General features: G+C 62.9%; 52 protein-coding genes and 1 pseudogene. 39 read left to right on the forward strand and 14 right to left on the reverse strand.

Annotation, left to right across the window (positions count from 1 at the left end):
* Positions 1 to 83: 83 nt before the first annotated feature.
* Positions 84 to 584, reverse strand: coding sequence for a retropepsin-like aspartic peptidase RloA3 (gene rloA3 / locus AAHB08_RS15825; RefSeq protein ID WP_406569489.1), 501 nt, complete (start codon positions 582 to 584; stop codon positions 84 to 86).
* A gap of 395 nt (positions 585 to 979) precedes the next feature.
* Here rloA3 and AAHB08_RS15830 point away from each other — a divergent pair, with 395 nt between their 5' ends.
* The 6 genes from AAHB08_RS15830 to AAHB08_RS15855 all read left to right on the forward strand — a co-directional run bounded on the left by AAHB08_RS15830 (position 980) and on the right by AAHB08_RS15855 (position 6,671).
* Positions 980 to 2,023, forward strand: a complete 1,044-nt coding sequence (locus AAHB08_RS15830; protein WP_139435770.1) for a GMP reductase — start codon at positions 980 to 982, stop codon at positions 2,021 to 2,023.
* A 94-nt stretch (positions 2,024 to 2,117) separates the two neighbouring features.
* Complete coding sequence (gene earP, locus AAHB08_RS15835) at positions 2,118 to 3,311, forward strand: elongation factor P maturation arginine rhamnosyltransferase EarP (RefSeq protein WP_342059464.1); 1,194 nt, start codon at positions 2,118 to 2,120, stop codon at positions 3,309 to 3,311.
* Positions 3,312 to 3,354: 43 nt separating this feature from the next.
* Entirely contained in the window at positions 3,355 to 3,921 is a 567-nt protein-coding gene (gene efp / locus AAHB08_RS15840; RefSeq protein WP_011707002.1) for an elongation factor P, read from the forward strand.
* Positions 3,922 to 4,121: 200 nt separating this feature from the next.
* Positions 4,122 to 4,733: a DUF2238 domain-containing protein gene (locus tag AAHB08_RS15845; RefSeq protein ID WP_247625741.1), complete on the forward strand. Its 612-nt coding sequence runs from the start codon at positions 4,122 to 4,124 to the stop codon at positions 4,731 to 4,733.
* A gap of 107 nt (positions 4,734 to 4,840) precedes the next feature.
* Positions 4,841 to 5,593, forward strand: coding sequence for a DUF3530 family protein (locus AAHB08_RS15850; protein ID WP_202046491.1), 753 nt, complete (start codon positions 4,841 to 4,843; stop codon positions 5,591 to 5,593).
* 121 nt (positions 5,594 to 5,714) lie between these two features.
* Positions 5,715 to 6,671: a D-2-hydroxyacid dehydrogenase gene (locus AAHB08_RS15855; protein ID WP_342059465.1), complete on the forward strand. Its 957-nt coding sequence runs from the start codon at positions 5,715 to 5,717 to the stop codon at positions 6,669 to 6,671.
* A gap of 52 nt (positions 6,672 to 6,723) precedes the next feature.
* Here AAHB08_RS15855 and AAHB08_RS15860 read toward each other — a convergent pair whose 3' ends face one another.
* The gene (locus AAHB08_RS15860) at positions 6,724 to 7,200 is read right to left on the reverse strand and encodes a YMGG-like glycine zipper-containing protein (RefSeq protein ID WP_342059466.1); all 477 of its coding nucleotides are present in this window, start codon (positions 7,198 to 7,200) and stop codon (positions 6,724 to 6,726) included.
* Positions 7,201 to 7,444: 244 nt separating this feature from the next.
* Entirely contained in the window at positions 7,445 to 8,992 is a 1,548-nt protein-coding gene (locus tag AAHB08_RS15865) for a GGDEF domain-containing protein (protein ID WP_342059467.1), read from the reverse strand.
* A 281-nt stretch (positions 8,993 to 9,273) separates the two neighbouring features.
* Here AAHB08_RS15865 and AAHB08_RS15870 point away from each other — a divergent pair, with 281 nt between their 5' ends.
* Together AAHB08_RS15870 and AAHB08_RS15875 are read left to right on the forward strand one after the other, a co-directional pair.
* Complete coding sequence (locus AAHB08_RS15870; protein ID WP_342059468.1) at positions 9,274 to 9,876, forward strand: nitroreductase family protein; 603 nt, start codon at positions 9,274 to 9,276, stop codon at positions 9,874 to 9,876.
* 110 nt (positions 9,877 to 9,986) lie between these two features.
* Entirely contained in the window at positions 9,987 to 11,465 is a 1,479-nt protein-coding gene (locus AAHB08_RS15875) for a sensor domain-containing diguanylate cyclase (protein WP_342059469.1), read from the forward strand.
* A 24-nt stretch (positions 11,466 to 11,489) separates the two neighbouring features.
* Here AAHB08_RS15875 and AAHB08_RS15880 read toward each other — a convergent pair whose 3' ends face one another.
* Together AAHB08_RS15880 and AAHB08_RS15885 are read right to left on the reverse strand one after the other, a co-directional pair.
* Complete coding sequence (locus AAHB08_RS15880) at positions 11,490 to 12,152, reverse strand: HAD-IA family hydrolase (protein ID WP_342059470.1); 663 nt, start codon at positions 12,150 to 12,152, stop codon at positions 11,490 to 11,492.
* A complete protein-coding gene (locus AAHB08_RS15885) occupies positions 12,149 to 12,373 on the reverse strand; it encodes a hypothetical protein (protein ID WP_247625735.1) in 225 nt (74 codons plus the stop codon). The genes AAHB08_RS15880 and AAHB08_RS15885 overlap by 4 nt, the downstream gene beginning before the upstream one ends.
* 113 nt (positions 12,374 to 12,486) lie before the next feature.
* Here AAHB08_RS15885 and AAHB08_RS15890 point away from each other — a divergent pair, with 113 nt between their 5' ends.
* On the forward strand, positions 12,487 to 13,401 hold the full coding sequence (locus AAHB08_RS15890) for a LysR family transcriptional regulator (protein ID WP_342059471.1): 915 nt from the start codon (positions 12,487 to 12,489) through the stop codon (positions 13,399 to 13,401).
* Positions 13,402 to 13,475: 74 nt separating this feature from the next.
* Here AAHB08_RS15890 and AAHB08_RS15895 read toward each other — a convergent pair whose 3' ends face one another.
* Both AAHB08_RS15895 and AAHB08_RS15900 read right to left on the reverse strand, forming a co-directional pair.
* Entirely contained in the window at positions 13,476 to 14,054 is a 579-nt protein-coding gene (locus tag AAHB08_RS15895) for a cysteine hydrolase family protein (RefSeq protein WP_139435802.1), read from the reverse strand.
* A gap of 33 nt (positions 14,055 to 14,087) precedes the next feature.
* Positions 14,088 to 15,251, reverse strand: a complete 1,164-nt coding sequence (locus AAHB08_RS15900; protein WP_342059472.1) for an FAD-dependent monooxygenase — start codon at positions 15,249 to 15,251, stop codon at positions 14,088 to 14,090.
* A 226-nt stretch (positions 15,252 to 15,477) separates the two neighbouring features.
* Here AAHB08_RS15900 and miaB point away from each other — a divergent pair, with 226 nt between their 5' ends.
* From miaB to lnt, 5 genes are all read left to right on the forward strand, one after another.
* On the forward strand, positions 15,478 to 16,911 hold the full coding sequence (gene miaB / locus AAHB08_RS15905; protein ID WP_139435807.1) for a tRNA (N6-isopentenyl adenosine(37)-C2)-methylthiotransferase MiaB: 1,434 nt from the start codon (positions 15,478 to 15,480) through the stop codon (positions 16,909 to 16,911).
* 49 nt (positions 16,912 to 16,960) lie between these two features.
* Positions 16,961 to 18,019: a PhoH family protein gene (locus tag AAHB08_RS15910; RefSeq protein ID WP_202046502.1), complete on the forward strand. Its 1,059-nt coding sequence runs from the start codon at positions 16,961 to 16,963 to the stop codon at positions 18,017 to 18,019.
* On the forward strand, positions 18,016 to 18,480 hold the full coding sequence (ybeY, locus tag AAHB08_RS15915; protein ID WP_247625732.1) for an rRNA maturation RNase YbeY: 465 nt from the start codon (positions 18,016 to 18,018) through the stop codon (positions 18,478 to 18,480). Before AAHB08_RS15910 ends, ybeY begins: the two co-directional genes overlap by 4 nt.
* A gap of 98 nt (positions 18,481 to 18,578) precedes the next feature.
* Positions 18,579 to 19,460, forward strand: a complete 882-nt coding sequence (gene corC / locus AAHB08_RS15920) for a CNNM family magnesium/cobalt transport protein CorC (RefSeq protein ID WP_005329827.1) — start codon at positions 18,579 to 18,581, stop codon at positions 19,458 to 19,460.
* A gap of 148 nt (positions 19,461 to 19,608) precedes the next feature.
* On the forward strand, positions 19,609 to 21,186 hold the full coding sequence (gene lnt / locus AAHB08_RS15925; protein ID WP_342059473.1) for an apolipoprotein N-acyltransferase: 1,578 nt from the start codon (positions 19,609 to 19,611) through the stop codon (positions 21,184 to 21,186).
* Positions 21,187 to 21,251: 65 nt separating this feature from the next.
* Here lnt and AAHB08_RS15930 read toward each other — a convergent pair whose 3' ends face one another.
* On the reverse strand, positions 21,252 to 21,734 hold the full coding sequence (locus AAHB08_RS15930; protein ID WP_139434096.1) for a zinc ribbon-containing protein: 483 nt from the start codon (positions 21,732 to 21,734) through the stop codon (positions 21,252 to 21,254).
* Positions 21,735 to 21,968: 234 nt separating this feature from the next.
* Between AAHB08_RS15930 and leuS the strand changes: the two genes are divergently transcribed.
* The 15 genes from leuS to AAHB08_RS16005 all read left to right on the forward strand — a co-directional run bounded on the left by leuS (position 21,969) and on the right by AAHB08_RS16005 (position 37,459).
* Positions 21,969 to 24,545 carry a leucine--tRNA ligase gene (gene leuS, locus AAHB08_RS15935; RefSeq protein ID WP_342059474.1) on the forward strand — a complete coding sequence of 859 codons (2,577 nt, stop codon included), beginning with the start codon at positions 21,969 to 21,971 and terminating at the stop codon, positions 24,543 to 24,545.
* Between the two features lie 121 nt (positions 24,546 to 24,666).
* Positions 24,667 to 25,149 (forward strand): LPS-assembly lipoprotein LptE, encoded by a 483-nt coding sequence (locus AAHB08_RS15940; protein ID WP_106887591.1) that lies wholly within the window; start codon positions 24,667 to 24,669, stop codon positions 25,147 to 25,149.
* A gap of 13 nt (positions 25,150 to 25,162) precedes the next feature.
* On the forward strand, positions 25,163 to 26,197 hold the full coding sequence (gene holA, locus AAHB08_RS15945; protein ID WP_342059475.1) for a DNA polymerase III subunit delta: 1,035 nt from the start codon (positions 25,163 to 25,165) through the stop codon (positions 26,195 to 26,197).
* 64 nt (positions 26,198 to 26,261) lie between these two features.
* Positions 26,262 to 26,915 (forward strand): nicotinate-nucleotide adenylyltransferase, encoded by a 654-nt coding sequence (gene nadD / locus AAHB08_RS15950; protein WP_139434099.1) that lies wholly within the window; start codon positions 26,262 to 26,264, stop codon positions 26,913 to 26,915.
* 213 nt (positions 26,916 to 27,128) lie between these two features.
* The gene (rsfS, locus tag AAHB08_RS15955) at positions 27,129 to 27,464 is read left to right on the forward strand and encodes a ribosome silencing factor (RefSeq protein WP_139434100.1); all 336 of its coding nucleotides are present in this window, start codon (positions 27,129 to 27,131) and stop codon (positions 27,462 to 27,464) included.
* Between the two features lie 6 nt (positions 27,465 to 27,470).
* Entirely contained in the window at positions 27,471 to 27,938 is a 468-nt protein-coding gene (gene rlmH, locus AAHB08_RS15960; RefSeq protein WP_005298242.1) for a 23S rRNA (pseudouridine(1915)-N(3))-methyltransferase RlmH, read from the forward strand.
* A gap of 101 nt (positions 27,939 to 28,039) precedes the next feature.
* On the forward strand, positions 28,040 to 29,968 hold the full coding sequence (gene mrdA, locus AAHB08_RS15965; protein ID WP_139434102.1) for a penicillin-binding protein 2: 1,929 nt from the start codon (positions 28,040 to 28,042) through the stop codon (positions 29,966 to 29,968).
* 68 nt (positions 29,969 to 30,036) lie between these two features.
* Positions 30,037 to 31,140, forward strand: coding sequence for a rod shape-determining protein RodA (gene rodA / locus AAHB08_RS15970; RefSeq protein ID WP_139434103.1), 1,104 nt, complete (start codon positions 30,037 to 30,039; stop codon positions 31,138 to 31,140).
* Complete coding sequence (gene mltB, locus AAHB08_RS15975) at positions 31,140 to 32,138, forward strand: lytic murein transglycosylase B (protein ID WP_342059476.1); 999 nt, start codon at positions 31,140 to 31,142, stop codon at positions 32,136 to 32,138. The genes rodA and mltB overlap by 1 nt, the downstream gene beginning before the upstream one ends.
* Positions 32,080 to 33,012: a septal ring lytic transglycosylase RlpA family protein gene (locus AAHB08_RS15980; protein WP_342059477.1), complete on the forward strand. Its 933-nt coding sequence runs from the start codon at positions 32,080 to 32,082 to the stop codon at positions 33,010 to 33,012. The genes mltB and AAHB08_RS15980 overlap by 59 nt, the downstream gene beginning before the upstream one ends.
* Positions 33,013 to 33,193: 181 nt before the next feature.
* Positions 33,194 to 34,423 (forward strand): D-alanyl-D-alanine carboxypeptidase family protein, encoded by a 1,230-nt coding sequence (locus AAHB08_RS15985; protein WP_005329807.1) that lies wholly within the window; start codon positions 33,194 to 33,196, stop codon positions 34,421 to 34,423.
* A gap of 286 nt (positions 34,424 to 34,709) precedes the next feature.
* The gene (gene ybeD / locus AAHB08_RS15990) at positions 34,710 to 34,973 is read left to right on the forward strand and encodes a DUF493 family protein YbeD (protein ID WP_005329804.1); all 264 of its coding nucleotides are present in this window, start codon (positions 34,710 to 34,712) and stop codon (positions 34,971 to 34,973) included.
* Between the two features lie 83 nt (positions 34,974 to 35,056).
* On the forward strand, positions 35,057 to 35,734 hold the full coding sequence (gene lipB / locus AAHB08_RS15995; RefSeq protein ID WP_342059478.1) for a lipoyl(octanoyl) transferase LipB: 678 nt from the start codon (positions 35,057 to 35,059) through the stop codon (positions 35,732 to 35,734).
* 85 nt (positions 35,735 to 35,819) lie between these two features.
* Positions 35,820 to 36,785 carry a lipoyl synthase gene (gene lipA, locus AAHB08_RS16000; RefSeq protein WP_042649627.1) on the forward strand — a complete coding sequence of 322 codons (966 nt, stop codon included), beginning with the start codon at positions 35,820 to 35,822 and terminating at the stop codon, positions 36,783 to 36,785.
* A 167-nt stretch (positions 36,786 to 36,952) separates the two neighbouring features.
* On the forward strand, positions 36,953 to 37,459 hold the full coding sequence (locus AAHB08_RS16005; protein ID WP_342059479.1) for a GNAT family N-acetyltransferase: 507 nt from the start codon (positions 36,953 to 36,955) through the stop codon (positions 37,457 to 37,459).
* Between the two features lie 48 nt (positions 37,460 to 37,507).
* Here AAHB08_RS16005 and nqrE read toward each other — a convergent pair whose 3' ends face one another.
* From nqrE to AAHB08_RS16025, 4 genes are all read right to left on the reverse strand, one after another.
* Positions 37,508 to 38,107, reverse strand: a complete 600-nt coding sequence (gene nqrE / locus AAHB08_RS16010; RefSeq protein ID WP_342059480.1) for an NADH:ubiquinone reductase (Na(+)-transporting) subunit E — start codon at positions 38,105 to 38,107, stop codon at positions 37,508 to 37,510.
* 168 nt (positions 38,108 to 38,275) lie between these two features.
* Positions 38,276 to 38,548, reverse strand: coding sequence for a hypothetical protein (locus AAHB08_RS16015; RefSeq protein WP_342059481.1), 273 nt, complete (start codon positions 38,546 to 38,548; stop codon positions 38,276 to 38,278).
* A 428-nt stretch (positions 38,549 to 38,976) separates the two neighbouring features.
* A complete protein-coding gene (gene recJ, locus AAHB08_RS16020; protein WP_342059482.1) occupies positions 38,977 to 40,707 on the reverse strand; it encodes a single-stranded-DNA-specific exonuclease RecJ in 1,731 nt (576 codons plus the stop codon).
* 101 nt (positions 40,708 to 40,808) lie between these two features.
* The gene (locus tag AAHB08_RS16025) at positions 40,809 to 42,158 is read right to left on the reverse strand and encodes a sigma-54 dependent transcriptional regulator (RefSeq protein ID WP_236661630.1); all 1,350 of its coding nucleotides are present in this window, start codon (positions 42,156 to 42,158) and stop codon (positions 40,809 to 40,811) included.
* A gap of 442 nt (positions 42,159 to 42,600) precedes the next feature.
* On the opposite strand from AAHB08_RS16025, the gene AAHB08_RS16030 reads away from it, so the two are divergent.
* The 3 genes from AAHB08_RS16030 to AAHB08_RS16040 all read left to right on the forward strand — a co-directional run bounded on the left by AAHB08_RS16030 (position 42,601) and on the right by AAHB08_RS16040 (position 48,194).
* A complete protein-coding gene (locus AAHB08_RS16030; protein WP_342059483.1) occupies positions 42,601 to 44,301 on the forward strand; it encodes a hypothetical protein in 1,701 nt (566 codons plus the stop codon).
* Positions 44,302 to 44,661: 360 nt separating this feature from the next.
* A complete protein-coding gene (mscL, locus tag AAHB08_RS16035; protein WP_139437368.1) occupies positions 44,662 to 45,069 on the forward strand; it encodes a large-conductance mechanosensitive channel protein MscL in 408 nt (135 codons plus the stop codon).
* Positions 45,070 to 45,842: 773 nt separating this feature from the next.
* Positions 45,843 to 48,194, forward strand: coding sequence for a hypothetical protein (locus AAHB08_RS16040; RefSeq protein WP_342059484.1), 2,352 nt, complete (start codon positions 45,843 to 45,845; stop codon positions 48,192 to 48,194).
* 115 nt (positions 48,195 to 48,309) lie between these two features.
* On the opposite strand, the gene xerD is transcribed toward AAHB08_RS16040, so the two are convergent.
* Positions 48,310 to 49,221 carry a site-specific tyrosine recombinase XerD gene (gene xerD / locus AAHB08_RS16045; RefSeq protein ID WP_139437365.1) on the reverse strand — a complete coding sequence of 304 codons (912 nt, stop codon included), beginning with the start codon at positions 49,219 to 49,221 and terminating at the stop codon, positions 48,310 to 48,312.
* Between the two features lie 183 nt (positions 49,222 to 49,404).
* Between xerD and fldB the strand changes: the two genes are divergently transcribed.
* The 5 genes and pseudogenes from fldB to AAHB08_RS16070 all read left to right on the forward strand — a co-directional run bounded on the left by fldB (position 49,405) and on the right by AAHB08_RS16070 (position 53,709).
* Positions 49,405 to 49,923 carry a flavodoxin FldB gene (gene fldB, locus AAHB08_RS16050; protein WP_342059485.1) on the forward strand — a complete coding sequence of 173 codons (519 nt, stop codon included), beginning with the start codon at positions 49,405 to 49,407 and terminating at the stop codon, positions 49,921 to 49,923.
* A gap of 42 nt (positions 49,924 to 49,965) precedes the next feature.
* Positions 49,966 to 50,085 (forward strand): annotated as a pseudogene (locus AAHB08_RS16055) (flavodoxin FldB); the annotation flags it as partial.
* 258 nt (positions 50,086 to 50,343) lie between these two features.
* Entirely contained in the window at positions 50,344 to 51,744 is a 1,401-nt protein-coding gene (locus tag AAHB08_RS16060; RefSeq protein WP_342059486.1) for a TldD/PmbA family protein, read from the forward strand.
* Positions 51,744 to 53,084: a TldD/PmbA family protein gene (locus AAHB08_RS16065; RefSeq protein WP_342059487.1), complete on the forward strand. Its 1,341-nt coding sequence runs from the start codon at positions 51,744 to 51,746 to the stop codon at positions 53,082 to 53,084. The genes AAHB08_RS16060 and AAHB08_RS16065 overlap by 1 nt, the downstream gene beginning before the upstream one ends.
* A gap of 229 nt (positions 53,085 to 53,313) precedes the next feature.
* Entirely contained in the window at positions 53,314 to 53,709 is a 396-nt protein-coding gene (locus tag AAHB08_RS16070; RefSeq protein WP_162519240.1) for a VOC family protein, read from the forward strand.
* A 66-nt stretch (positions 53,710 to 53,775) separates the two neighbouring features.
* Here the strand turns inward: AAHB08_RS16070 and AAHB08_RS16075 are convergent, their stop codons facing one another.
* Positions 53,776 to 54,702 carry a L,D-transpeptidase family protein gene (locus AAHB08_RS16075; RefSeq protein WP_005326662.1) on the reverse strand — a complete coding sequence of 309 codons (927 nt, stop codon included), beginning with the start codon at positions 54,700 to 54,702 and terminating at the stop codon, positions 53,776 to 53,778.
* Between the two features lie 455 nt (positions 54,703 to 55,157).
* Between AAHB08_RS16075 and trhP the strand changes: the two genes are divergently transcribed.
* A complete protein-coding gene (gene trhP, locus AAHB08_RS16080) occupies positions 55,158 to 56,519 on the forward strand; it encodes a prephenate-dependent tRNA uridine(34) hydroxylase TrhP (protein WP_041205198.1) in 1,362 nt (453 codons plus the stop codon).
* 1 nt (position 56,520) lies between these two features.
* Positions 56,521 to 56,769 carry a YfhL family 4Fe-4S dicluster ferredoxin gene (locus tag AAHB08_RS16085; RefSeq protein WP_005326658.1) on the forward strand — a complete coding sequence of 83 codons (249 nt, stop codon included), beginning with the start codon at positions 56,521 to 56,523 and terminating at the stop codon, positions 56,767 to 56,769.
* Positions 56,770 to 56,880 lie beyond the last annotated feature (111 nt).

Here is a 56,880-nt window from a genome sequence, read left to right on the forward strand (position 1 = left end):
TACGGGGGCCGCCCCCCCAAAAAAAAAAACCCGGGGGGCCCCCCCCCCCCCCCCGCACCATAGATGATCCCAACGCGGCCTTCCTAGCCGCAGCTCGGCTGCACCGTGAAGGTGCGGGAAGAGTCCACCGGCCCCAGCTCCGCCAGCAGGCGACGACCGAGCAGCACGGGATAGATCATGTCGCTGCGATCCCGCAGGGTGAACCACTCCTTGTAGACCTTGTCACCGACACAGATGGACATGGTGACAGTGGGGCGCTCCTCCATGCCACCGGCGCCGCGCACCGTCACGCTGCGCTCCACCGGCCGCTCCAGGGTCTGGCGCACCTCCTTGTCGGTGTTGGCATCGGTCAGCTCCAGGGTGAAGCGCACCCAGGGCTTGCCGTCACGCTTGAAGTGGTGCAGCTCTCGCGCATCCAGCGAGGACGTGAGGGCGCCGGTATCCAGCTTCATCTTGACCGCCACCCCACCGGGCATGAGCACGCCCTTCTCTATCCAGCCATAGACGGTGGGGGCGGCCCAGGCGCCCGATGAGAGGCAGAGGCTGGCCAGCAGCAACCAGCCGGCTTTGTGTGATACGGACAATGTGTTCTCCTCGTCGAAGCGGGCCCACGCTGGCCCTCTGCGCCAGAGTGGGCAGCACGCAGGCCCCTGTCAACTGGCAAACGAGGCGCAGGCGCCCAGAACCCGGGCTTCTGGCGTTCACGGCATGGGGGATCCGACAGCAGTTGACTCTGAGGCAGGGGGCAAAAAGAGAGGAGAGAGGGGCCATGGCGAGGTGCTGGATGAAGCTGGTGGCCAACCTCGGGTTGTGACGCCAAAGGCTAACACAATGATGAGTGAATTATCAGTCTTGTTCTCGCGGGATTTTTGCCTAGACTGTTGTAAACCGGAGGCCTTGAAAACCTGCGGTTTTTTTGTGCCTGCCGAAAATAAGCCACTGCAAAGTGACGTTCACAAGGCTCAATAAGGAATTTGCAATGCGTATCGAAGAAGACTTGAAGCTCGGTTTCAAGGATGTCCTGTTTCGTCCCAAGCGCTCTACCCTCAAGAGCCGTTCCCAGGTCAGCCTGACCCGCCAGTTCACCTTCAAGCACACCCGGACCCAGTGGCAGGGGGTGCCCGTCATCGCCGCCAACATGGACACCGTCGGCACCTTCGCCATGGCGCGCACCCTGGCGGGCTTCGAGATGATGACGGCGGTACACAAGCACTACAGCCTCCCCCAGTGGCAAGCCTTCGTGAACGACACAGATCCGGCCCTGCTCGGCCATGTGATGGTCTCTACCGGCACCTCGGAAGAGGACTTCATCAAGACTCGCCAGATCCTCGCCATGTCCGAGGCGCTGCGCTTCATCTGCGTGGACGTGGCCAACGGCTACTCCCAGCACTTCGTCGAGTTCCTGCGCAAGATCCGTGAAGCCTGCCCAAACCACGTCATCCTGGCGGGCAACGTGGTCACCGGCGAGATGGTGGAGGAGCTGATCCTCTCCGGCGCCGACATCGTCAAGGTGGGCATAGGCCCGGGCTCGGTCTGCACCACCCGGGTCAAGACCGGCGTCGGCTATCCGCAGCTCTCCGCCATCATAGAGTGTGCCGATGCGGCCCACGGTCTCGGCGGCCAGATCGTCGGTGACGGCGGCTGCACCTGCCCGGGTGACGTGGCCAAGGCGTTTGGCGGCGGCGCCGACTTCGTGATGCTGGGAGGCATGCTGGCGGCCCACGAGGAGTGCGGCGGCGAGGTGGTGGACGTCGATGGCGCCCCCTTCATGAAGTTCTACGGCATGAGCTCCTCCAGCGCCATGGACAAGCACGCCGGCGGCGTCGCCGAGTACCGTGCCTCCGAGGGCAAGACGGTGCTGCTGCCCTACCGCGGCCCGGTCGAGAACGCCGTGCGCGACATCCTTGGCGGCGTGCGATCCACCTGCACCTATGTCGGCGCCAGCCAGCTGAAAGAGCTCACCAAGCGCACCACCTTTATCCGGGTGCGCGAGCAGGAGAACAACGTCTACGGCAAGGAGTAACCTGCCGCAGCCACCGTCACGCGCTGACGGTTAGAAGCCAAGTCACCGGTGTGCTACCCTGCGCACCGGTTTTTTGCATCTGGAACCCCGAGCCATGACAAGCCCCCTGCCCCCCTTCGACTGGGACATCTTCTGCACCGTGGTGGACAACTTCGGCGACATCGGCGTCACCTGGCGGCTGGCCCGCCAGCTGGAGCGGGAGGGGCATGGAGAGGTGCGGCTCTGGGTGGACGATCTGGCGAGCTTCGCCCGCATCTACCCGAGACTGGATCCCGCGCGGGATCGTCAGTGGGTTGAGGGAATTCACATCCAGCGCTGGCAGGGCCCCCTGCCAGCGGATGCCATCCCGGCCCGGGTGGTCATAGAAGCCTTTGCCTGCGAGCTGCCCGCCCGCTTCATCGAGCGCATGGCCGAGCAGAGCCCGCCCCCCTGCTGGATCAATCTGGAGTATCTCTCGGCGGAGAGCTGGGTCGAGGATTGCCACGGCCTCGCCTCGCCGCAGCGGGTGGGTAACCAGAGTCTCAACAAATACTTTTTCTTCCCGGGCTTCACCCCCAGAACCGGCGGCTTGCTGTGCGAGCGGGGGCTCATCGCCGAGCGGGAACTGTGGCAGCAGGATGAGGCTGGCCTTGCCGCCTACTGGGCGAGCCTGGGGCTGCCGCCCAGGGCGCAAGACGAGCTGCGGATCAGCCTCTTCACCTACGAGAGCGAGGCGCTGAAAAGCCTGGTCCAGTGCTGGAGCCAGGGCGCCACCCCGGTCACCCTGCTGCTGCCCATGGGGCGCGCCCTCCCCGACGTGCTCAGCGGCGCCGGTCTTGAGAGTGCCATCGGCACGGCCCGGGCGGGGGATCTGCTGCAATCGGGCCAGCTTGCCATCAAGCTGCTGCCGATGACGAGCCAGGCGGGCTACGATCGGCTGCTGTGGAGCTGCGATCTCAACCTGGTGCGCGGCGAGGACTCCTTCGTGCGGGCCCAGTGGGCGGCACGGCCCTTCCTGTGGCACATCTATCCCCAGGACGATCAGGCTCACATTGCCAAGCTGGATGATTTCCTCGACCACTACTTATCTAGCTTGCCAGACCTGGCCGACTTGCCGACCGATGTGGCCCACTGGTTGCGCGCCTTCAACCATGCCCTCAACCATGGGCAGGATGTGCGCGAACTCTGGGCCCAATGGCCGCAATTCGGTACTGTTTGGCAACAACATGCGCGAAGCTGGTCACAGAAGTTGCTTGCCGATGGGGATCTCGTCACTCGGCTGGTGAAATTTTTAGAAAGCCGTATATAATCTGGCAGTTTTTATCTGCCCGTATACGAACAGGAATTTTTACATGAAAACCGCACAGGAAATCCGCGCTGGTAACGTCGTCATGATCGGTACCGAGCCGATGGTGGTCCAGAAAGCCGAATTCAACAAATCCGGCCGTAACTCCGCCGTGGTCAAGATGAAGCTGAAAGGCCTGCTGAACGGCAGCGCCACCGAGACCGTATTCAAGGCCGACGACAAGCTGGAAGTCGTTCAGCTGGAGCGTAAAGAGTGCACCTACTCTTACTTCTCCGACCCCCTGTATGTCTTCATGGACACCGAGTACAACCAGTACGACGTCGAGAAAGACAACCTGGGTGACGCCCTGAACTACATGGTTGACGGCATGGAAGACATCTGCGAAGTGACTTTCTACAACGAGAAAGCCATCTCCGTCGAACTGCCGACCACCATAGTTCGCGAAGTCGAGTACACCGAGCCGGCCGCCCGTGGCGACACCTCCGGTAAAGTGACCAAGCCGGCCCGCCTGAAAGGCACCACCTACGAGCTGGCCGTTGCCGCCTTCGTAGAGATCGGCGACAAGATCGAAATCGACACCCGCACCGGCGAGTTCAAGCGTCGCGTCAACTGATTTGACGGCTTCACGCCCGTGTTGAAAAAAGCGAGCCCCAGGCTCGCTTTTTTTTTTTATGGGCACCGGCCCTGCGATCATTCAGCCCCGGTCAGTGACAGCGGCCCGCCCCTTGAGGGAGAATTCCCCTGCCCCCTTTCGTCTCGCGCCGATTGGGGCTACACCATGAAGTCAGGTTCTTCCTTCGCCACAGGCTCCCTATGACATCTCATCAAAAACTCCTGCTGTTGCTGCTCACCCTGGTCCTGCTGGTGCTCTCCGGCTGGCAACCCTATGACAGGGTCACCTGGCTGCTGGAAGTCGCCCCCGTGCTCATCGTCGTGCCGCTGTTGCTGCTGAGCCAGCGCAGCTACCCCCTCACCAGCCTGCTCTACTTGTGCATCTTCCTGCACGGGGCCGTGCTGATGCTGGGGGGCGCTTACACCTATGCCCGGGTGCCACTCGGTTTCGATCTGCAGCAGTGGTTCGATCTCAGCCGCAACCCCTATGACAAGATTGGCCACTTCTTCCAGGGGTTCGTGCCCGCCCTGGCCTGCCGCGAGATACTGCTGCGCGGCCACCATGTGCAGGGCAAGAAGATGCTGGTGTTTCTGGTGATCTGCGTGGTGCTCGCCGTCAGCGCCAGCTATGAGCTCATCGAGTGGGGCGCCGCACTGGCACTGGGTCAGGGCGCCGACGAGTTCCTCGGCACCCAGGGGGATCCCTGGGATACCCAGTCAGACATGTTTTGTGCCCTCGTGGGGGCCGTCAGTGCCCTGTTGCTGCTCTCCCCCCTGCACGACCGCCAGCTCGGCAGGCTTGCCCGGCCCTGAGCCCGTCGAGGGAAGGGGCCTGCCCCTTCCCTCTTGCTACTGGATCCCCCGACCCCCTTCAGAAATCCGGCACGCCGCCGCTAACCCAGTCAACCGGGGAGCGCATCATGGCCAGATTATCCTTACCACTGCTGTTTTTGACCCTGCTGGCGAGCACCACCTTGCCGGCCAACGAGATCTCGCCCCCAGCCCCGCTCGATCACTGGCAGGAGAGCGACTGGAAGGGGATGCCTGACAGCACCCGGATCGACAAGCAGCGGGTGCTCTTTGCCAAGCACGACGGCGACAGCTACCTGGGGCTCGCCATACTGCTGCCGGACTGGCAGCGCAGCGGCCAGCTGTGGCAGCTGACCCGGGAGCTGGGGCGGCTCGGCTTCGACACCCTGCTGCTGCTCCCCTCCCCCCAGCAGACAGAGCTGGATCCGGCCTCCGAGAAGAAGCAGGAGAACATTGACGCATTTCGCCAGCAATTTGCCGAGCGCATCGTCAAGCTAGGTGATGCCAAGCTGCAGGAGGGCGGCTTCAAGCTGCTGCTGGCGCAAGGCACCAGCGCGGCCTGGGCCGCCAACCTCATCACCAGCGAACAGTTGCCCGCCCCCGATGCCCTGGTGCTGCTCGACGGTTTCTTTCCCAACCAGCTGAGCAACCAGACCCTGGCCAAGCAGGTGGCCCAGGCCAGCATCCCTACCCTGGATCTCTATCAGGAAGACGGGGGGCGCTGGCCCCTGCTGGCGGCCGAGGCGCGCCAGAGCGAGAGCCGCCGCAGCCACAAGCTCAACTACCGCCCCTATGCCCTGATGGCGCTGGACGAAACGCCGGGGCGCATCCAGGGCTGGCTGACCCATCTGGGCTGGATCTGATCCGAACTGCTAGAGAGCATGGAGTTGGGCCATCCGGCCCGTCTGCATCCGTGCTGGTCAGCCGCCCCCCATCTTTGGCATCATGGCGACTCCCACGCGGCAGCGAACGGCAGGAGGCTTCATGCAGCAAATCGTGTTTCTCGACAGTGACACCCTGGACGCCGGCATCAATCTGCGTCGCCCCGATTTCCCCCATCACTGGCAAAGCTACCCCGAGACGAGACCGGAACAGGTGGTGGAGCGGCTCAAGTGCGCCAGCATCGCCATCATCAACAAGATCCGCATCGGCAAGGACGAGCTGGCCCAGTTGCCGGAGCTGCGCCTGATCGCCCTGGCGGCCACCGGCAGCGACAACCTGGATCTGGAGGCGTGCCGCGCCGCCAATGTCGCCGTGTGCAACATCCGCAACTATTCGGGACCCTCGGTCCCCGAACATGCCATGGCACTGATGTTGGCCCTGTCACGCAACCTGTTCGCCTGGCGCCAGTCCCTGCAAGAGGGGCGCTGGCAGCAGAGCGGCCAGTTCTGTTTCTTCGATCACCCCATCATGGATCTGCACGGCAAGCGCCTCGGCATCATAGGCAAGGGCACCCTGGGTCAGGCCCTGGGGCAGCGGGCCAGCGCCATCGGCATGGAGGTCTTCTATGCCCAGAGCCAGGTCGGCGCCCCCGGGGATGAAGACAGATTGCCCCTGGAGTCCCTGCTGCAGAGTTCGGATGTGATCAGCCTGCACTGCCCGCTCACCCCCTACACCCGCCACCTCATCGGGGAGCGGGAGCTGGCCATGATGAAACCGGGGGCCCTGCTGATCAACGTGGGCCGTGGCGGCCTGGTGGACGAGCAGGCCCTGCTGGAGGCGCTCGGCAACGGTCGCCTCGGCGGTGCCGGGTTCGACGTGGCAAGCGTGGAGCCGCCGCCCCCCGACCACCCCCTGATGCAGGCGCTGCGTTACCCCAACTTCATCCTGACGCCCCATGTGGCCTGGGCCAGCGAGGAGTCGATGCAGCGCCTCGCGGATCAGCTGATCGACAACATCAACGCCTTCTACCTTGGCAGGCGCCAGCACCGACTGGTCTAGAGAACGGACACGAAAAAGGGGCCCCTGGCCCCTTTCTCTCTCCTGGCAGATCTCAGTCGTCGTCATGCCATCTGTGCTTGCGGTGCTTCTTGTATTTCTTGTGGTGCTTGTGATAGCGCCTGTCGTCATAGTAACGATTGTTGTTGCTCTCGTGGCCATCGCCGGTTCTGGCACCGATGGCGGAGCCACCGGCACCGCCTATGCCGGCGCCGATCAGCTGGCCCGTGCTGCCACCCACGCTCTTGCCGATGGCGGCGCCACCCAGGGCACCGACGGCGCCACCCAGGGCAGCCTCATTCTTGTTGCCCCTGTCGGCCGTGGCCGCACCGCCCGCCGCGCCGCCGACGGCAGCCCCCACCAGGGCGCCGGTGTCGCCCCCCAGCTGCTTGCCTATCATGGTGCCTGCCACCCCGCCGACGCCGCCGCCGAGTATGGTGTTGACGGTCTCGGACGCCTGCGCCTGACCATTGCCCAACAGCAGCGCGCCCAGCAGCGCCATCGCGCTCATGCCGTATTTGTTCATCTCCATGGGGTACTCCTGTCAAACCTGATGTCTGATTGATTATTTTTCCCTGCACTATACAAAGCGCCCCGGACTCCGCTACCGGGATTACGGCGTCTTCGCCGACAGGCTGACTGTCTCTCCTTCGCGACATTGCCCAATCACATGGGCTAACCGACTGAAAATGAATTAAAAAAAAAGGTCACATGGGAAATTATCCCCACCGTGACCCTTTTCTAGGCCATTCAGGCCCTTTTTCTCCTGATGGCGGTCAGACAGATACTGTCACTACAGCCCCTTTGGAGGGAGGCGAAGTGGCGGACAGATGCCAGCAGTCACGTCCCTGCCGCTTGCTCTGGTACAGGTACTCATCCGCCCGATCGAGCAGGGCAGCGGCGTCACCCGGGTAGCGTGCTCCGCCCGCACTCAGGGTGATGGACTCCTCAAACTCGCGCCACTGCAGCGCCCGCACCCGGGCCAGCAGACGGGTCAGGCGATCCTCGACCTCCTCCCGCTCCCAGGGCAGCAGGGCCGCGAACTCATCCCCCCCGATGCGGTAGACCTGGGCCTCTCCCAGGGTTCTTGCCATGATGGTGGCCACCCGGAACAGCACCGCATCCCCCACCCCGTGCCCCCAGCTGTCATTGACGCGCTTGAAGCAATCCACATCAAACAGCACCAGCCAGTGAGGCCTCTCCTCCTGCGCCAGCCTGGCCCTGTCCTGCTCGAAGGCACGCCGGTTCATGATGCCGGTGAGAGGATCGTGCAGCAGGGCATCCTGCCCCTGCAGCAGGCTGTTTCTCACCTGATGGATCTCCCCCAGGCTGCCGTGCACGAACCAGGTGCGCTGGCGCAGCTGGATCTCCATCAGCGCCTCATCCTGAACGAGCCCGCTGAGAGAACGCTGCACCAAGGCCTGCTCCTGACGAAAGATCCGCACCAGAAACAGCAGGCTGCACAGCCAGATACCGAGCAGCGCCAGTGCGGGCAGCACCACCATCAGCAGGGTATCTTGCAGGTTGCCATGAAAGTGGGCGGGAGGCAGATAGATGTTGAGATCCCAGTCGATATCCGACAGCGGCTGCTTCAGGTAGCAGCCTTCCCGGATCACGTTCAACACGGCGCCCTGGCTCGGCGTGCCGGACAGCGCAGGCAGCAGTGACAGATTGTGCCCGACCACCAGCCGGCCGCCCTTGCGCTCGGTGATGTAGATGGCGGCCTGATCGCTGCCCATCGCCCGTCGCAGCGCCGCCTGCAGCGAGTTGAACGACATGTCGACCATCAGCAGGCCCAGCAGCTGCCCCTCGTCATCCTTGACCCGCTTGATCAGGGTCAGGACCTCTGCGTTGCCGCCGAACTCCTGGTAGGGACCAAACCAGACCAGCTCCTCGCTGTCGCTGGCCAGGGTCTGATACCAGGGGCGCTTCTGCACCTGGTAGCCGGTCGGCATCTGCCAGTCGGGGTAGCTGTCGAAACGGTCGAAGCGGGTGTTGTAGAAGTAGAGGAAGTGGGCGTCGTGCTTGAACTGGTGGGCTATGGCCCAGATCCCGTTGATGGCCGAGCCGCCCCGCGCGATGGCCTGTTTGTCCAGGGACGCTTCCAGCACGCCGAGCTGCCGCCGATTGGCCAGCACCATCTCGTGGATCAGGGTGGCATCGATGGAGGTGAGCATGTGGTTATAGCCGGCCAGGGTCTTGTCGATGCTGCGCATGTAACTGGTCGCCGCCAGCAACAGGGTGGCGACCAGCACCAGGGCACCGAGCAGAAACGACAGCGGCGTCAGTATGTAGTAGCGTTCCTTGATGATGGTTGCAGCCATGCCATTCTCTATAAAATATCGCGTGAGATGCATTTTATAGTTTAAAACACCATCAACATATTGATTGAGGTCATTAACCCCTACGGTTAATGACAACAAAGACATCAAGGGGTCATGCCCGCTTTGGTCATGTGAATATCCATAAAAAGTAGAAACAGTCATCACCCAGCGTTGACGGTTTCTTGCACAGAAGGTGTTATAGTCCATCACTCGAGAAATCGGAGCCAGATGACCTTTGTCGGCAATGCTGGCAGCAACGATTCATCAACCAAGGAGATGTTATGAGCAGTCCGTTTATCGAACAGATCAAAGTACGTCGTACCATCTATGCCCTGGGTGACCAGGTGACCCATTCCGAGGCCCAGCTGACGGCCCTCATCAAGGATGCCGTCAAGCACAGCCCCTCCTCCTTCAACTCCCAGAGCTCCCGTGCCGTCATCCTGTTTGGCGAGCAGCACCACAAGCTGTGGGACATCGTCAAAGCCGAACTGAAAAAGATTGTGCCGCCAGAGGCCTATCCCCAGAGCGAAGCCAAGGTCAACGGCAGCTTCCGCGCCGGTTTTGGCACCGTGCTGTTCTTCGAGGACACCGCCGTCATCCAGGATCTGCAGCAGAAGTTCGCCCTCTATGCCGACAACTTCCCCATCTGGTCCGAACATGGCACCGGGATCGCCCAGTTTGCGGTCTGGACCACCCTGGCCCAGGAAGGCATTGGCGCCTCCTTGCAGCACTACAACCCGCTGATCGACGAGGCGGTCCGCAAGGAGTGGGACCTGCCCGCCAGCTGGCTGCTCCGTGCCCAGATGCCCTTTGGCAGCATAGAGCAACCGGCCGGTGACAAGACCTTCATGGATGACGAGGTCCGTTTCCGGGTCTTCGGCTAACCCCTCAGGCCCCCTCGCCGAGGGGGCCTTTGCCCCTGCTTCCCCCCGCATTTTCCATGGTGTGCAACCATACTCAGGGCTATCACGCCAACCGCCCTCAGGAGAGACGCATGGGAGAAGCCAGACGCCAGCGTATCTTGTCCACTCTCTATCCCTTGTTTGCCCTGCTCTGTGTCGCCACCATCATCCTGCTGTTTTCACTTGTCGGCATCTTCACCCGGCCTCCCAGCCTGCTGGCGGCCTTCTGGCCCGCCAATGCCGTCCTGCTCGGCATGCTGCTGCGTTACCCGCGTCTGGCCTCGCCCCCAGGCTGGCTGGGTGGCCTGCTGGGCTATCTGCTCGCCTCCCTGTTCACCGAGGATCCCCCCCTCAAGACGGCACTGCTCACCCTCGGCAACCTGGCTGGCGTCAGCGTAGGCTACCTGCTGTTCCGCCGGCTGGATCTCGAAGACAAGCGGCTCCGGCGGCCCGCCTCCATCGTCTACCTGCTGCTGATCGCCATGGCGGCCTCCCTCGCCGCCGGCCTGGTGGGGGCGGCGATCAATCCCATGCTGTTTCAGGGCTCACACCTCTACGGGCTCGGCTTCTGGTTCGCCAGCGAGCTGGTCAACTACATGGCCATACTGCCGGTGATCCTGACCCTGCCCCCGCCGGGCACACTGCCGGACTGGCGCCGCCTCCTGTATCAGACGAATATCTCCTGGCGCAGGCTGCTGCCCCTGCTGAGTCTGATTGGCACCCTGTTGCTGACCCTGCTGATCGAGGGGCCTGGCTCCATTGCCTTTCCGGTCCCGGCCCTGCTCTGGTGCGCCATCAACTACTCCATCTTTGCCACCAGCCTGCTCTCGCTCTCCTTCAGCACCCTGATCCTGCTCGCCCTCTCCAACGGCTACCTGACCATCAGTCAGGATGTCCAGACCCAGTACTGGATGTTCTCGGTGCGGATCGGCGTCATGCTGATTGCCCTCACCCCGCTCACCGCCGCCAGCATAATGGCGACACGCAATAACCTGCTGCGCAGGATGGAATACCTGGCACACCACGATCACCTCACCGGCGTCCTCAATCGGGCCGGCTTCTGGCCCGGTGCCGAACAGATGGCGGAGAAACTGGAGCGGGGGAAACGTCCCCTCGCGGTCTGCATGCTGGATCTGGACAACTTCAAGGGCATCAACGACCGCCATGGTCACGAGACGGGCGACAGGCTGTTGAAATCCTTCACCACCACGGTGAGCCAGCATCTGCGCCAGGAAGACCTGTTCGGCCGGCTGGGGGGCGAGGAGTTTGCGGTGCTGCTGCCCGATGCCACCGGGGTCCGGGCGCTGGACGTGGTCGAGCGGCTACGGGAGGCGGTTGCCCGGCTGAAGGTTCTGGATGGGGAAGGCAAGCCGGTCTCGGTCACTGTGAGCATAGGAATAGCCTGCCAGCACCAGGGTCACTTCAACCTGGACAGGCTGCTCTCCCGCGCCGATCAGGCCCTCTATCGGGCCAAGCATCATGGCCGCAACCGGGTGGAACTGCACGGGGGCGAGGAGGCAGACAGGTGCTCGGGGGAGGCGGCGCCCGCCACGGACTCGGCTCCCTCTTGACGCCCCGGCAGATGGAGGCCGGTTTCAGTCCGGCAGCAGGTTCATCATGCAAAGCTGCAGGCCAGCCTCGTCCTCGGTCAGCCGGATCTGCCGCCAGTCCTCCAGCCGCGCCCTGACCCCGCCATCGAACCGCTTGTCGCCCCCGATCTGCACCACCTGACAACCGGCCTGCAGGGCGCTGCGTATCCCCGCCGGGGCATCCTCGAACACCAGGCAATCGGCGGGGGCAAGGCCAAGGCGGCGCGCCGCGAGCAGGTAAGGCTCGGGATCCGGCTTGCCCCGCACCACATCTTCAGCCCCGATCAACCATCTCGGCAACGGCAGCCCGGCACTGGCCAGGCGGTGCCGCGCCACCCGCTGGCTCGCGGAGGTCACCAGCGCCCAGCGCGCCGGCGGCAGGGCTGCCAGCAGGGTGCGGGCCCCGGCGATCGGCTCGGCCACCCCCGCATGCTGGATCTCCAGCTCGTCGAGCAGCGCCACCTCCCTGACCAGGTCCAGCTGTGGCGCCAACGCGCGTATCACCTCCCGCGAGCGCACCCCGTGGCACATGGCCAGCACAGGCGCGGGATCCAGCCGATGGCCCTGGCACCAGAGCCGCCAGACGGTCTCCACCTCGGTGGTGGAGTGCACCAGGGTGCCGTCCATGTCCAGCAACAGGGCCTCGGCCCTCAGGGTGAGCACTGTCATGGGGTTCTCCCCGCCAGCACGTCGACGAAGGCCTGTCGCTGGGCCGACTGCTCATAGCAGGCGAGCGCCTGCTCGGTATTGCTCGCCCACACCGGCAGGGGCCCGACGGCAAATCCCTGCTGCAACAGGCTGGTCAGAAGCTCCCCCGTCTCCGGCGCCGCCAGTGGCTGGGCCATTACCAGGCTTCCCTTGATCAAGAACAGATAGCGTTCGCTCGACATGACATGACTCCTTGTGGCTGGTCAGAGGGCCAAAGGCCCGTTTCGAGACCATTAGAACAAGGTAGTTAGATAATTTATAATCAATAAATCGCCACATTGAATAACCAAATGGAATGAAATTCGACTTAAGACAGCTGCAGGCCTTCGTCATGCTGGCCGAGACCGCCAACTACCGGGAGGCCGCCAGTCGGCTCTTCATCACGCAACCGGCGCTGACCAAGCAGATCCAGGGGCTGGAGCTGGCGCTCGGCAGCACCCTGTTCAACCGGGGCCGCCATGGCGCCGAGCTGACCGCCATCGGCACCCAGTTGCTGCCCCAGGCACGCGCCCTGGTGGAACACGGCAAGGGATTCGAGCACCACGCCCTGGCGCTGGCGAGTGGCGCCGCCGGTCGCCTCAAGATAGGGTTCGGGCTGTCGAGCTTCGCACTGGCCCCCTCCCTGGTAGCCCGCTTCAAGCAGCAGGCCCCGGATGTGATGGTGCACCTGCAGGACATGACCTCCGCCGTCCAGCACGATCTGCTGCTGGCGGGTCGGCTGCAGATCGGCTTTATGCGAAGGCCGCAGGCGCCACAGCTGAGGGAGCACAGGTTGCTGACCGACCGGCTGGTGCTGGCCGTGCCGAGCCAGATGACGGGGCCAGATCCGGCTGCGTTCGACGTGGAGCGGGCGCTGACCACGCAGCCGCTGTTGCAGATGGTGGGCCACCGCTGCCCCGGCCTCAGCCAGCAGATCGCCCGCTTCCTCGGCGCCAACCGGCTGACCGGCATGATCCAGGAGACGGAAGACATCCAGACCCTGGTGGCCCTGGTGGCCGCCGGCATAGGCAACGCCATACTGCCCCGCAGCGTCGGCTTCATCGCGGGCAAGGACGTGACCCTCTATCCCCTGTCCGGCCCCTGGTCCGAGTGGGAGATAAGCCTGGTGTGGAACCCCGACTTTGCGGATCCCATTCGGGATCGCTTCCTGACCCTGGTCAGGGCCATGCACCCGGAGGCGGAACAAAACGGCGGCAAGGCAAAGGGATGAGCACGCACTCTCGTGCCGGCAGGAAGGGCGGGAGAAGGGACACGCACTCATCTGATGTGCGCGTCCTCAAGGCCTCAGCCGGGATCTGACAGCAGCCGGGCCACCTTGATCACCTCGGCGATACGGCCGAGCTGGCGCAGGGAGGCATGGTGCTCATTGGCATCGGCGGCGGCGCAGGCATCTTCCAGTATGGTGATGGCGTAGTCCCGATCGTGGCCATCCCGGGCAGCGGCCTGAATGGCCCAGCCGGTGCTGACGCCGCACAGATAGAGGTGATCGATGTGATTGGCCCGCAGTGCGGGCTCCAGCGCCGTGCCGTAGAAGGGGCTGACCCTGGGCTTGGTCAGCACCAGATCCCCGGGTTGCACGTCGAGCTCGGGGTGAAAGTCGGTGCCTGCCTCAGCCAGGGAGAGGGCGCCGAGCTGGTGGGCCCGGCCAAACATGGGGGAGCCCTTGGGCTGCAGCAGATAGCCGCCATCGAAGCCGACCTTGATGAGCACCACCAGCCAGCCCCTGGCTCGGGCATGGGCCAGCGCCTGGTTGGCATGGAGAATGGCATCCTGCTCCTGCACATGGGCCGCCGAGGCGGCGATGCGCCCGTCCGGGTGGGCGATGTCGTTGATAAAGTCGATCACCAGCAATGCCTTGTTCATGGGTCTGCCTCCTCGACGTCAATATCCGGCCCCTTACACCAGCCCCAGAGCATAGCGCAGCGCCATCTCCTTGAGCGGGCCCGCCTTGTCCGCCAGGGTCAGGGCCAGGTTGCGGGTCAGGCGCAGCGGCCCTATGTCGTTGCTGAACACCCCGTAGAAGAGATCCATCCCAGACTGCATCAGCAGGTTGTCGGGGCGCCGACGCCGCTCGTAGCGGCTGGCCAGGGTGATGTCGTGCCAGTCAGCCCCCGCCTTGCCGAGCAGCTCGGCCCAGCAGGCCACGTCCTTGAAGCCGAGGTTGACCCCCTGCCCCGCCAGCGGGTTGATGGTGTGGGCGGCGTCGCCGAGCAGCAGCACCCGTCCGGCGTGGTAGTGGTTGGCGTGGCGGCGCACCAGGGGGAAGCTCCCCTTGCCGGTGACGGTGAAGCCGCCGAGCCGGGCCGGGAAGTGACGGCGCACCTCGGCGGCCAAGGCCTCGTTGCTCATGGCGGTGAGCGCCCGGATGCGGGTCGGGCTGTCGTACCACACCAGGGAGCCGTGCCGGCCGGGCAGCGGCAGGAAGGCGCGCGGGCCCTGCGGGGTGAACTGCTGCCAGGTGATGTCATCCTGCTCGAACTCGGTGTCGATATTGATCAGCATGCAGTGCTGGCGGTACTCGAAGCGCGACACCCCGATCCCGGCGAGGCGACGGGTGAGCGACTCGGCGCCGTCACAGGCCAGCACCCAGCGCGCCTGCAGCTCGGTGCCGTCATCGAGCAGCAGGCTGGCGTGCTCGGCACCTTGCTGCAGCCGGACCACAGCCGCCGGGGTGTGGGTCTGGATGTTGGGGAAATCCTCCATTCGCCTCAGCAGGGCGAGCTGCACCAGCCGGTTCTCTATGATGTAGCCGAGCTGGGGCAGCCCCAGATCCGCCGCGTCGAAGCGGGTGGCAAAGCCGTCCAGCTCCCAGGTTTCCAGCCGGCGGTAGGGGCACAGCCGCATCTGCTGCAGATGCGACCAGGCACCGGCCTTGTCCAGCAGCGCCACCGAGGCCTGGCTGATGGCGGAGACCCGCAGATCCAGCGGCTGATCCGGGGCGTAATGTTCCGGCAACCGGGTCTCGATGACCCGCACGTTGAGACCCTCTGCCGCCAGCAGGCAGGCGGTGGCGGCGCCCACCATGCCGGCGCCGACGATGGCGATATCACACTGTTCCATGACTTGATTCCTGCAAGGGGTCGCCCCGAACAAGGAAGAGAGGGGCGAACCGAATGGGGCATGATAACGCAAGGAGACCGGATAAACAGTGCGTCAGGCGGGCAATTGCCGCGACGGGCCAGGCCATATGGCGGCGGTGCGGCCCCAGACTGGTCAGCACCGGGATTGCGGAGTAAAATGGCCGGTCCTTTGACCCTGCCGATCTTAAACACAGTCAAGAGTAGCAATGAGCAAGAAACTTCATATCAAGACCTGGGGCTGCCAGATGAACGAGTACGACTCGTCCAAGATGGCCGACCTGTTGGACGCCAGCAATGGCTACACGCTGACCGAAGAGCCCGAGGAGGCAGACGTCCTGCTGCTCAACACCTGCTCCATCCGTGAAAAGGCCCAGGAGAAGGTATTCCACCAGCTCGGTCGCTGGAAGAAGCTCAAGCTGAAAAAACCGGGACTGGTGATAGGCGTAGGTGGCTGTGTCGCCTCCCAGGAAGGGGAAGCCCTGCGCAGCCGGGCGCCCTATGTGGACATCGTCTTCGGCCCCCAGACCCTGCACCGCCTGCCCGCCATGATCAAGCAGGTCCAGGAGGGGCGCGGTGCCCAGGTGGACATCGCCTTCCCCGAGATAGAGAAGTTCGACAACCTGCCGGAGCCTCGCGCCGAGGGGGTCACCGCCTTCGTCTCCATCATGGAAGGCTGCTCCAAATACTGCTCCTTCTGCGTGGTGCCCTACACCCGCGGCGAGGAGGTGAGCCGGCCGCTCGACGACGTGCTCTACGAAATCGCCCAGCTCGCCCAGCAGGGGGTGCGCGAGGTGAACCTGCTCGGCCAGAACGTCAACGCCTACCGCGGCCCGACCTTCGATGGCAATGACTGCACCTTCGCCGAGCTGCTGCGACTGGTGGCCGCCATCGACGGCATCGACCGCATTCGCTACACCACCAGCCATCCCATCGAATTTACCGACGACATCATCGAGGTCTACAAGGACACGCCGGAAGTGGTCAGCTTCCTGCACCTGCCGGTGCAGAGCGGCTCGGATCGCATCCTGACCATGATGAAGCGCCCGCACACAGTGCTGGAGTACAAGTCCAAGATCCGCCGCCTGCGCGCCGCCCGTCCCGACATCACCATGAGTTCCGACTTCATCGTCGGCTTCCCGAACGAGACGGACGAGGACTTCGAGGCCACCATGAAGCTCATCGAGGAGATCAACTACGACATGAGCTTCAGCTTCATCTACAGCCCGCGCCCCGGCACCCCGGCCGCCGATCTGCCAGACGACGTCGACATGGAGGTGAAGAAGGCCCGTCTCACCCGCCTGCAGAACCAGATCAACCACCAGTCCATGCTCATCGGCCGCGCCATGCTGGGCTCGGTACAGCGCATCCTGGTGGAGGGCCCCTCCAAGATGGATCCCATGCAGCTCAGTGGCCGTACCGAGAACAACCGGGTGGTCAACTTCGAGGGGCCGCACCGCCTCATCGGCGGCTTCGCCGACGTGGAGATCACCGACGTGCGCCCCTACTCCCTGCGTGGCCGCTTCATCCGCGGCGAGGACGAGATGAATCTGCGCATCGCCACGGCGCCGAGCGAAATCCTGGCTCGCCGCCCGGACAACGTCCCCGATGATCTCGGGGTGGCGGCCTTCAGACCCCATTAATTTTCTCCCCCCTCCCGAGGGCGGGGGGAACAGCCGATACGAGGACATTTTGAGCCGACACATCTCGACCCTGAACCTGCACCTGGAGCCCGCCGACAACCTGCGTCTCGCCAGCCTGTGCGGCCCCTTTGACGACAACCTCAAGCAGCTGGAGCGCCGTCTCGGCATCGAGATAAGCTACCGTGACAACCACTTTCAGGTGCTCGGCAAGCAGGCCCAGATTGATGCGGCGGCCGCCATCCTCAAGCACCTCTATGTGGAGACCCAGCCCCTCAAGGGGGGCAAGGTGAATGACATCACCCCGGAGATGGTGCACCTGACGGTGCAGGAGTCCCGTGTGTTGGAGCAGGACGATGATGCGGTCTCATCCCAGCCTTATGGCAAGGAGGTGACGGTCAAGACCAAGCGCGGCCTCATCAAGCCCCGCAGCCCGAACCAGGCCCAGTACATTGCCAACATAGTGCGCCACGACATCAGCTTCGGTATCGGTCCGGCCGGTACCGGCAAGACCTATCTCGCCGTGGCCGCCGCCGTGGATGCCCTGGAGCGCCAGGAGATCCGCCGCATCCTGCTGACCCGCCCGGCGGTGGAAGCCGGTGAGAAGCTCGGCTTCCTGCCCGGGGATCTCTCCCAGAAGGTGGACCCCTACCTGCGCCCCCTCTACGACGCCCTGTTCGAGATGCTGGGCTTCGAGCGCGTCGAGAAGCTGATGGAGCGCAACATCATAGAGGTGGCGCCGCTCGCCTACATGCGCGGAAGAACCTTGAATGACGCCTTCATCATCCTGGACGAGGCCCAGAACACCACCACCGAGCAGATGAAGATGTTCCTGACCCGCATCGGCTTCAACTCCAAGGCGGTGGTCACCGGCGACATCACCCAGGTGGATCTGCCGCGCAGTACCAAATCCGGCCTGCGCCATGCGCTGGAAGTGCTGCAGGGGGTCGATGGCCTGTCGTTCAACTTCTTCGAATCCAAAGACGTGGTCCGCCACCCCGTGGTGGCCCGCATAGTGCAGGCCTACGAGGCGTTCGACGCCCAGCAGGCGGCCGAGAAGAGCGCCCCCAATACCCGCAACGAGAACACCAGCAAAGAGAGTGCCCAATGAGCGTGACCCTGGATCTGCAGCTGGCCTGCGCCAGCACCGACGGCCTGCCGACCGAAGCCCAGCTGCAAGGCTGGCTCGATGGCACCATTTCGGGTTTCCAGGACGAGGCCGAGGTGACGGTGCGCCTGGTGGACGAGGCGGAGAGCCGCGAGCTCAACCACACCTATCGCGGCAAGGACAAGCCCACCAACGTGCTCTCCTTCCCGTTCGAAGCCCCCCCCGGCATGGAACTCCCCCTGCTCGGGGATCTGGTGATCTGTCGCCAGGTGGTCGAGGCCGAGGCGGTCGAACAGGGCAAGCCCCTCATGGCCCACTGGGCTCACATGGTTGTGCACGGCAGTCTGCATCTGCTAGGTTATGACCATATCGAGGACGAGGAGGCCGAGGAGATGGAGGCGCTCGAGCGCGACATCATGCAGGAACTCGGTTTCCCCGACCCCTATCTAAATGATGAAGAGTAAGGGCTGACGAGGCGATCACGGCATTGAAACACGCCGCTGTCATCCTTATATAACCAAGACACTATCCCCTGTGTTCACACGAGTAACCAAGAGAGAAAATGACCGACGATCACCCTAGTACCGGCTCGCCGAAGAAAACCTGGCTCGACAAGCTCAGCCAACTCTTCCAGGGCGAGCCAAAAGACCGCAACGATCTGGTGGAAGTCATCGCCGATGCGGAAGAACGTGACCTCATCGATCAGGACACCAAGGACATGATCGAAGGCGTGCTCGAAATTGCCGAGCTGCGCGTGCGTGACATCATGATCCCCCGCTCCCAGATGGTGACCATAGAGAAGTCCCAGCCGGTGGACGACTTCCTGCCCGTCATCATCGAATCCGGCCACTCCCGCTTCCCGGTGATCAACGAAGACAAGGATCACGTGGAGGGCATCTTGCTCGCCAAGGATCTGCTGCCGTTCGGCTTTGGCGGCCATCACGCCAGCGAGCCGCTGCAGCTCGAGAAGATCCTGCGCCCCACTGTGATAGTGCCGGAGAGCAAGCGGGTCGATCGTCTGCTCAAGGAGTTCCGCGAAGAGCGCTACCACATGGCCATAGTGGTGGACGAGTTCGGCGGCGTCTCCGGTCTGGTGACCATAGAAGACATACTGGAACTTATCGTCGGCGAGATCGACGACGAGTTTGACGACATCGAGGATGAGCCGGAAGAGATCCGCCGCATCAGCAAGCGGGTCTTCTCCGTCAGCGCCCTGACCGAGATCGAGGATTTCAACGACTTCTTCGGCACCCAGTTCAGCGATGAAGAGGTGGATACCGTGGGCGGCCTGGTGATGCACGCCTTCAGCCACCTGCCCAAGAAGGGCGAGGAGATTGAGCTGGACGGCTACCTGTTCAAGGTGATGCACGCGGACAGACGCCGCCTGCAGCAACTGCAGGTGAAGATCCCGGAGAATCACGCGGCGGCCCAGCCGGAGTCCTGATCCCGCCCTCCCCGCGCCGTCAATCAACGCCCCTGCTCTCAGGGGCGTTTGTCATTCTGCCGCCCCGCGCTCTCCCATTCCCCTGCTGCGCGCCCCTTCGGCATCCGGCTGGCCGGGAGGCTCGCCGTTGGCGCGGTTTGCGGTTAAGATGTCGGCCATTCCACTTTATTCAGCCCAATTCGAGCCCCGATCCCCCGTGAAATCGAAACTTCTGACAAGCCTGTTCGCCCTGGCCTCTGGCGCCATCGCCGTGCTGGCCTTCTCCCCTTTCGGCTACTGGCCTCTGGTGATCCTCTCCCTGCTCGGCCTCTATGCCCTGCTGGACAAGGCCAACCCCAAACAGGCGGCCTGGCGCGGCTTCGGCTATGCCATGGGGCTGTTTCTGCCCGGACAGTGGTGGATCCATGTCAGCATGACGGAGTTTGGCGGCATCCCGCTGCCGGCCGCCTTCGTGCTGCTGGCCGGCCTCTGCGCCTATCTCTCCCTCTACCCGACCCTGGCCTGCTGGGTCTTCGCCCGCTTCTTTGGCGGCCGCCACTGGAGCCGCTGGCTGCTCGCCTTCCCGGCGCTCTGGCTGATGGCCGACTGGCTGCGGGGCTGGGTGATGACCGGCTATCCCTGGCTCTGGTTTGGCTACACCCAGATAGACGGCCCCCTCAAGGGCTTCGCTCCCATCCTCGGGGTGCAGGGCATCACCCTGGTCCTGCTGCTCACCACCTCCGCCCTCTGGCTCACCTGGCAGAGCCGCAAGCCGGCCTGGCTGCTGCTGCCGGTTGTGCTGGTCGGCGCCGCCCAGGGGCTGATGCAGCTCAACTGGGTGACCCGGGGCGAGCCGGTGAAGGTGGCCCTGGTGCAGGGCAACATAGCCCAGTCCCTCAAGTGGGATCCCGAGGCCCTGATCCCCACGGTGCGTACCTATCAGGATCTCAGCCGCGAGAACCAGGACGCCGACATCATCATCTGGCCGGAATCGGCGATCCCGGCCATCGAGAAGGAGATGGGTACCTATCTGGAGAGCCTGGACAAGGCGATGAAGGTGAACGACACCGGTCTGCTGGCGGGGATCATCCATTACGATCTGAAGCAACAGCGCTTCTACAACACAGTGCTCGGCATGGGGGTGCAGGATCTGGACGGCAAGGAGTCCTATCACTACGAGCACAAGAACCGCTACTACAAGTACCACCTGCTGCCCATCGGCGAGTTCGTGCCCTTTGAAGATCTGTTGCGTCCCATAGCCCCCTTCTTCAACCTGCCCATGTCCTCCTTCAGCCGGGGCGACGAGGTGCAGCCGAATCTGATCGCCAAGGGGCTCAAGTTCGCCGCCGCCATCTGCTACGAGATCATCTTCCCGGACGAGGTACGCCGCAACGTGCAGCCGGACACCGACTTCCTGCTGACTGTCTCCAACGACGCCTGGTTCGGCACCAGTATCGGCCCCTGGCAGCACATGGAAATTGCCCGGATGCGCGCCCTGGAGCTGGCTCGTCCGCTGCTGCGAGACACCAACACCGGCATCACCATAGTCACCGAGATAGACGGCAGCATCATCGCCCAGATCCCCCAGTTCGAGGCCGGGGTATTGAGAACCGAGGTGCGTCCCGCCCACGGCGCGACCCCCTACCTGCGCTTTGGCAGCTGGCCCATGTACGCGCTGGCCGCCCTGCTGCTCGGCCTGGCGCTGGTGCTGCGGCCCCGCGCCCACCCCTGGGCGCGCAAGCTCTGAGTATGTTAAGCACATAAAAAGAGGCGCCCTTGGGCGCCTCTTTTTTATAACCTCATCACCCTATGTCAAGGTGAGAGCGGTTCGCGATGATACTCGTTGGCACCGCACTCCGGGCAGGTACCGAGCTGCTGCGGGTGCAGCACAGTCTGGCGCCACTCGCAGTGATCGCACACCAGCACCCCCAGCCCCACCCAGTCGCCAGCCCGATAGACGCCCTTGTGTTCCAGCTCGTCCGCCAGCTCGCTCCACTCCACCTGGGCGCGGTCGGTCACGTCCGCCAGCCAGGACCAGACGGTGTCCTTGAGCGCCAGCATAAAGGCGGACTCGGGCACCTCGGCGCGGCTCTCGTCATAGTTGCCGAGATCCCGCTTCACGTATTCTGCGATCAGCGCCAGCTCGTCCTGGGTCAGATCGCCGGCCGCCTCCAGATAGGCCTGTACCTTGGCGATCATCCGGTTGAGGCGCTCTCCCTGAAACTCTTCGGTCTCCTCCCACTGCTTCTTGAGCTGGGCGATGAAGGCTTCATACCCTTGTCGACGTTTGTCCATGGCCATTACTCCTCTGCTGAACCCTGATCGTGCCCGGCCTGAGCCAGAGACTGAGCCGTGCTGGCGGTGGTTGCCGCCCTCTGTCACCCCTGCTGCTCCGTGAAACCTCGATGCTGCCTGGGTCGGCCTGAGGCCGGGCGGATGCTGGCGGTTGTTGCCGCCGCAGGATATGGGTATTCTATCGGGATTTCCCAGCTGATTTATCTATTCATTTCACAGATCCGGATGTCACCAATGCAAGAGCAATACGTTCCCCAATCCATAGAACCAGCAGTGCAACAGCACTGGGATGCCAAGAAAACCTTCAAGGCCGTGGAGAAAGTAGACAAGGAAAAGTTCTACTGCCTCTCCATGTTCCCTTATCCGTCTGGTCGTCTACACATGGGGCACGTGCGTAACTACACCATAGGTGATGTGATCTCCCGTTATCAACGGCTCAATGGCAAGAATGTGCTGCAACCCATCGGCTGGGATGCCTTCGGTCTGCCGGCGGAAAACGCCGCCATCAAGAACAGCACGGCACCGGCCCCCTGGACCTACGAAAACATCGAATACATGAAGAACCAGCTGAAGATGCTGGGTCTGGGTTATGACTGGGACAGAGAGCTTGCCACCTGCAAGCCGGACTACTACCGCTGGGAGCAGTGGTTCTTCACCAAGCTCTACGAGAAGGGTCTGGTCTACAAGAAGACCTCCTCCGTCAACTGGTGCCCGAACGACATGACGGTGCTGGCCAACGAGCAGGTGATCGACAACTGCTGCTGGCGCTGCGACACACCGGTCGAGCAGAAAGAGATCCCCCAGTGGTTCATCAAGATCACCGACTACGCCGAAGAGCTGTTGAACGACATCGACAATCTGGAAGGCTGGCCGGAGATGGTCAAGACCATGCAGCGCAACTGGATTGGTCGCTCCGAAGGGGTCAACATCAGCTTCGCCATCGAGGGTCAGGACGAGCAGCTGGAGGTCTACACCACCCGCCCGGACACCTTCATGGGCGTGACCTATGTAGGCATAGCCGCCGGTCACCCGCTGGCCGCCCAGGCTGCCGCAACCAATCCCGAGCTGGCTGCCTTTATCGAGGAGTGCAAGCACACCAAGGTCGCCGAGGCTGACATGGCGACCATGGAGAAGAAGGGCATGGCCACCGGCCTGTACGCCATTCACCCGCTGGATGGCCGCAAGGTGCCGGTCTGGGTCGCCAACTTCGTGCTGATGAACTACGGCACCGGCGCCGTGATGGCGGTGCCGGGCCACGACCAGCGTGACTTCGAGTTCGCCACCAAATACGGCCTCGACATCAAGGCGGTGATCAAGCCGGCCGATGGCGACGTGGACGTGAGCGCCGCCGCCTACACCGAGAAGGGCGTGCTGTTCGACTCCGGCGAGTTCGACGGCCTGGACTTCCAGGGCGCCTTCGATGCCATCGCCAGCAAGCTGGAAGGACTCGGCCACGGCAAGCGTACCGTCAACTACCGCCTGCGCGACTGGGGCGTCTCCCGTCAGCGTTACTGGGGTGCCCCCATCCCGATGCTGACCCTGGCCGACGGCACCGTGGTGCCGACCCCGGAAGATCAACTGCCGGTACTGCTGCCCGAAGACGTGGTGATGGACGGCATCCAGAGCCCCATCAAGGCCGACGCCGAGTGGGCCAAGACCACTTACAACGGCCAGGAAGCGTTCCGGGAAACCGATACCTTCGACACCTTCATGGAGTCCTCCTGGTACTACGCCCGCTACTGCTCCCCGGACTACGACAAGGGGATGCTGGATCCGGCGGCCGCCAACCACTGGCTGCCGGTGGATCAGTACATCGGCGGTATCGAGCACGCCTGTATGCACCTGCTCTACGCCCGCTTCTTCCACAAGCTGCTCCGTGATGCCGGCCTGGTGAACAGCGACGAGCCGTTCAAGCGCCTGCTCTGCCAGGGCATGGTGCTGGCCGACGCCTTCTACTACAAGGACGAGAAGGGCGGCAACGTCTGGGTCAGCCCGACCGACGTCAAGGTAGAGCGTGACGAGAAGGGTCGCATCACCAAGGCCATCGACAACGAAGGTCGTGAAGTGATCCACTCCGGCATGACCAAGATGTCCAAGTCCAAGAACAACGGCATAGACCCGCAGCTGATGGTGGAGCGTTACGGCGCCGATACCGTCCGCCTGTTCATGATGTTCGCCTCCCCGGCCGACATGACCCTGGAGTGGTCCGACTCCGGCGTAGAGGGTGCCCAGCGCTTCCTGCGTCGCCTGTGGCGCACCACCTTCGAGCACGTCTCGGCAGGTGCCGCACCGGCACTGGATGCCGCCGCCCTCTCCAACGAGCAGAAGGCTGTGCGCCGCGAGCTGCACAAGACCATCGCCAAGGTGAGCGATGACGTGGGTCGTCGTCAGACCTTCAACACCGCCATCGCCGCCATCATGGAGCTGATGAACAACCTGGCCAAGCTGGGCTCTGACGAGCAGGACCGCGCCCTGATGCAGGAAGCGCTGGAAGCCGTGGTCGTCATGCTCTACCCCATCACCCCGCACATCGGCTTCGAGCTGTGGAAGATGCTGGGCAAGGAAGGGGACATCGACGTCGCGGCCTGGCCGGTGGCGGATGAAGCGGCCATGGTCGAGACCGAGAAGCTGGTGGTGGTGCAGATCAACGGCAAGATGCGCGGCAAGCTGACCGTCCCGGCCGAAATAAGCCAGGCCGACGTCGAGAAGCTGGCCATGGCCGATGCCTCGGTGCAGAAGTTCACCGAAGGCCTGACAGTGCGCAAGGTGGTCTATGTACCGGGCAAGCTGCTCAACATAGTCGCAAACTGAGGATGACCAGCACTCCCGGCCTCCTCCCCCTGTCGGGGGAGGAGAGCTGCAGGGGTCTGAATCCATATGTGACGGCGGGCAAGCGCCCGCCGTTCTTCACTTGATGCAAAGAGGAATTCACATGGGCATGTCCCTCACTCGCTGGATTGCCATCATGCTGACGGGCCTGCTGCTGCAGGCCTGCGGTTTTCAGATGCGGGGAACCGCCATCCCCCCGGAGCTGATGACCATGAAGGTGGTCGGTGACAACAAGAGCGACTTCTATCGGCTGGTGACCACCCGTCTCAAGGCCTCCGGGGTGACCCTGGCGGACAAGGAGGGCATTCCGGTGCTGACCCTGTCCGGGGTGAGCAGCAGCAGCCAGGTTGCCTCGGTCGACTCCATCGGCCAGGACCGCGAGTACCTGCTGGGTTACAGCACCCAGTTCACCGTCTCCATGCCGGGCAAACCGACCCAGGTCTTCCCCATCACCTTCAACCGCAGCTTCCTGAACAAGCCGGATGCGGCGCTGGCCTCCTCCCGCGAGCAGGAGCAGCTTGGCAAGGAGATGCAGGAGCAGGCCGCGAACCTGGTGATCCGTCAGCTGAGCCAGGTCAAGTTCTGATGCGAGCTTCTTGATGAGAGTCTATCCCGAGCAGTTCAGCGATCATCTCAAGGCAGGGCTCAAGCCCTGCTATCTCGTTTTTGGTGACGAGCCGCTGCTCAAGCTCGAGGCCATCGACGCCGTGCGCCAGGTGGCCCGCAAACAGGGGTTCGATGAACGCCACAGCTTCGTGGTGGAAGCCGGGCTGGACTGGAATCAGGTCTATGACGCCTGTCAGGCCATGAGCCTCTTCTCGGCCCGCCAGATCATCGAGCTGGAGCTGCCCGCCAAGGTCGACAAGGATCTCGCCGCCCGCATCACGGAGATCGGCAAGCAGCTTCATCCCGACCTGCTGCTGGTGCTCTCGGGGGGGCGTCTCAATCAGACCCAGATGAAGGCAGCCTGGTTCGACAAGCTGAGCCAGAGCGGCACCTATGTGCCGGTCAACCACCCCGAGCCCCGTTTCTTCCCGCGCTGGATGAGCGCGAGGTTTCAGCGTTTCGGCCTCAAGGCGCTGCCGGATGCGGTCAACTTCATGTGTCACGCCTTTGAGGGCAACCTGCTGGCCGCGAGCCAGGAGATAGAGAAGCTGACCCTGCTCGGCCCGCCCCAGCCCATCAGCGTCACCTATCTGCAGGAGACCATCATACGCCACGCCCACTTCACCCCCTTCCAGCTCATCGATACCCTGCTGGAGGGCAAGGTGAACCGGGCCCAGCGCATCCTGCTGGCGCTGCGGGCCGAGGGTACCGAACCCGGCATGCTGGCCTGGACCCTGTGCCGGGAGCTGGAGCAGCTCACCGAGCTGGCCCTGGCCGCCCGCGCCGGTCAGCCGCTGGTGGAACACTTCAGCCGGTTGCGCATCTGGCAGAGCCGCCAGCAGCTCATTCAGCAGGCCCTGACCCGGCTGCCCGTTGGCAAGATACAGCAGCTGTGGCAACTGATGGCCCGGCTCGACGACGCCCAGCGCCGGTTCGACACCGAGCAGGCCTGGCTGATGTTGCAGACCATAGCCCTGGGTTTTCGCGATGGCACGCCGCTGCCCCTGCTGGAGACGGAACCATGCTGAGCACCCCGGTTCAACGCAGGGCTGGCCTCTTGGGGCCCCCCCATGACCTGACTGGGAGAGTCTCATGCTGAAGGCCCCCATCGGCATCCTGGGTGGCACCTTCGACCCCATCCACATCGGTCATCTGAGGCCCGCCATCGAGGCCCGTGACGCCCTGGGCCTGGCCGAGGTGCGCCTGCTCCCGAACCATATCCCGCCCCACCGTGCCAACCCCTTCTGCTCCAGCGAGCAGCGGCTCGCCATGGTCGCACTGGCGGCGGCGGAGAACCCGGGCTTCGTGGTGGATGAGCGGGAGCTGCAACGGGACAAGCCCTCCTGGACCATAGACACCCTCATCGAGCTCAAGCAGGAGCTGCCGGATACCCCGGTCTGTTTCCTGATGGGCATGGACTCCCTGCTCGGCTTGCCGAGCTGGCATCGCTGGCAGGAGCTGCTCGATCATGCCCACCTGGTGGTGAGCAAGCGCCCGGGCTGGCAACCGGATTACCCGGGCGAAGTGGCCAGCCTGCTGGCCCGCCACCAGACCCGGGATGTGCAGGATCTGCATCGACACCGCCAGGGCCATGTCTGGATCGCCGACAACCTGCCCATAGCGCTGTCGGCCACCCGGCTGAGGGCTCTGCTGGCGGCGGGGCAGGATCCCAGGTACCTGCTGCCGGCCCCGGTCGCCGACTACATCCGGCAGCACCGGCTCTATCAGCCATCGCCAGGCCGGTGAGCGGCGCCACGCGGGTTTGTCAGCCGACACCCTGAGGCGCACCCGGCACAGGCTTGACTATTGTCCCGCCCGGTTGCGCACTATAGTGATCAACAGGGGACTGCCTTGCCCACGGGCGGCGGCCCCGGATCCATTCCCCTTTGCCAGACTGGGAAACGGGAGTGACCATGATATAATCCGCCGCCCTCTGGCGCCGGAAGATAGGAGAAGACATTGCAAGGCCAAGAACTGCTCGCCTTTATCGTCGACAAGATCGATGACATGAAAGGCCGCGACATCATCACCCTGGATGTACGCGGCAAATCCAGCATCACGGACACCATGATCATCTGCTCCGGCAACTCCAATCGCCACGTCAGCGCCATCGCCCACCACCTGGCCAGCGAGGCCCGCCATGCGGGGCTCGATCTGCTCAGCGTGGAAGGTCAGCTCACCGGTGAATGGGTGCTGGTGGACATGGGTTCCGTCATCGTCCATGTGATGCAGGATGAGTACCGCGACTTCTACCAACTGGAGAAACTCTGGGGTGGCACCCAGGTGCAAGCGTAACGAACGATGAAGATCCAGTTGATTGCAGTGGGCACCAAGATGCCTGCCTGGGTAGAGCATGGCTTCGAAGAGTACCGTCGCCGTTTCCCGAAAGACATGCCGTTCGAACTCGTCGAGATAGGCGCGGGCAAACGCGGCAAGAATGCCGACATTCCCCGCATCCTGCAGAAGGAGGGGGAAGCCATGCTGGCCGCCGCCGGCCGCTCGCGCATCGTCACCCTGGACATTCCCGGCAAGCCCTGGACCACGGAGCAGCTCGCCGTGCAACTGGAAGCCTGGAAGCTCGATGGCCGGGATGTGGCGCTGCTGGTGGGCGGGCCTGAAGGACTGTCCCCCGAGTGCAAGGCCGCCGCCGAACAGAGCTGGTCCCTGTCACCCCTGACCCTGCCCCATCCATTGGTGCGGGTGCTGGTGGCCGAGAGCCTCTACCGGGCCTGGAGCATTACCACCAATCATCCGTATCACAGGGAATGAGCCATGACCCCTTGGCACATCACGCCCTCATACTCCCAGTACCACAGGGAATAGTCCATGTGGTACCCGCCCTTGCTCCCCGTCAGCCATAAGGTAACGGCATGCTGAAGAATCGCATCGAAATGCGCGATCACAGTGCCGAGGGACGTCTGTTCTTCCGGCGCACCCTGGTAGCCTACATCGGCATGGTCGTCCTCATGCTGGTGCTGCTGGGTAATCTCTACTACCTGCAAGTAGAGTCTTACGAAACCTATCAGACCCGCTCCAACGACAACCGGATCCGGGTCGTGCCGGTGGCACCGCCACGGGGCCTCATCTATGACGCCAACGGCGTGCTGCTGGCGGAGAACCGCCCCGTCTACAGCCTGGAGATAGTGCCGGAAGAGACCGAGGATCTGGAGAAGACGGCCGACGAGCTGATCACCCTGCTGGCCCTGCCGGAGGGGACCAAGGAGCGATTCCTGGCCGAGGTGAAGCGCCAGCGCCGCTTCAAGCCGGTGCCCCTGTTCGAGAAGCTGACCGAGTATCAGGTCGCGCTCTTCTCGGTCAACCAGCACAACTACCCGGGCGCCAGCATAGAGGCCTATCTCAAGCGCTACTATCCGTTTGGCGATACCCTGACCCATGCGCTGGGCTATGTGGCCAAGATCAACACCCGTGACGTGGAGCGCCTCGACAAGGAGGACAAACTCGCCAACTATGCCGCCACCAAGGACATCGGCAAGCAGGGTGTGGAGAAGTTCTACGAGGATCAGCTGCACGGCGTGGCGGGCTACCAGGAGGTCGAGGTCAACAACCGAGGCCGGGTGGTGCGCACCCTCAAGTTCCAGCCGCCGGAGCCCGGCAAGGACATCTACCTCAACATCGACATCCGCCTGCAGTTGAAGGCGCAGGAGCTGCTGGCCGGCCGTCGGGGCGCCATCGTCATGATGGATCCCAATACCGGCGCCATCCTGGCCATGGAGTCGAGCCCGAGCTACGACCCCAACCTGTTCGTGACCGGCATCTCCAACACCAACTACTCGGCGCTGCTCAACGATCCGGCGCGCCCGCTGGTGAACCGCACTACCCAGGGCATCTATGCCCCCGCCTCCACCGTCAAGCCCATGATGGCGGTGATGGGGCTGAACGAAGGGGCCATCACCCCCAACTATCGCTACTTCGGCGGTCCCAGCTTCTCCATCCCGGGCACCACCAAGAAGTTTCGTGACTGGCGCCGCTGGGGCCATGGCTGGCTCGACGTCTATCGCGCCATCGAGGTATCGGCAGACACCTACTTCTACGATCTCGCCTACCGGGTCGGCATCGACAAGATCCACAGCTACATGACCAAGTTCGGCTTCGGTCAGTACAGTGGCGTCGACCTCTATGAAGAGACCAAGGGGGTCATGCCGTCCCGCGACTGGAAGATGGCGCGCTGGCGTCAGCCCTGGTATCAGGGGGACACCATCTCCATCGGCATAGGCCAGGGCTACTGGAGCTCCACCCCCATCCAGCTCGCCAAGGCGATCAGCATACTGACCCAGAACGGTCACGACGTGACGCCGCACCTGCTCAAGAGCACCGCCTCGGCGGATGGCGTGGTCAACGCCCCCATCAACCCGAACGTGGCCATCGCCGCCAAGAGCGACACCTACTGGCAGGTGGCCAAGGACGGCATGTGGCGCGTCATCAACGGCCATGAGGGCACCGGCCGCCGCGCCTTTGCCAATACCCCCTACAAGGCGGCGGGCAAGTCCGGCACCGCCCAGGTGGTGGGCCTCAAAGAGAACCAGATCTACAACGCGGCCACCACCAAGGTGGAGCACCGTGACAACGCCCTCTTCGTCGCCTTCGCACCGTTCGAGGCTCCCAAGGCCGTGGTGGCCCTGGTGCTGGAAAACGCCGGTGGCGGCAGTGCCATGGGGGCGCCGGTCGCCCGCCACATGCTGGATGCCTACCTGCTGCCGCCAGAACCCCAGCTGCCGCCGGCGCCCGACTGGCCGTCCACCCAAAGCCCGGATCAGAGCGAGGCCGTGCCCAATGAATAACGTCGCACGCCTGCTGCGCACCTTGCCTCCCCGCCCGAGGCCATCCATGCAGAACGAGGTCTTCTCTCATGAGTAACTCCGCCCGCCAGCAGAGTATCTGGTACAAGCTGCACATCGACCTGCCGCTGCTGCTCGGCCTGCTGGCGCTGATGACCCTCTCCATGGTGGTGCTCTACTCCGCCTCGGGCCAGGACTTTGACTCCATAGTGCGCCAGCTGGTGCGTGGCGGCCTCGCCTTCGGCCTGATGATAGGCCTAGCCCAGCTGCCCCCCTCCCTCTATGCGCGCTGGTCCGTGCCACTGTTCACCCTGGTGGTGCTGCTGCTCATCGCGGTGGACGTGTTCGGCCATATCGGCAAGGGGGCCCAGCGCTGGCTGGACCTCGGTTTCATGAAGTTCCAGCCTTCCGAGGTGATGAAGCTCTCCATGCCCATCATGGTGGCGGCCTGGCTCAGCCGGCATTCGCTGCCGCCGAAGTTCAGCCATGTGATGATAGCCCTGGTGATGGTGCTGCTGCCCACCCTGCTCATCGCCGCCCAGCCCGATCTCGGCACCTCCATCCTGGTGGCGGCCTCCGGCTTCTTCGTCATCTTCCTGGCGGGGATCAGCTGGTGGCTGATCGGGCTCGCGGTCTTGCTGATCTGCGCCTTCATGCCGGTGCTCTGGTTCTTCCTGATGCACGACTACCAGCGCCAGCGGGTACTGATGCTGCTGGACCCGGAGAAGGATCCCCTCGGCCGCGGCTACCACATCATCCAGTCCAAGATAGCCATCGGCTCAGGCGGCGTGTTCGGCAAGGGCTGGCTGCAGGGCACCCAGTCCCAGCTGGAGTTTCTGCCCGAGCGCCACACCGACTTTATCTTCGCGGTGTTCAGCGAGGAGTTCGGCCTGGTGGGGGTGGCCCTCTTGCTGGTCATCTACCTCTATATCATCAGCCGCTGCCTCTTCATCTCCATGCAGGCCCAAAACAGCTTCGAGCGCCTGCTCGGCGGCGCCCTGACCCTCACCTTCTTCGTCTATGTGTTCGTCAACATGGGCATGGTGAGCGGCATCCTTCCTGTGGTGGGGGTGCCCCTGCCCCTGGTGAGCTATGGCGGCACCTCCATGGTGACCCTGATGGCGGGCTTCGGCATCCTGATGTCCATCCAGACCCACAGACGACTGCTCGCCTGATGAGAGCTGGCTTGCTGGTGCTCTGCGCCTGTTCGCTCACGGCGGGGGCGAGCGTCTCCCCCGAGCGGCTGAGCCTGCTGGCCGAGCAGCAATCCGTGCCGCTGGCCGAGTTGCAGGCCGCGGCCGCCCAGGCGCGGCTGCGCCAGGAGGTGCTCGACACCATCAGCCGTCCCTGGGAGGCCAAGCCCTGGCATCGCTACCGGCCGCTGTTCGTCACCCCGGAGCGGATCCGGGACGGGGTCGGCTTCTGGCAACACCACGCCGCCACCCTGACCAGGGCCGAGCAGCACTACCGGGTGCCCGCCTCCCTCATCGTCGCCATCATCGGCATAGAGACCTTCTATGGCCGCCAGATGGGCCGCCATCCGGTGCTCGACAGCCTCTATACCCTGGGGTTCCACTACCCCGCCCGCGAGGAGTTCTTCGCCAAGGAGTTCGCCCAGCTGGTGCTGCTTGCCCGGGAAGAGAAGTGGCCACTCACCGCTCTCAAGGGCTCCTATGCCGGCGCCATGGGCATGGGCCAGTTCATGCCCTCCAGCTATCGCCACTACGCCGTCGATTTCGATGGCGACGGCAAGCGGGATCTGTTTGCCAACCCGGCGGACGCCATCGGCAGCGTGGCCAACTACTTTGCCGAGCACCGCTGGCGCTGGGGGGAGTCTGTGGTGGAACCCGCCTTGATCGGATTGGCGCCTGTAGGTACCCTGCTTGCGCCCGAGCCCGAGCTCAAGCAGCGCTGGGCCGAGCTGGCTGCCGCCGGGATTGAACTCGCCACCCCGCTGGCACCGGACACGCCGGTGAAACTGCTGGCATTGGAGCAGGCCGATGGACCGGAATACTGGGTCGCGCGCCACAATTTTTATGTGATCACCCGCTACAACCGCAGCCCTCTCTATGCGATGGCGGTGCATCAACTCAGTCAAGCCATCCAGGACGCATATGCATTACAGCCACAAACTTCTCCCCCTCACGCTGACCTTGTTGCTGGCCGCCTGTAGCAGCCAACCGGAGCAGGCTCCCCCGCCGCCGGTCCAGGTGCAGCCGGAAAAAACCCAGGTGATCGAGATACCGCAGGCGACCGGCGCCATCCCGCGCCCCGAGCCCATGAGCGAGAGCGGCAATCGGGACTACTGGATCGGCAAGCAGAAGTACGAGGTGTGGCGCGACATCAAGCACTACAGCGAGGAGGGCACCGCCAGCTGGCTCGCCCAGGATCTCGATGGCAACAAGACCGCCAACGGCGACGTGCAGGACAGCACCCTGTTCAGCGCCGCCCACCGCAACCTGCCGCTGCCGAGCTATGTGCGGGTCACCAACCTGGACAACGGGCTGGAGACCATAGTGCGGGTCAACGATCGCGGCCCCTTCGGCAGCGAGCGCCTGATCGATCTCTCCCATGCCGCGGCCAAGCAGCTGGAGATGGTCGATGGGGGCGAGGCCAGGGTGCGTCTCGAGCTCATCACCGATCAGCCGGATCAGATGGTCGAGATGGTGCCCATGACGCCGATGCAACCCATGCAACCGGCTGCCCAGGAGGCCGCCTTCCTGGGTGAGGCCCAGCCTGAGGCTGCAACCACAGTCACCCCGGCCAAGGCCGCTCCCGCGGCGGCCGCCACGGCGACCGGCACCCTCTCCACGCCCAAGGCCGCAACCGGCCAGGGCAAGATGATCCAGGTACTGGCCAGTGGCTCCCAACCCAGGGCCGAGGCCATGGGCAAGGTGATGACCCAGCGCTACGGCGTGCCCTACCAGGTGGTGGCCCACGACGCCATCTTCCGGGTGCTGCTGGGACCGGTCGCCGCCGATCAGCAGGCAAGCCTGCTGGAACAGATCCGGCAGGGAGGGCTGGAGCAGGCCTTTATCGTTCCTTGATAGAAACGGAACACAACCTTATCCAGGCGTCACGTCGTTTCCCGGCGTGACGCCGACAACCGATGGATAAAAAACCAGACCAGATGGCACACCGGACTATGACCGACCGGCACATCTGGTATAGTGGAGCCCGCTTTTTTTCAACTTGGGTAATCCCCATCCAGGCACCAGGAATTTCAAGATGTCCAAATTTGCCCGTTCCGTTATTCTGGCCTCCCTGCTAAGCGCGACCGCCCAGGCCAACCAGCCGGTACCGACGCCGGATTCGGCGCTGCCGACTGCCCAGCCGGTCCCCACCCTGAACAGCGCCCCCATGGTGGTGCCTGCCGCGCCGGAGATCTCCGCCAAGGCCCATATTCTGATCGACTACTACTCCGGTCAGGTGCTGGCCGAGCAGAACGCCGAAGAGCGTCTGCCCCCCGCCAGCCTGACCAAGATGATGACCTCCTACATCATCGGCCAGGAGCTGCTGAAGGGGAACATCAAGCGCACCGACATGGTGACCATCAGCCAGAACGCCTGGTCCAAGAACTACTCCGACTCCTCCAAGATGTTCATCGAGGTGGGCAAGCAGGTCTCGGTCGATGATCTCAACAAGGGCATCATCATCCAGTCCGGCAACGACGCCTGCGTCGCCATGGCCGAACACCTGGCGGGCAGCACCGACTCCTTCGCCAGCCTGATGAACTCCTGGGCCGCCAAGCTCGGCATGAACGACAGCCACTTCATGAACCCCCACGGTCTGGATGCAGAAGGCCACTACAGTACCGCCCATGACATGGCCCGCCTGGGTCAGGCGCTGATCCGCGACCTGCCGGAGGAGTACAAGATCTACTCCCAGAAGTCGTTCGTGTTCAACGGCATCACCCAGCACAACCGCAACCGCCTGCTGTGGGATCAGTCCCTGCAAGTGGATGGCATCAAGACCGGCCACGTCAGCCAGGTCGGCTACAACCTGGTCTCCTCCGCCACCAACAACGAGGGCATGCGCCTGATCGCCGTGGTGCTGGGCGCCAGCAGCGAAGGCTCCCGCGCCGCCGAGAGCAAGAAGCTGCTCACCTACGGTTTCCGCTTCTTCCAGAGCCTGACCCCCTACAAGGCGGGTACCGAGCTGGTGACCCAGAAGATCTGGATGGGCGACAAGTCCGAAGTGAAACTGGGCGTCGATCAGGATGTCTCCGTGCTGGTCACCCGTGGCCAGGGCAACAACCTGAAGGCGGACTTCCAGCTCGAGAGCGAGCTGAAGGCCCCGCTGGCCAAGGGTCAGCGCGTCGGTACCGTGTTCCTCAAGCAGGGTGACAAGGAGATCAAGCAGGTTCCGCTGGTCGCCCTGGAAGAGGTGCAGGAAGGTGGCCTGATGAGCCGTCTGTGGGATTACCTGGTGATGCTGGTCGCCAGCTGGTTCAAGTAACCTGCGCACGATCCTGACCAAACAGCGGCGCCAACAGGCGCCGCTGCTGTCTTTACCGCATCATGGCAGTGAATAACCCTGCAATCTGCAGGTTCCGCCGACGCTCCATTTGTGGTAAAAAGCAGCATTCCCACGTCCTGTCGACCTGGCGGGCTTGATCCCGCGCCGGGCAGTGCCCATATAAGATGGAGCCGTGCCCATGGTTGACGCGACTGGCGGCCCGAGTCCCTCGGCCAGACAAGATGCAAGATGAAGTCGTTTCGTGACGACGCTAAAGGTGAGTGAGATGAATACCAAGTTTGATGAGCTGCTGGAGTTCCCCTGCAAGTTCCCGTTCAAGGTGCTTGGCGTGGCCGATCCCGCCCTGCCGGATCAGGTGGTTGAAGTGCTGCAGCAACATGCCCCGGGCACTTACAGCCCGACCGTTCAGCCCAGCACCAAGGGCAACTATCACTCGGTACGAGTGACGGTCACTGCCCAGAGCAAGGAGCACATCGAAGCCATGTACACCGCACTCGGCAAGATCGAGCTGGTTCGCTACGTTCTGTGAGTCGCCTCTCTCGCCCCGCCATCGGGGCGAGCGATTATTTGCCATTCTGTTTTGCCGACGCAAGCGCCAGTCAGTGAGGAAAGATGTCATCACAGATCCCCGCCCAGCCACGGCTGTTAGTCAGACAGTTGGGCCATCGCCCCTACCAGCCGGTGTGGGACGCCATGAAGGCCTTCACCGACAACCGCACCAGCGAGACCCCCGACGAGTTCTGGGTGGTGGAGCACGATCCCGTCTACACCCAGGGCCAGGCTGGCAAGGCCGAGCATCTGCTCGCCCCCGGTGACATCCCTGTGGTGCAGAGCGATCGCGGCGGCCAGGTGACCTATCACGGTCCCGGCCAGCTGGTGCTCTATGTGCTGGTGGACGTGCGCCGCAGCAAGCTCTCGGTGCGCGAGCTGGTGACCTGCCTGGAAACCGCCATCATCAACACCCTGGCCAGAAGCGACATCCAGGCCTATGCCAAGGCCGATGCCCCCGGCGTCTACGTGAAGAATGACCTCGGCATGGAGGCCAAGCTCGCCTCCCTGGGCCTGAGGATCCGCAAGGGCTGCTCCTTCCACGGACTGGCCCTCAATATCAACATGGACATGACCCCCTTCCTGCGCATCAATCCGTGCGGCTATGCGGGCATGGCCATGACCCAGACCAGCGCCCTGGGCGGCCCGCAGAGCGTGGCCGAGGCGCAATCCATTCTGGTGGCCGAACTGGCCCGCCTGATTGGCTACCAAACGATCACCCATACCGAAGAGGCGGCATGAGCAACCCCATGCCGTGCAACCATGAGGGCTCAAAGAAGACCCTAATGGCTACCAATCAGACAATAACAAACACCGAGAGTGAATCATGAGCAAACCCGTTCGTATGGAGCCGGGCGTCAAGCTGCGCGATGGCGACAAGATGGCCCTGATCCCGGTGAAATTCATGCCGGATCCCAACGAGGAAGTGCTGCGCAAGCCGGACTGGATGCGGATCAAGCTGCCGCCGTCGAGCCAGAAGATCGAGCACATCAAGAGCACCCTGCGCAAGAACAAGCTGCACTCGGTATGTGAGGAGGCCTCCTGCCCCAACCTGGCGGAGTGCTTCAACCACGGCACGGCCACCTTCATGATCATGGGCGCCATCTGCACCCGCCGCTGCCCCTTCTGCGACGTGGCCCACGGCCGCCCGCTGGCGCTGGATCCCGAAGAGCCGAAGAAGCTGGCGCTCACCATCAAGGAGATGGGGCTGAAATACGTGGTCATCACCTCGGTGGACCGCGACGATCTGCGGGACGGCGGTGCCCAGCACTTCGCCGACTGCATCAAGCAGATCCGCGAGCACAGCCCCCAGACCCGCATCGAGATCCTGACCCCGGACTTCCGCGGCCGGATGGAGCAGGCGCTGGAAGTGTTCCGCGAGACCCCGCCGGACGTGTTCAACCACAACCTGGAAACCGCCCCGCGCATGTACCGGGTCGCCCGCCCGGGTGCCGACTACAAGTGGTCTTTGGAGCTGCTGCGCCGCATCAAGGAGATGCACCCCCATGTGCCGACCAAGTCCGGCGTCATGATGGGTCTGGGCGAGACCAACGAAGAGATTGTCCAGGTACTCAAGGACTTGCGCGAGCACGGCGTCAACATGCTGACCCTGGGTCAGTATCTGCAGCCGAGCCGCCACCATCTGCCGGTGAAGCGCTACGTGCCGCCCGCAGAGTTCGATGAGCTCAAGGACGTCGCCATGGATCTCGGCTTCAGCCATGCCGCCTGCGGCCCCTTCGTGCGCTCCTCCTACCACGCGGATCTGCAGGCCAAGGGGGAAGAGGTCAAATGACCTCCCCCGAAAGAGGGGTCAAATAACCTCTCCTGCTAAAAGAAGAGCGCCCAAGGGCGCTCTTCTTGTTGTTGAACCTGTCTGACTCGACACGCCCGGCCAATCCCTTGGCTAATTCCCGGCCCCGGGGTTAAGGTGACGACTCCCTTTCCTTGAGTGACACTCAGATGCCAACCCCTATCGTTCGGCTGATCCCCATGGATGAGGCGGCATTCCCCGCCTATCGCGACTACTTCATCGACGACTACGCCCAGGATCTTGCCAGCAATCACGGGCTGACCCTGGCCGATGCCCGCCAACAGGCCGAGGCCTCCTTGCTGCAACACCTGCCCCAAGGGGCCGCCACGCCGGACCATAGCCTGCTCTGCATCCTCCCTGTGAGTGACAATGTCGGGGGCGCAGTCGCACCGACGACGGCCATCGCCGGCTATCTCTGGCACAGCATCGACAGCGCCGCCCGCACCACCTTCATCTATGACTTCTACATATTCCCGACCCATCGCGGACTGGGCTATGGCAAGGCCGCCATGGCGGTGCTGGAGGCCGAATTGAAGTATCTTGGCGTCAGCCAGATCAAGCTGAGGGTCGCCCATGACAACCCCAGGGCCAGGGCGCTCTACGAAGAGATAGGCTTTAACATCACGGGCTACAACATGGCCAAGACGCTGGGTTGATGGCCCCCGTCATCAACCCCCTTCCGTCATGCCATGGCGAGCCGACGCTCACAGCGAGATCCCGGAGAACGACATGAAGCCGAGCGACATCAGCCCCGCCACTATGAAGGTGATGCCTATGCCCCTCAATCCCTCTGGCACGTCCGAATACTTCATCTTCTGGCGCAGGCCGGCGATGGCGACTATGGCCAGCAGCCAGCCGAGCCCGGAGCCAACCCCATAGACCACGGATTCGATGAAGTCGTAATCCCGCTGCGCCATGAACATCACACCGCCGAAGATGGCGCAGTGCACCGTCAGCAGCGGCAGGTAGATCCCCAGGGCCTGATGGAGCGCCGGGAAATGCTTGTCCAGCACCATCTCCATCACCTGCACCAGGGCCGCCAGCACGCCTATGTAGATGATGAAATCGAGAAAGCTCAGGTCAAATTCCCCCAGGAAGGTGCTGTCCGGGCGCAGTATATGGCGGTAGATCAGGTTGTTGAGGGGGATGGCGATCACCATGACCACCAGCACCGTCATGCCAAGGCCGAAGGCTGTGTTGATGTTCTTCGATACCGCGAGGAAGGTACACATGCCGAGAAAGAAGGCCAGGGCCAGGTTTTCCACAAAGATCGACTGAATAAACAAATTGACGTAATAGTCCATGAAGGCAGCTCACCACGAGATTGTGCAAAGAGAGAGTCCGCCCCTGGCCAGGGGCCAGCGGCAGAAACCGGATGACAGTCAGCACGGGCACGATCGCAGACGACGGGGTCGGCGGATCAACAAAAAGGGATCAGCGGCGTCGGCGTGCGCCCGGCGAGGCGAGCAGCGCTAGTCGCCCTGGCAGAAGCGAAATTGCAGGTGATGGCAGAGCAGTTGCCGCTGGTGCAGATGACCCAAGCAGTTCGGCCATTGCCTGAGATAGATGAGGGGCAGGAAAAACAGCAGGCCGCAGAGCAGGCCGAGGATCTCGTGCTGGAACCAGGCCAGCAGCATCTGGTAGAGATCCGGGTCCCTGGTCCCTTCCAGCCGCCGCCCCTGCTCGACGCCGAGCCGCCACTGGGAGGCGGGAGGCAGGCTGACGCTGTCGGCCAACTCCGACACGGGAGGCTCGTGCAGCTGCATCGAGGATGTCGATGTTCCCTGGGTCGACAGCGCGGGCGCACCTGGCCCTGCCGCGGCAGAGGCGGCAAGCCACAGCAGGCAGGCGACGGCGAGCGCCATCGGCCAGCGCAATGATCGGCCAAGGGGTGGCAAGGGACGGGCTCCTTGAAAAGGCAAGGGGTTGAACGGGGGCGAATATATCACAATCCCGCCTTATATTGAATTTTGGCATCCACTAACCTGGAAAATTCGATACAAACAACCCACTTTCCCCACAAAGAGGGCATTTGACGCCTCAATGAAAGCCGCGGGGAACGACTCCCACCCTCGACCCTTGGGCCCCATTCGGCGAGGCATAGCCGCTCCGGCAACAAAAACGGCCACCCCAGGGTGGCCGTTGTCATCGACAGGGCGGAGTCGCCGCCGGCTCAGAGACCGGCGGCCTCCAGATGCTCCACCAGCAGCTGGACGCTGCGGTTGCCGCGCCACTCGTTGACATCGAGCCGGTAGACCAGCCGCACCCGTTTCACCGAGGCATCGGGCCAGCGCTTGAGATCCACCCCGAAGGCGATGGCATCCACCGCATGGCCGGAATCCGTGGTCAGCATCATCTTGAGGTGCTTCTCCCCCACCAGGCGCTGCTGCACCAGCACGAACTCGCCGTCGAACAGCGGCTCGGGGAAGGCCTGACCCCAGGGGCCGGAGGCGCGGATGAGCTCCGCCAGCTCCAGGCTGAGCTCGTCCGGCAGCAGTTCGCCGTCGGTGAGCAGCACCCCGGTCAGCAGCTCCGGGGTCACCAGCTCGGCGATGACGGCTTCAAACGCCCGGCCGAAGGCCTCTATATTGACCTTGGGCAGGGTCAGCCCGGCCGCCATGGCGTGGCCGCCAAACTTGCCCATCAGGCCCGGATGGCGGGTATCGAGCAGTTCAAGGGCATCGCGCAGGTGCACGCCGGGGATGGAGCGACCCGAGCCCTTGAGCTCGGTGTCGCTACTCTCGGCAAAGGCGATCACGGGTCTGTAGTACTTCTCCTTGATCTTGGAGGCCACCAGCCCCACCACCCCCTGATGCCACTCGTCCCTGTGCAGCACTATGCCGGAGGGGACTTCACCATCACGAAAACGGATCTGCTCCAGGGTGGCGAGAGCCTCCTGCTGCATCCCCTGCTCTATCTCCTTGCGCTCCTGGTTGAGGCTGTCCATCTCGGCCGCAAGCTGGCGCGCCAGGTTGAGGTCATCGCTGAGCAGACAGGCGACCCCGAGGGACATGTCATCCAGGCGACCCACCGCATTGAGGCGGGGCCCCAGGGCAAAGCCGAGATCGGCGGCGCACAGGCGGCGACCGTCACGGCCGGAGACATCCACCAGCGCCTGGATACCGGGGCGGCAACGACCGGCCCGGATCCGCTGCAAGCCCTGATGTACCAGGATGCGGTTGTTGCCATCCAGCGCCACCACGTCGGCGACGGTGCCAAGCGCCACCAGATCCAGATAATCCGCCACGTTGGGGGCGCGAATGCCCTGGCGCTCATACCAGCCGCGCTGGCGCAGGTGGGTGTTGAGGGCCGCCATCAGATAGAAGGCCACCCCGACCCCGGCCAGAGACTTGGAGGGAAAGTCGCAACCACGCTGGTTGGGATTCACTATCGCATCGGCATCAGGCAGCTCCTGGCCCGGCAGGTGGTGATCGGTAACCAGTACCCGCATCCCGGCCGCCTTGGCCGCCGCCACCCCGGCAATGCTGGAGATGCCGTTGTCCACCGTGATGAGAAACTCGGCGCCCCTGGCCACCGCCAGCTCGACGATTTCGGGGGTGAGGCCGTAGCCGAACTCGAAGCGGTTGGGCACCAGAAAATCGATATGGCGTCCCCCCATGGCCCGCAGGGCCAGCACGCACAGGGCCGAGCTGGTGGCGCCGTCGCAGTCGAAGTCGCCGACGATGAGGATGCGCTGCTGCGCCGTCAGGGCATCCGCCAGCAGGGGCACCGCCTGCTCCATGCCAAACAGGCGCTGGGGCGGCAGCAGCTGGCTGGCGCTGCGCTCCAGCAGGGCGGGATCTTCCACACCGCGGCTGGCGAAGATTTGGCGAAGCAGGGGGTGCAGGGTATCTGGCAGGTGAGCGTCATCCACTCGGGGACGACGACGGATTTGCAGGGGCATGGTGTCAATCCTGTCTTCTAATACGGTGAGCCGATGGCAAGGCGGTATGATACACGCCTCAGGCGAGCAGAGAACAGCGGCAGGTCGGCTTGGGAGAGACGCTAGGAAATCAGGGCCTCGGGAGGAGGAGGCGGTGCAGAACGCTCCAGCACCCGGTAGAGGGTGAGCCTGGAGATCCCGAGGTGTCGGGCGGCCTCGGTCACATTGTTGCCACAGAGCACCAAAGCCCGGCGCACGGCCTCGCATTCCGCCTCGGCCCTGACCAGGTTAAGGGGACGAATGGCGCCCTCTACCAGCGGCAGGGCCAGCCCCAGATCCTGGTGATCGATACGGCACCCTTCACACAGGACCAGCGCTCGCTCCAACCGGTTCTTGAGCTCCCGCACATTGCCAGGCCAGTGATACTTCATCATCTGGTGCATGGCGCTGGCAGTGAAGCCATTCACCTTGGGATTCAAGGTGCTACCCAGCTTGTTCAGGAAATACTGGGCAAGCAAGATGATATCCTCCCCCCGTTCACGCAGGGGAGGCAGCGCCAAGTCCAGCACACAGAGACGGTAGAAGAGATCGGAACGAAAATTGCCCTGCGCCATCTCCTGATCCAGCACCCTGTTTGTCGCGGCTATCACCCGGATATCCACCTCGATAGGCTCAACGCCACCGACCCTCACTATGGTGCGTTCCTGCAAGAATCTCAGCAGGTTGACCTGCATCGGCAATGGGAGGTCCCCTATCTCATCGAGAAACAGGACACCGTGATGGGCCCGCTCCACGCAGCCGATGTGACGACGCCAGGCATCGGTGAAGGCGCCCTTTTCATGGCCAAACAGTTCTGACTGGATCAGGGTGGGTGGAATGGCGCCGCAGTTGACGGCGACGAAGGGGCCATCCGCCCGCTGAGAGTGCCGATGGATCAGCCGGGCAACCAGCTCTTTGCCCGTGCCGCTCTCCCCTTGCAATATCACCGACGAATCAGCCTTCGCCAGTCGCTCGACCCGATTCATCATCTGCCGCATGACGGGGCTGGTACCGATAATCCCCCCCTCCTCCTTGCCACGATCGCAGGGGCGATGAGCCCCCCTCCTCAAGCAGGCGATGCCAAACGCATGCCCCAGCACAGCCAGCAGACGATCATCCTCTACCGGCAGGCTGTGATAGTCGAAACAGTAGTTCAGGAGCAGCTCTTGTATCCTGGGCAGGGCCAGCAGATGAGGGGGAGCAAGTGCGACCCAGATCATGGTGCTGCATGTCTGACGAAACAGGGTCTCCACCGCCTCGGCGGCATCTTCGCTCAACAGCACCAGACCGACTCTGGGCGCCTGTTGTGCGTAGTGGCTGAACGCTTCCTGAGGCGATGAGGCCGAACAAAAACGCCACCCCAGTGACGATGCATGTGACGGAGGGCGCCATACCTCGCTCGTGTTGACACACAGTAGCGTACGAATCTCCATCAACAACACTCCACAACTCTGCGGCCAAACAATGTGCAAAGTATTGGATAGATGGCCTACATGTGCCACTTATGAAACAAGGATAAAAACGAACTCAAATGGACCGTAAAAAGACAATAAAACAAATTAAAACAAAAACTTGATTAGATATTGATATTGCTTTGTCAGCCCAGCAGGGGAACCGCTATACCCTCTTTGTTTCGCCTCGGGAACAGTGCCAAAAAGCCCCCTTTCAATGTGAAGCCTGCTCAGACACCGATAATTCATCAATTTCTGTCTCCTTCGGTTAACAACGCCCTCACCCCATTTCATCGAAATAATTATTTTTTTATTTACTTTCAAAGCCTTATCCATATGGAACGAAGTCTGCATTCATGCAGCGCCTCCGGCTGTGCAAGTAGAACCGGACGACAAGGACAACAACAAGCAGAAGGAATGCAACATGGATACCCGAGCAATGTCTCTCTGGCCGCGCTGTTTGCAGAATGGCCTAACACTCACGGCCCTGACCCTGCTGCTGGCGCTCAGTGCGCCGGCACTGGCCGCCACGGCGGAATCACCCTTCGAGCTGGATGCCAATCCACAGGACAACATCGACACAGGCGCCGTCATGAGCGATGACTGGGACACCCCACCAGACACCGGAGGGGCCACCAAATTCACCGGCATCATCCAGGACACAGCCCCAAGGAGCATCTTTGGCGGGGGGGATAAAGACATACTGGATATCGATAAATGGAGCTGGAGCGATGGCTCTGTGCCCGACAAGGATGACCTGACCCACGCCTATGCCGCCGCATACAACGAGAATAACGACCTGTTGCTCTACTTCGGCGCCGACAGGATCTCCAATGTAGGTGATGCCTTCATGGGGTTCTGGTTCTTCAAACAGAAGGTCACCGCCCTGCCCAACGGCAAATTCAGCGGCAAGCACACAGTGGGGGATACCCTGGTGCTCATCAACTTCCCGCAGGCAAACAACGCGGTTCCCTATCTGGCCGTGGTGACCTGGGATCCGACCTGCAGCAAGGCGACCAACAACAACCCGCAGCCGGGACAGTGTGCCGCCGCCAATCTGCGACTCAAGCTGCAGGGCTCGGGTGCCAACGACGTCGTCTGTGCCAGCCAGGGCGGTGCCAACCTGGCCTGTGCCCTGACCAACACGGGCAATGTCCCCGTCCCCGCCAGCACGCTGGCAAACGGTGTCGGCGGCCTGTGGAGCGATTACACCCCCAAGAGCGGTACCCAGGGCACCTTCCCCTTCGAGAGCTTCTTCGAGGGTGGGATCAACCTTAGCCAGATCGTCGGCGGCAGTGACGGCTGTTTCAGCAGCTTCATGGCCGAGACCCGCTCCTCCAGCTCCTTCACGGCCGCATTGAAGGACTTCGTGCTGGATAACTTCGAGCTGTGCAAGGTCGAGATCACCAAGGTCTGTACCGGCGGTGACCTCAACGAGACCGAGACCGGCTTTACCTTCAGCTTCGAAGGCGTCGTCACCAACGGAGGCTTTGGCACCATCTATGACGTCGTCGTCACCGACGATAACGGTACCCCGGCAGACACCAGCGATGACTTCATCGTCGCGAACTTCGATTCCATACCCAAGGGGGGAATGGAAGACTACAGCGGCAGCTTTGGCGCCGCCGGTAACGGGCCGACCAACGGTGTCAGTGTCAAGGCCGCCTCCAGCGATGGCGGGCTGCAGACGATCACCGCATCCGCCACGGCAGCCTGCCCCACAGTCCAACGAGAACCCGGGATCAGCGTCACCAAGGCCTGTAGCACCAAGGTCATCGATGAGGGTAGCCAGCTGGTGATCAGGGTCGACTACAGCGGCCAGGTCTGCAACACCACAGGGGTGGGCCTCATACCGCCGCTGAACCTGAGTGGCGTAACCGTCACCGACGACCCCAGCGGCAATGTGCACAACATAGGCACGCTGAACGCGGCGGACTGCAAGGACTATTCGGGCTCCTACACGCCGAGTAGTGCAGGGTCGGAAAACCCGGGCTCCATCTCCTTCAGCGATACTGTCACGGCCACAGGGACTGCGCCCCTGGGCTTTGGCACCGCGACCGACATGGCAACGGCTACCTGCCCGCTCTGTCCGGCTTGTCCAGATTGCCCCACTCCAGGGGAGTAACAGGGTTTAATCAGGGTTAAACCACAAGGGCCATGGTGAAGACCATGGCCCTTTTCATGGCGCCGACCAGGCATCACAAGCATCCTGAGCCCAGGATGCTGCCCAGACAGCCCCACCATCTCCCCACAACATGCACAGGCGCTCCCCGATCACATTGCCCACCGTCTGCCTAGTCATCGATGAGTTAATAGCACCGGATGTAAAAATTTCTCATTCATACAGGTTGCCAATCGGGCTTGAGCCCCGCAAGCTAATCAGGACGACGGGAGACACCATGGTCATCCCTCTGTTTTATTGATGTTTTATTATCCAGATTCGACGTGCGGCCTGACCTCACGCCGTCCATTTTTAGGGGGAAAAATGAGTCTGATTCAAGAGTTCAAGGCCTTTGCGGCCAGAGGCAACGTCATCGACATGGCGGTCGGTATCATCATAGGTGCCGCCTTCGGCAAGATAGTCTCCTCCTTCGTGGGTGACGTCATCATGCCGCCCATCGGCCTCATTCTGGGGGGGGTGGACTTCAGCGATCTGGCCGTCACCCTGAAGGCCGCCGAAGGTGACATCCCTGCCGTGGTCATCGCCTACGGCAAGTTCATCCAGACCATCATCGACTTCCTGATCATCTCCTTCGCCATCTTCATGGGGCTCAAGGCCATCAACACCCTGAAGAAGAAGCAGGAAGAGGCCGCCGCTCCGGCAGGCCCCACCAAGGATCAGGAGTTGCTGACCGAAATCCGCGATCTGCTGAAATCCCAGCAGGGCAAATAAGCCGCTAGCCCGGAGGCGTCGCCTGCGTGCATGCCTGACACCATCCGATGGCAAGAGGGAGGCCCTGTGCCTCCCTCGTGTTTAAGCCCAGAGGAGGCCCCCCTGGCTCAAGCCTTGCCTCAACCCCGGCTTTCTCTCGCACTCCCCCCACCTCGGCACCCCGCGTTCAAAGTGCAAGACCCTTCCATGAATTCAATGCAGTGACTGGTGGCAAACCGTCAAGGCGATGGGATTGTCTCAGCCTTGATACAGTGGCCGAATCCGACGCTCGTGCTCCCGGCGACAATGTCCAAGGGGTCGTCACTCTGCATGCAGCGACCCTAGCCGCCTTGGCGGCCCACCCACTCTCCTCGCCCCGAGGGACAGTCCCACAATCCCAGGGGTTGACGAGCCCTCACTCGGAGCGCCCCTGTTCCATCGCTGTTACAGGGGGAAATAAATAAAAAAGCATTACTTATCAATCAACTACCATCTCAGTACCGCCTGACACCCCCATCCATCGTTACAACTTGGTCGACACTTTCCCGCGATTGCTGCTGAAAAAAACCATTAATTCCTTTTTGCTCAATCACTTATCTATTTGGTGCATTCCTTGCTGCAGGGGTGCTGTCTATCAATGCCCACTCCACAGGACTATGCCCGATCCCCCGTCTCGTTCACAGGAGATTGGGCCTCTGCGTGGTCACGTCCGGGCCTGGGACATCACTCGGTTCAGGCAGTCGCAGCCGAGTGACATGGAACCAAGAACCACAAGATAGGAAGAGGGAAATGCTATGAAACCAAGTCAGCGCAATCGCCTGCTCAGAACCCTGACGGTCCCCTTCGGGATCCTCATGCTGGGGGGGCTCAGTCTCACCCCGGCCTGGGCCGGCATCTTTCCGGGCCTGCAACAAGAGGCCTGTATGGCAGACGCCTATATTGCCAAGGGTGGCTCACTCGCGGGCGGCAGCCTCAACTGTACGGCCAAGGACATCGAGGTCTCCAAAGTGGTGCCGGTGAATCCGAACCAGGAGTGCACCAACGGCCAGGTGTTCACCTTCAATGCAGACGTGACCATCAAGACCAACGCCAGCGAGCGTTATGACACCACCTTCTACCTGCCGAGAACGTCCCAGAGCCCGCAGGTGGTGCAGGGAGGCGCAAGAAACTGCAGCCTGGTACTGCCCAAGGCGAGCGACGCCGGGGAGAATGGCCAGGTCGCCTATGTGAATCTGGAGCCGAAACTGAAGGCGACCGATTTTCTGGATACCTGCGGTGATATCACCAAGGCCAACGGCACCGATCAATACACGCTCTTCAACCAGCCCATCACCATGCTCTGTCAGCCCAGCCCCACGGATCCCAACAAGGCCCTGTTCACCTATTGCGCGGCCTGGGACATCCAGAAGAGCCTGAGTTGCAGCGAGAGCACAGTGCCTCCCGGCGCCGTGCCCGCCACCAAGTCCAAGTGCAACTGCGACAGCTTCGCCATCAATGTCTTCATCAGGCCTGAGCCGCCCACCATCACCAAGACGGTCGAGCCGACCAGTCTGCCCGAACCGGGTGGCGTGTTCACCTATAGCCTGAGCTTTACCAACTCGAGTGCCGCCTCTCTCTATATCGCCAGCCTGAAGGATGAAATAGACGTAGGCGGAGATGGCTCCTACGACAAGAGCGTGGACCTGTGGGGATCCACCGAGAGCGTGGGGACCGCAGACGGCATCTACCTGCTCAGCAGCACCTGCGCGAAACCCGCTGCGGGCTCGACGACGAAGGAGGTACTGCCCAGCGCCACCTACAGTTGCGAGTTCACCCTGCATATCAAGGATCGCGATCTGCCCAACGATCAGAGTCCCGAGAAATACGTCGACAACATAGTGGCCCTGTTCAAGGACAAGAACGGTGGCACTGTCGGCGACGGCAGCACCTGCCCGGCCGGCTTCCAGTCTGCGGGCAACAACTGCAGCGGGGCCAAGATGGTCGAGATCACCAATCTCCCGCCGACCATCGCGGTTGAGAAGACCCCCTCCGTTGACGAGGTGCTGGAGCCGGGGACCAATGTGACCTACACCGTCAGGGTCACCAATACCGCGGGCGATCACGACAATCCGCTCACCCTGACCAGTCTGGTGGACGACATGTTCGGCGATCTGGATGGGCAGGGCACCTGCGATCTGGGCAGCGGGGTGACCCTGTCCAAGGGCACGCCTTTCGAATGCAGCTTCACCGAGTTTGTGGGGGGTAATGCCGGCGATGTGCACACCAACAAGGTGACTGCCAAGGCCCTGGACAACGAAGGGGATGAGGCAACGGGGGATGACAGCGCCACCATCAACATCAATGACGTGGCGTCGACCATCACGCTGCAAAAGGATGCCGTTCCCGTCAGTGTGCCCGAGACCGGCGACTCCGATGAGAAGCGTTCGGTGGCCTATACCTTTACCTTCTCCGTCGATGCTGGCGGCGTAGACAAGGTCACCTTCAGTACCCTGGAGGACGACAAGTTCGGCAGTTTGACCAGTCTGTGCATGGTGGACAAGAAGAACGGCGCACCGCTCGTGCCCGCCGTGGCCTTGACCGGCTTCGTGCTGAACCCGGGCCAGAACGCCAGTTGCACCATATCCAAGGATCTGCAGGGAAATGGAGGTGACAGCCACACCAACATTGCCACCATCAGTGGCACGGACGAGGACAATCAATCCGTGACCGACAGCGATGATGCCACGGTGGAGTTCACCGATGTCCTCCCCGACATCAGCAAGCTCTTTGCCCTCAAGGCCGCCGGCTTTGTCCGCATCAGCAACAACGGGGTAGACACCCTGACCGTCACCGCCTTGACCTTCAAGGGGGTCGATGTGGCGGATGGGAGCGGGATCCCGGGCAGCTTCACCCTCTACGATGAGCCTGGGGTGAGTACTCATGAGGCCGGCTTCGGACCCTTCTCACTCTGCACCACGGGCGGGACCATACTGCCCGGCGGGCACTATGATTGCGCCTTCGTGCTGGAGCTCGAACCCGGCCTCGCCGATCTCGGCAACATCAACCTGCAGGCGATCAATCCGGACCCCCTGGTGGTCACGCTGAAGGATGATGAAGACAACCAGGTCAAGGCCGAGGTGGAGGTCAGCATCCAAACAGTGGAATGATGAGTCTGTGAAACAGGCCAAGCAGGTTGGCCACTCCGGGGGCGAGGCGCAAGCCATCGCCCCCTTTCTTTGCCCAGGCGCGGGGTTCCGGGTTCAATAAGACCGCCTCACGGGGTCAGGCCCGGGGATGATGCTCCCCATGGAGCGCCTTGAGCCGCTCGTTGGCCACGTGGGTGTAGATCTGGGTGGTGGAGAGATCCGCGTGCCCCAGCAGCATCTGCACCACCCGCAGATCGGCGCCGTGGTTGAGCAGATGGGTGGCGAAGGCGTGGCGCAGGGTGTGGGGGGAGAGCTCCCCCCTGATCCCCGCCCGCTGGGCATAGAGCTTGATGCGATGCCAGAAGGTCTGGCGGGTCATCATCCTGGCCTGCTTGGAGGGGAAGACCACGTCCGAGCTGGTGCCCCCCAGCAGCAGGGTGCGCCCCTCCCGGTAGTAGCGTTCCAGCCAGTACACCGCCTCCTCCCCCATGGGCACCAGCCGCTCCTTGTTGCCCTTGCCCACCACCCGCACCAGCCCCTGGCGCAGGCTGACATGCTCGGCGGTGAGCCCCACCAGCTCGGAGACCCGCAACCCGGTGGCATAGAGCAACTCGAGCATCGCCTTGTCCCGCAGCTCCAGCGGATCGTCCACCAGGGGCGCCGTGAGCAGCGCATCCACCTCGGCCTCGCTGAGATCCGAGGGCAGCTTCTTGGGCAGCTTGGGACCCTCCAGCAGCACTGTCGGGTCATCGCTGCGCAGCTTCTCGCGATTGAGATACTGATAGAAGCGGCGCAGGGCCGAGAGGAAGCGGGCCGTGCTGCTCGCCGCAAACTGCTTGTCCACCCGCCAGGCGAGGTAGTGCTGGATGTCATCCATCCCCGCCAGCAGCAGGGAGCCGCCCTGGCCGTCGAGCCAGAGGGCGAACTTTTCCAGATCCGTGCGATAGGAGCTGACCGTATTGTCGGACAGCCCCCGCTCCAGCCAGAGGGCATCGAGGAAGGGCTCGATCAGGGGATGGTTGTGTACGGCAGGGGCGGGCTTGGTCATGGGGTGTCGGTCTTGGGCAAACGGTGGCCCATTGTAGCCTGCCAGGCCGGCGCATACACCAGGGGCAGGCACACCAGGCGGTGAAGCGCGAGGGGCAATCTGCTAGACTGGCGCCCTCACTCGGGCGGTCCGACCCCATGGTTGCCCGACACCCCCTTGCCTACTGCGATCAAGAGAAGAGCGATGAAGATAGGTTTGTTTTACGGCTCCACCACCTGCTACACCGAGATGGCCGCCGAGAAGATCCGCGCCCTCATTGGCCCCGAGCTGGTTGATCTCCACAACATCAAGGACGTGCCCCTGGCCCGCATGCAGGAGTACGACATCCTGATCCTCGGCATCTCCACCTGGGACTTCGGCGAGCTGCAGGAGGACTGGGAATCCCGCTGGGAGGATATCAAGGATGTCGAGCTGGAGGGTCGCATCATAGCCCTGTTCGGCATGGGCGATCAGCTGGGGTACGGCGAGTGGTATCAGGATGCCCTCGGCCTGCTGCACGATCAGCTGGTGCCCAAGGGGGTCAGGCTGGTGGGTTACTGGCCCAACGAAGGGTACGAGTTCGATGCTTCCAAGGCGCTGATCGACGATGGCCGTCACTTCGTCGGCCTGGCCCTCGACGACGCCAACCAGTACGACCAGACCGAATCCCGCATCGAGCAGTGGGTCGACCAGATATTAAGCGAGATCCACGAGCTGCTCTGATCCAGGTAACTTGCATGTTCGATGATCCCTTGGATGCGGAACGACGATGGCCGTCACTTCTTCGGCCTGGCCCTCGATGACGCCAACCAGTACGACCAGACCGGATCCAGCATCGAGCAGTGGGTCGATCAGATCCTGAATGAGATCCACGAGCTGCCGTGATCCCGCCAGGTGGTACCAAAAAGCATCGACGGTTCGGCTCCCTCATCGCGCCTCGAAAGCGACGTTGATCTCCCCTGCCGGCAGCCAGCCACACTGGCTGCCGGTCGCAGTTATCGCACCGATTCTCTCAATCGGTATCATCGCATGACGCTATAGCGACTTTTTTGTGCTGGTCTGCAACAATGCAACCGACACCCTATAACACAATCAGAACGGGTGTCGGAAGCAAACAGGAAACAGACCAGAAAAGGAAATTCTATGACCTCATTCTCCCTGTTGGCCCCCACCATAGCCCGCGACGTGCTCGATCACGCCCTGGCGCTGGGTGCCGACTTCGCCGAGCTGTTTGTGGAGCGCAAGCGCCGCAGCCAGCTCAGCCTGCTCTCCAGCCAGATAGAGAACATCAGCGGCGGCCTCGATTTCGGCATAGGCGTACGCCTGTGCTACGGCCACAAGGTGCTCTACGGCTACACCAACCTCGCCAGCCGCGAGGAGCTGCTGCGCATCGTCACCCTGCTGGCGGCCAAGGACAGGCGCGACCCCGTGGTCACCGCCACCGCCTTCGACTTCACCCGCTTGACCGATCGCAATCCGGTGGCCCTGCCGCTCTCGGCCGACAAGCTGCTGGAGCAGAAGATTGCCTACCTGCACGCCATGGATGCCGTGGCCCGCGCCGAGAGCAGCAAGGTGAGCCAGTTCTCCGGCAACGTGCTGGGCTGGGAGCAGGAGGTGGAGATCTTCAACAGCGAAGGGGTACAGGTGAGCGATCGTCGCCACTACAACCGCATCATGGCCCAGACCATCGCCCTGGACGGGGGCGAGCAGAGCGTGGGCTACGAGGCCCCCGGCGCCCTGATGGGCTGGGAGCATGCCGATCGCATCGATCCGCGGGAGCTGGCCCTCACCGCCACCCGTCAGGCGCTGGTGAAGCTGGGTGCCGCCCCCTGCCCGAGCGGCAAGCTGCCAGTCATCATGGAGAGCGGCTTTGGCGGCGTGATCTTCCACGAGGCCTGCGGCCACCTGCTGGAGACCACCTCGGTGGCCAAGAAGGCCTCGGTATTCTACGACAAGATGGGCCAGCTCATCGCCAATCCGGCGGTCAGCGCGGTGGACGAGGGCTTGCAGAGCAACGCCTGGGGCTCCATCAACGTCGATGACGAGGGGATGGCGACCCAGCACACCCAGCTCATCAAGGAGGGCGTGCTCACCGGCTTCCTGGTGGACAGAATGGGGGCCATCAAGACCGGCCATGCCCGCACCGGTTCCGGGCGGCGCGAATCCTACAAGTTCGCTCCCACCTCGCGCATGCGCAACACCTATATCGAGCCGGGCAACCACAGCCTCGACGATATGCTGGCCACTGTCGAGCACGGCATCTACGCCAAGAAGATGGGGGGCGGCTCGGTGCAGCCGGGCACAGGCGAGTTCAACTTCAACGTGCAGGAGGCCTACCTCATCGAGCACGGCAAGATAACCCGGCCCCTCAAGTCGGCGACCCTGATCGGCACAGGCCCGCAGGTGCTGAAAGAGATCTCCATGGTGGGGCGCAATCTGGCGCTGGCCGCCGGCATGTGCGGCTCCATCTCGGGCTCTGTGCCTACCTCGGTGGGCCAACCGGCTCTCAAAGTGGACAACATTCTGGTGGGAGGGAACGCCTGATGAGCCAGCTCGACATGAACCAACTGCTTGCACGCCTGCTGGACAAGGTCGCCGATTTGGGTGCCGAGGCGGACGTCATCGCCAACCAGGAGAAGGCCTTCTCCCTCAAGGCCGACAAGGGCGAGCTCGGCGAATACAAGGTCACCAGCAGCCAGCAGCTTGGCATTCGCCTCATCAAGGAGGGCCGGGTCGGCATCGCCTATTCCGAGTCCCTCGATGAGCCGGCGCTGGATGCCATGCTGCAAGACGCGCTGGATGCCAGCCGCTTCGCCAAGGTGGACCCGGATCAGCGCATCACAGTGCAGCAGAGCCGGCTCACCACCGACTACGCCGAGATACACCAGGCCGACACCACGGCGGTGGAAGAGAAGATAGCCCTGGCCCTGCGCCTCGAATCGGACATGCTGGCCCTGCCGGATGTGACCGGCGCCCCCTACAACGGCTTCTTCGAAGGGGAGAGCCGCCTCTGGCTCGCCAACAGCCAGGGCAGCCTCTGCGAGCATCAGGAATTCAGCGTCGGTTGTCACAGCTCCGCCCTCATCGAGCGGGAGGGGCGCCAGTCCATGCACTACCAGGGACAATACGCACGGCGCTTCGACGAGCTGGAGAGCCAGCCCCTCATCCGGCAGATCCACGCCGTGGCCGACGGCCTGCTGATGGGTGAGGCGGTGCCGAGCGGTCGCTACAGCGTGCTCTTCAGCACCAACTGCTTTGCCAGCCTGTTTGGCTGCTTCCAGGGGGCGCTGTCGGGCAAGTGGGCCCAGCAGGGGATCAACCCCTGGCGCGGCAAATTGGGGCAAAGCGTGGCCTCCCGCTGGCTCACCCTGGAGAGCCGGGTCCATATGCCGGGGGGCATGAATATAAAGGCGTTCGATGGCGAGGGGGCGGCTACCTCGGATCTGCTGCTCATTGGCGAAGGGGAGCTGAAGACCCTGCTGCACAACAGCGCCACCGCCCGCCACTTTGGGGTGGCGAGCAATGGCTCGGCGGCCCGCAGTGCCCGCAGCGCCCTCGATGTGACCGCCCGCCACCTGGTGTTTGGCACAGGCCCTCACAGCGAGGGCGAGGTGCAGAGCGGCGACTATCTGGAGCTGCTCAAGCTGGACGGTCTGCACTCCGGTGCCGATGCGGTGAGCGGCGACTTCTCGTTCGGCGCGTCGGGGTTCCTGTGCCGGGACGGTGTACGCGTCCAGCCGGTGCGCGGCATCACGGTCGCGGGCAACTTCTACCGTCTGCTCGGGGAGCTGGAAGCGGTCGGCAACCTGCTGCACCACAACGATGGCAAGGGCTTTTATGCCCCCCTCATTCGTTTCGGTGGTTTGAATGTCGCAGGCAAGTAACTGTATCTATAGGGAAAATCGGTTATCTCCCCCATCCAAAAGCGGCGCCATCAGGCACCGCTTTTTCATTGATGGCGTCTATCATGCCCCACTCCTAACCTCTAAGAACCAGTCCAAGACCTGTCGCGAGAGCGTCAGCAAGGTAAAGAGCCGCACGTGAGCCTTGATCACGGTCTCGCAGCAAGATTGCAGATTGGTTCCAAGAGCCGCCGGTCGCCTCGGCCGGAACATGCTGGAGAATACGAAGATGGACAACACCCTGGTCTGGGCCGACATTCCGACACGGGATCTGGATCGCGCCATGGACTTCTACTCGGCCCTGCTCGATGTGCAGGTCACCCCCATACAGGAGGAGGAGATGCGCTTTGCCATGCTGCGCTACGATGGCAGCAACGCGGCGGCCTGTCTCGGCCCCATGGACAAATACCACCAGCCCGGTGGCGCCGGCCCCCTCATCTATCTCTCCCTGGGTGACAGGCTGCAGGAGGCAGAGCAGCTGGTTCCCCGGCTCGGCGGGCGGGTGCTCGAACCCCTGCATTCCATCGGCAGCGGTCACGGCTCCCGGGTGATTATCGAGGATACCGAAGGCAACTGGCTGGCCCTCTATGCCCCGCCCGCCCCTTGAGCCGCATAAACAATAACGGCGACCCTGGGGTCGCCGTTATTGTTACCTGACACCAATCAGAAGCGATCAGGCTTCGGGATTGAGGCGGGTCGGCATGCCGGTACGCTGTTCCAGCACCTGCTTGACCACGTTGGAGTCGCTGTCCATGTGGGCGATGAAGCGGGTGGTGGCCGGGGTCATTGGGAGCGGCACAGAGGCGGTGGAGTTGAACTCCTCCTCGGTGCGCGACAGCGGCTCGTGCACTTCCATGTAACGACCGCCATCCGGCTCGACCGTGGTCTTGACCGGCTGGTTGACGAACTGGACGCGGGTACCGACCGGCACGTTGTCGAACAGGTACTTGATGTCATCGGCGCGCAGACGCACGCAGCCGCTGCTCACCCGCAAGCCAATGCCGAAGGTGGCGTTGGTGCCGTGGATGGCGTACAGGTTGCCGATATAGAGGGCGTGCAGGCCCATGGGGTTGTCCGGCCCAGCCGGCCAGACCGCAGGCAGTGTCTTGCCCTGGGCGGCGTAGCGGCGACGGATGTTCTCGGTCGGAGTCCAGGTCGGGTTGGCGCGCTTGCGCTCCACCTTGGTGATCCAGTTCTCCGGGGTGTTGACCCCCAGCTGGCCGATGCCGATGGGCAATACCTGCACCACGTTCTTGCCTTTCGGGTAGTAGTAGAGACGCATCTCGGCCACGTTGATGACGATCCCCTCGCGCGGCGCATTCGGCAGGATCAGCTGATGCGGAATGGTCAGCTTGCTGCCCGGCGTCGGCAGATAGGGGTCGACGCCCGGGTTCGCTTCCATGATGTTGGTCAGGCCCAGCTGGAAGTCGGCGGCGATCTGCTCCAGCGGACGGTTGTCTGCGGGCACCACGTACTCCTGGTTCTCACCGATCAGACGGCTGTTGGCGGCCGGCAGCGCGTATTCAACGGCGGCGGCCTGCTGGCTGACCAGGGTCAGAGTGCAAAAAAGGGCCGAAGCGGCAATGCGAAGGGGATTCATAAAATTCCTGTATGGTTTCCTGTACCTGTTGGCCTGAAGCCGGTTCATCCTCGGTCTGTCCCTTGTCACGAGTCACGCTCGCCCGAGGCCAATACCGAGCGCGCATTCTTTCCCGAGTCGGACAAAATTTCAACTTGAAGAGGGGGCTTTTTCACGGAAAAGATCCATTCTCCCCCCAACAATCGACCGTATCGGGTGCCTGTTACCCTAACATCGCCAATCTGAGCACAAAATGAACATGCATCCGGCCCGCCACCCTAGCGCCAAATTGCATGATGGCGCCGTCACGAGTACAATCTCGCACCCCTTTTATCAGGAGTATCGAGTCATCTCGTGCTCTGGGTGTACCTCATCGGGTGGCCGTGCGTCGAGTACGGTCGCACCATGCCGATGACCCTATACGGCGCCATCAGGTGGCGCCGTCCTGATTTGCAATCAGACAGAAAGAGTCCAACATGTTCAGACCAGAATTGCTCTCCCCCGCCGGGACCCTCAAGAATATGCGTTACGCCTATGCCTACGGCGCCGACGCCGTCTATGCTGGCCAGCCGCGCTACAGCCTGCGGGTACGCAACAACGAATTCGATCACGAGAATCTGCAGCTCGGCATCAACGAGGCCCATGCCCTGGGCAAGCAGTTCTATGTGGTGGCCAACATCCAGCCCCACAACTCCAAGCTCAAGACCTTCATCCGCGACATGCGCCCCGTGGTGGACATGAAGCCGGATGCGCTGATCATGTCCGACCCCGGTCTCATCATGATGATGCGCGAAGCCTTCCCGGACATGCCCATTCACCTCTCGGTGCAGGCCAACGCGGTCAACTGGGCCACGGTGAAGTTCTGGCATCAAATGGGCCTGACCCGCGCCATCCTCTCCCGCGAACTGTCGCTCGACGAGATCGAAGAGATCCGCATGCAGGTGCCCGAGATGGAGCTGGAAGTCTTCGTCCACGGGGCGCTGTGCATGGCCTACTCCGGTCGCTGCCTGCTCTCCGGCTACATCAACAAGCGTGACCCCAACCAGGGCACCTGCACCAACTCCTGCCGCTGGGAGTACAAGGTGCACGAGGGCAAGGAAGATGACGTTGGCCAGATAGTCCACCGTCAGGAGCCCATCGCCGTGCGCCCGGACAACACCCTGGGGCTCGGCAAGCCGAGCGATGCTCTGGTGCTGCTGGAAGAGTCCAACCGCCCCGGCGAGTACATGACGGCGTTCGAAGACGAACACGGCACCTACATCATGAACTCCAAGGATCTGCGCGCCGTCGAGCACGTGGAGCGCCTGACCAAGATGGGTGTGCATTCGCTGAAAATCGAAGGCCGCACCAAGTCCTTCTACTACTGCGCCCGCACCGCCCAGGTCTATCGCAAGGCCATCGACGATGCGGTCGCCGGTCGTCCGTTCGATCCGACCCTGATGGGCACCCTCGAGAACCTGGCCCACCGTGGCTACACCGAGGGCTTCCTGCGCCGTCACAACCACAGCGAGTACCAGAACTACGACTACGGCTACTCCGTCTCCGACACCCAGCAGTTCGTCGGCGAGATCACCGGTCGCCAGGGCGACATGGTGGAAGTGGAAGTGAAGAACAAGTTCCTGGTGGGCAACAGCCTGGAGCTGATGACGCCCCAGGGCAACGTCAGCTTCAACCTGGAGCAGATGCAGAACCGCAAGGGCGAGCTCATCGACACCGCGCCGGGCAACGGCCACGTGGTCTATGTGCCCGTCCCCAAGGAGATCGACGTCAACTACGGCATACTGCTGCGCAACCTGGGCGATCGTCAGGACACCCGTCAACCCCACTCGGCGGCCTGAGATGGCGCTGCTCATCACCGACAAGTGCATCAACTGTGACATGTGCGATCCCGAGTGTCCGAACCAGGCCATCAGCCTGGGGGAGAAGATCTACGAGATAGATCCGGATCGCTGCACCGAGTGCGTCGGCCACTATGAGAAGCCCACCTGCATCAGCGTCTGCCCTATCGACTGCATTATCTGGGATCCTGCTCACGTGGAGACCGAAGAGCAGCTGATGGACAAGTTTGTGCTGATGCACAGGCAGTAAAATGTGCATCGGCGTCTGCACCTTGTGGACTGCATCATCTGGGATCCCGCTCATGTGGAAACCGAAGAGCAGCTGATGGACAAGTTTGTGCTGATGCACAGGCAGTAGTGC

It is taken from the genome of Aeromonas sp. OTU364, from assembly GCF_038440395.1.
GTDB lineage: Bacteria > Pseudomonadota > Gammaproteobacteria > Enterobacterales > Aeromonadaceae > Aeromonas.

Coding starts and splice junctions, on each gene's coding strand:
- AAHB08_RS15830 (WP_139435770.1), top strand. CDS start 980: ATGCGTATCGAAGAAGACTTGAAGCTCGGTTTCAAGGATGTCCTGTTT.
- earP (WP_342059464.1), top strand. CDS start 2,118: ATGACAAGCCCCCTGCCCCCCTTCGACTGGGACATCTTCTGCACCGTG.
- efp (WP_011707002.1), top strand. CDS start 3,355: ATGAAAACCGCACAGGAAATCCGCGCTGGTAACGTCGTCATGATCGGT.
- AAHB08_RS15845 (WP_247625741.1), top strand. CDS start 4,122: ATGACATCTCATCAAAAACTCCTGCTGTTGCTGCTCACCCTGGTCCTG.
- AAHB08_RS15850 (WP_202046491.1), top strand. CDS start 4,841: ATGGCCAGATTATCCTTACCACTGCTGTTTTTGACCCTGCTGGCGAGC.
- AAHB08_RS15855 (WP_342059465.1), top strand. CDS start 5,715: ATGCAGCAAATCGTGTTTCTCGACAGTGACACCCTGGACGCCGGCATC.
- AAHB08_RS15860 (WP_342059466.1), bottom strand. CDS start 7,200: ATGGAGATGAACAAATACGGCATGAGCGCGATGGCGCTGCTGGGCGCG.
- AAHB08_RS15865 (WP_342059467.1), bottom strand. CDS start 8,992: ATGGCTGCAACCATCATCAAGGAACGCTACTACATACTGACGCCGCTG.
- AAHB08_RS15870 (WP_342059468.1), top strand. CDS start 9,274: ATGAGCAGTCCGTTTATCGAACAGATCAAAGTACGTCGTACCATCTAT.
- AAHB08_RS15875 (WP_342059469.1), top strand. CDS start 9,987: ATGGGAGAAGCCAGACGCCAGCGTATCTTGTCCACTCTCTATCCCTTG.
- AAHB08_RS15880 (WP_342059470.1), bottom strand. CDS start 12,152: ATGACAGTGCTCACCCTGAGGGCCGAGGCCCTGTTGCTGGACATGGAC.
- AAHB08_RS15885 (WP_247625735.1), bottom strand. CDS start 12,373: ATGTCGAGCGAACGCTATCTGTTCTTGATCAAGGGAAGCCTGGTAATG.
- AAHB08_RS15890 (WP_342059471.1), top strand. CDS start 12,487: ATGAAATTCGACTTAAGACAGCTGCAGGCCTTCGTCATGCTGGCCGAG.
- AAHB08_RS15895 (WP_139435802.1), bottom strand. CDS start 14,054: ATGAACAAGGCATTGCTGGTGATCGACTTTATCAACGACATCGCCCAC.
- AAHB08_RS15900 (WP_342059472.1), bottom strand. CDS start 15,251: ATGGAACAGTGTGATATCGCCATCGTCGGCGCCGGCATGGTGGGCGCC.
- miaB (WP_139435807.1), top strand. CDS start 15,478: ATGAGCAAGAAACTTCATATCAAGACCTGGGGCTGCCAGATGAACGAG.
- ybeY (WP_247625732.1), top strand. CDS start 18,016: ATGAGCGTGACCCTGGATCTGCAGCTGGCCTGCGCCAGCACCGACGGC.
- corC (WP_005329827.1), top strand. CDS start 18,579: ATGACCGACGATCACCCTAGTACCGGCTCGCCGAAGAAAACCTGGCTC.
- lnt (WP_342059473.1), top strand. CDS start 19,609: ATGTCGGCCATTCCACTTTATTCAGCCCAATTCGAGCCCCGATCCCCC.
- AAHB08_RS15930 (WP_139434096.1), bottom strand. CDS start 21,734: ATGGACAAACGTCGACAAGGGTATGAAGCCTTCATCGCCCAGCTCAAG.
- leuS (WP_342059474.1), top strand. CDS start 21,969: ATGCAAGAGCAATACGTTCCCCAATCCATAGAACCAGCAGTGCAACAG.
- AAHB08_RS15940 (WP_106887591.1), top strand. CDS start 24,667: ATGGGCATGTCCCTCACTCGCTGGATTGCCATCATGCTGACGGGCCTG.
- holA (WP_342059475.1), top strand. CDS start 25,163: ATGAGAGTCTATCCCGAGCAGTTCAGCGATCATCTCAAGGCAGGGCTC.
- nadD (WP_139434099.1), top strand. CDS start 26,262: ATGCTGAAGGCCCCCATCGGCATCCTGGGTGGCACCTTCGACCCCATC.
- rlmH (WP_005298242.1), top strand. CDS start 27,471: ATGAAGATCCAGTTGATTGCAGTGGGCACCAAGATGCCTGCCTGGGTA.
- mrdA (WP_139434102.1), top strand. CDS start 28,040: ATGCTGAAGAATCGCATCGAAATGCGCGATCACAGTGCCGAGGGACGT.
- rodA (WP_139434103.1), top strand. CDS start 30,037: ATGAGTAACTCCGCCCGCCAGCAGAGTATCTGGTACAAGCTGCACATC.
- mltB (WP_342059476.1), top strand. CDS start 31,140: ATGAGAGCTGGCTTGCTGGTGCTCTGCGCCTGTTCGCTCACGGCGGGG.
- AAHB08_RS15980 (WP_342059477.1), top strand. CDS start 32,080: ATGCATTACAGCCACAAACTTCTCCCCCTCACGCTGACCTTGTTGCTG.
- AAHB08_RS15985 (WP_005329807.1), top strand. CDS start 33,194: ATGTCCAAATTTGCCCGTTCCGTTATTCTGGCCTCCCTGCTAAGCGCG.
- ybeD (WP_005329804.1), top strand. CDS start 34,710: ATGAATACCAAGTTTGATGAGCTGCTGGAGTTCCCCTGCAAGTTCCCG.
- lipB (WP_342059478.1), top strand. CDS start 35,057: ATGTCATCACAGATCCCCGCCCAGCCACGGCTGTTAGTCAGACAGTTG.
- lipA (WP_042649627.1), top strand. CDS start 35,820: ATGAGCAAACCCGTTCGTATGGAGCCGGGCGTCAAGCTGCGCGATGGC.
- AAHB08_RS16005 (WP_342059479.1), top strand. CDS start 36,953: ATGCCAACCCCTATCGTTCGGCTGATCCCCATGGATGAGGCGGCATTC.
- nqrE (WP_342059480.1), bottom strand. CDS start 38,107: ATGGACTATTACGTCAATTTGTTTATTCAGTCGATCTTTGTGGAAAAC.
- recJ (WP_342059482.1), bottom strand. CDS start 40,707: ATGCCCCTGCAAATCCGTCGTCGTCCCCGAGTGGATGACGCTCACCTG.
- AAHB08_RS16025 (WP_236661630.1), bottom strand. CDS start 42,158: ATGGAGATTCGTACGCTACTGTGTGTCAACACGAGCGAGGTATGGCGC.
- AAHB08_RS16030 (WP_342059483.1), top strand. CDS start 42,601: ATGGATACCCGAGCAATGTCTCTCTGGCCGCGCTGTTTGCAGAATGGC.
- mscL (WP_139437368.1), top strand. CDS start 44,662: ATGAGTCTGATTCAAGAGTTCAAGGCCTTTGCGGCCAGAGGCAACGTC.
- AAHB08_RS16040 (WP_342059484.1), top strand. CDS start 45,843: ATGAAACCAAGTCAGCGCAATCGCCTGCTCAGAACCCTGACGGTCCCC.
- xerD (WP_139437365.1), bottom strand. CDS start 49,221: ATGACCAAGCCCGCCCCTGCCGTACACAACCATCCCCTGATCGAGCCC.
- fldB (WP_342059485.1), top strand. CDS start 49,405: ATGAAGATAGGTTTGTTTTACGGCTCCACCACCTGCTACACCGAGATG.
- AAHB08_RS16060 (WP_342059486.1), top strand. CDS start 50,344: ATGACCTCATTCTCCCTGTTGGCCCCCACCATAGCCCGCGACGTGCTC.
- AAHB08_RS16065 (WP_342059487.1), top strand. CDS start 51,744: ATGAGCCAGCTCGACATGAACCAACTGCTTGCACGCCTGCTGGACAAG.
- AAHB08_RS16070 (WP_162519240.1), top strand. CDS start 53,314: ATGCTGGAGAATACGAAGATGGACAACACCCTGGTCTGGGCCGACATT.
- AAHB08_RS16075 (WP_005326662.1), bottom strand. CDS start 54,702: ATGAATCCCCTTCGCATTGCCGCTTCGGCCCTTTTTTGCACTCTGACC.
- trhP (WP_041205198.1), top strand. CDS start 55,158: ATGTTCAGACCAGAATTGCTCTCCCCCGCCGGGACCCTCAAGAATATG.
- AAHB08_RS16085 (WP_005326658.1), top strand. CDS start 56,521: ATGGCGCTGCTCATCACCGACAAGTGCATCAACTGTGACATGTGCGAT.